This is a genomic window from Gordonia sp. (in: high G+C Gram-positive bacteria) (assembly GCF_020438995.1).
GTDB lineage: Bacteria > Actinomycetota > Actinomycetes > Mycobacteriales > Mycobacteriaceae > Gordonia.
Map to the genome: position 1 here is coordinate 1 of NZ_JAGQTN010000061.1, position 57,172 is coordinate 57,172.

Here is a 57,172-nt window from a genome sequence, read left to right on the forward strand (position 1 = left end):
GGTCGTCAGCGGCGGTCACCGCCGAACGCGAGCACGAGATGATGACCCGGTACGGAGTCACTAACCAGGCCCATTTCGTGGAAACCGCCGAACAACTCGACATCCAGCAGAACAAGTTCGACTGGTACGACCAATCAGGTTGTCTTGGAACTGATTTCGCGTTCGGCCATTTCGTGCATCCGACGTCGCGGATGGTGGAGCGAGTCGTGGAGACCGGATCGTCGGTGGTGTGGCAGCCCATGTCCAACGGGCGTCTCGGCTCCGGGATCTGTGATACTCCCACACTGCTCAAGCGTGGCGTCCGAGTCGGGATGGGTGTCGACGACCAGTCGTGCACCGATCTGTCCGACCCGTTCCAGAACATGCGCACCGGTCTGTACCTGCAGCGTGCCCTGCACTCGGACGCCTCGATCATCTCCCCGCTGGACATGCTGACGCTGCACACGATCGGGTCGGCGCGGGCGATCGGCGTCGACGACCGCGTCGGCTCCCTCGAAGTGGGCAAATACGCGGACTTCCTCGTCGTCGACCCCACGAACCCACACCTGGGACCGATCTGGGATCCGGTGGCCACCTACGTGCTCGCGTGCGGGCTGCGCAACCTCGCCGAGGTTGTCATCGGCGGGACGACGGCGTGGTGTCGTGATCAGGAACAGCCGTTGCGGACCGAAGCCGACGAGCAGGCGACCGCTCGGATGATCGCCGCCGGAGCGGTGTCGGGGTTCACACCGGTGCGATAGATCGGACCGGACAACGGCCGGTTACGGTGGGCGATCACTACCGGATATGAGAGCATGGCAAACAGGCACTGCGGTGCCGCGGCGGTGGGGCTCGCCGTACCCAACCTCGGATCGTCCGACAACAGTCCCTACCCGAATGGCGCACCCGTGCGCCCACACGGTAGGAGACCCGCATGCATTCCGACGCCGACATGACCGCCGGAGACCCCGCACACGAGACGACGTCCGGCCTTCCGGCCGATCCCGATACCGCGTCCCCCGACACCACGCCCAGAGACCGGCCGGCACATCTACGTCCGGACTACATCGGTGCCGTCTTCGCCGGCGGCTGCTGCGGCGTCGCGGCACGTGAGGCGCTCATCGACAGATTTCCGACCGACGGCGTCCCGTGGACGGTCTTCGTGATCAACATCGTCGGCGCTTTCCTTCTCGGCATCTTGCTCGAGGCGCTGGCCAGGCGCGGCCCGGACATAGGCCGAAGACGATTCCTCCGGATGCTGGTGGGTACCGGGTTCATGGGCGGATTCACCACCTACAGCGCGCTGGCCACCGACGCTGCCGACCTGCTGTCGTCGGGATCACCGGGGGCCGGAGCCGCCTACGGCGTGGGCACCGTGATCGTTGGAGCGATCGCCACCTGGACCGGAATCGCCGTCGGCGCACTCACCCACCGCACCGAAGGCGACGTCCGATGAGCCCGGGAGTGTTCATCGCCGTCGCGGTGGCCGGTGGGTTCGGTGCGGTGTGCCGGCTCGTTCTCGACGGGGTGATCCGCGCCCGGACCGGCGGCCCGTTGCCGTGGGGAACGATCACGATCAACCTCACGGGATCGTTCGTCCTGGGTGTGGTCACGGGGCTGGCTGTCGATCACGTTGTGTCCGAATCGTTCCGGATGGTCGTGGGGACGGGCTTCCTCGGTGGCTACACCACGTTCTCGACCGCGTCGTTCGAGACGGTCCGGCTGCTGCAACAACGTCGGTGGACCTCCGGCGTTGTCAATGGATTCGGCGTTCTCGTCGGTGCCACCTGTGCGGCCGGGCTGGGATTGTGGCTCGGCGGGCTCTTCTGACTAGCGGGGTGCCATCCGGATCGCGCCGTCGAGCCGGATCGTCTCGCCGTTGAGCATCGGGTTGTCGACGATGTGCATCGCGAGGGCGGCGTACTCGGCGGGCTTGCCGAGCCGCGACGGATGCGGCACCTGCTGTCCGAGAGAGCGCTGGGCCTCCTCGGGGAGGCCGGCCATCATGGGTGTCTCGAAGATGCCGGGGGCGATCGTCGCCACGCGGATCAGGTGATCGGCGAGCTCGCGTGCCACAGGCAGGGTCAGCGCGGCGACACCACCCTTGGACGCGCCGTAGGCGGCCTGACCGATCTGGCCGTCGAACGCGGCGACCGATGCGGTGTTGATGATGACGCCGCGTTCGCCGTCGACCGGCTCGGTCTGCGATATCTTCTCCGCACCCAGGCGGATGACGTTGAATGTGCCGATCAGGTTGATGCGGATGACGCGTTCGAATGCGTCCAGCGGCAGCACACCCTTGCGGCCGAGGACCTTTCCCGGGGTGGCGACGCCGGCGCAGTTGACCACCACGCGGACCGATCCGAGTGTCGCGGCGAAGTCCATCGCGGCGGCCACGTCGTCGGCCGAGGTCACGTCGGCGGCGACGAAGTGGGCGCCGGAACCGATAGCGCTTGCGGCGTTCTGGCCGTCCGAGGACGGCAGGTCCACGAGGACGACCTGCGCGCCGCGGGAGTGCAGTGCGCGGGCGGTGGCATTGCCGAGGCCGGAGGCTCCGCCGGTGATGACGGCGACGGATGAGGTGTCGATGTTCATGGTGCTTCTTTCTGTGCGGAGCAGGTGGTGGCTACGCGCCGGTGGTCAGGCTGCGGCTGATGACCAGCCGCTGGATCTGGTTGGTGCCTTCGAAGATCTGGGTGATCTTGGCTTCACGCATGAGGCGTTCGACGCGGAAGTCGCGGGTGTAGCCGTAGCCGCCGAACACCTGCACCGCATCGGTGGTGACCTTCATGGCGGCGTCGGTGGCGACGAGTTTGGCCACGGATGCGTTGCGCGAGTACGGCAGTCCCGCGTCGCGGCGGCGGGCGGCGTCGAGGTAGGTGGCGCGGGCCGAATCCACGGCGGCGGCCATGTCGGCCAGCAGGAATCCGAGGCCCTGATGGTCGATGATCTTGCGGCCGAACGTGGTTCGTTCCTGGGCGTAGGTGACGGCGTCGTCGAGGGCGGCCTGTGCGATGCCGACCGCCACAGCGGCGATGCCCAGTCGCCCGGAATCGAGTGCGCTGAAAGCGATCTGGAGCCCTTGGCCCTCGGTGCCGATGCGCCGGTCGGCGTCGATGGCGGCGTTGTCGTAGTGGGCCGCGGTGGTGGGTACTGCGTGCAGCCCCATCTTCTCCTCGGGTTTGCCGAAGCTCAGTCCCTCGGTGCCTTTGGGGACCAGGAAGCATGAAATCCCTTTGGAGCCTTCGCCGGTGCGGGCGAAGAGGTTGTAGAAGTCGGCGATACCGCCGTGGGTGATCCATGCTTTGCTGCCGTTGATCACATAGCCACGGCCGTCGGCTGAGGGGGTGGCCTTGCATGCCAGGGCCGCGGCATCGGAACCGGCCTGCGGCTCGGACAGACTGTAGGCGCCGACGGTCGACCCGCCGAGCATGTCCGGCAGCCACCGCTGTTTCTGCTCGTCGGTGCCGAATGCGGTGAGCGGATGGCAGGCAAGGCTGTGCACGCTGACGGCGACCGCCACGGCGGCCCAGCGAGCGGCCAGTTCCTCCAGGACCTGCAGGTACACCTCGTACGGTTGCGCTCCCCCGCCCCACTCCTCGGGATATGGCAGGCTCAGCAGTCCCGCCGCGCCGAGTGTCGCGAACACGCCGTCGGGGTATGTCTCGGCCTTTTCGTGGGCGTCCGCGATGGGGGCCAGTGCCTTGTCGGCTACGTCGCGGGTGAGTGCGATGAGGTCGCGTGCCTCGTCGGTCGGCAAGAGTCGGTCAACGGCCATGCGAAACTCCCTGAACTTGAAACAGTACTAAATTACCAGTGACAGTACTGTTCGGGAACTAGTACTGCAAGAGGTGTGTCAGTACTATTTCGTCCATGACCGGGCCACAGTTCGCCACCCGCCGCCGGACCGAGCTGTTCGATGCACTCGTGCGGTTGTTTCTCGCCGACGGATTCGCGCACCTGACGCTCGATGAGATCGCGGCCTCCCTCAAGTGCTCCAAGTCGACGCTGTACACACTCGCCGGAAGCAAGGAACAACTTGTCCGGGCCGCCACGATCCACTTCTTCCGCCGCGCGACCGAGGATGTCGAGGCCCAGGTCGCGGCCACCTCGGGTGCCCGCGACCGCATCATCGCCTACGTGTCGGCCGTCGGCACCGCACTCGGTGGCGCGTCCGCGCAGTTCATGACCGATCTCGACGGCTTTGCGCCGGCGCGGGAGGTCTACGAGCAGAACACCCGCTTCGCGGCCGCCCGGGTGGCCGAACTGGTCGACGCTGGTGTGCGGGCCGGAGAGTTCAGGGACGTGCACGCCGCCTTCGCCGCCGACGTCGCCGCGGCGACGATGGCACGCATCCAGCAGGGCCTGGTCCGCGAGGCCACCGGGCTCGATGATGCACACGCCTACCGCGAGCTGGCCACTCTGCTGACGGCCGGCCTCACCGCCTGACCAAGCGTCCGGATATCACGGGAAATACCTCTGAAAAACACCGATGCCCACTCGCCGGGAGCGAGTGGGCATCGGTGTGGGTCGCCGGTGAGGGCTATGTCGCCGCTGCTGTGACGTTGAGCCCGACGAGATCGAGAGCGTTGTCGCGCATGACCTTCCGGGTGTCCTCGTAGCTGAACTCGGGGAACTGCGGGATGTCGGCGGTAAAGCTCGTCGGGTCGGCGAGGCCTTCGCCGTGCGGCCAGTCCGAGCCGAACAGGATACGGTCGACGCCGATCGTGGCGGCCAGCAGCTTCACGTCGTCCTCGTAGTACGGGGCGATCCACACGTTGTTCTTGAGCTGCTCGACCGGGTCCTCCTGGTAGTGGTACGGCGCATTGTTGGCAGACTTCTTGAGCCGCTTGATGAGCCGGTACACGAAGTAGGAACCGTTCTCGATGCTGCACACCTTGAGCTTGGGATGCCGCGAGAACACCTGGTGCACGATCATCGAGGCCATCGTGTCGTGGATGGCGCGGTCGTCGGAGAGCACGTTGTCGAGCGGATCGCGGCGGCCGAACCCCTCGAACCGGCCCTTGCCGCCCCACATCGCGTTGATCGCGAGATAGCCACTGTCGCTGAGGTGAAAGCCCACCGGCACACCGGCTTCGGCCAGACGAGCCCACACCGGATCGTGCAGCGGGTCACCGAGCGAGCGCGGCTTGACCACGCCCGGAACGGGTGCCGGACGCACCAGCACCAGTTTGGCGCCGCGCGCCAGGACGAACTCGACCTCCTTGACCGCTTCGTCCGGGTCGGCCAGCGAGATCATCGGGGCGGTGATGAAGCGGCCGTCCGGCCGGTTGAAGCCCCAATCCTCATCGAGCCACAGGTTGAAGGCGTGCAGCGAGGCCATCGTCGCCGGAATATCGTGCCGCAGTGACTGTTCCACGCCGCAGGCAAAGGTCGGCAGCATGAATACGGTCTCGAGGTTCTGCTTGTCGAGGATCTTCACGCGGGCCTCGCGGTTCTGATACTCGGGATGGTCGGCGAGGCTGTCGAGTTTCATCAGGCTGGCCGGGTCCACGCCCTCGGGAACCTCGCCGCGGAACAGCAGATCGAGGCAGCCGGGCTCGATGATCGGGTCGAAGGTGGGGTTGGGGATGAAGTGGTTGACCTGCTCGCCGATCACCGCCATGGTGCGTCTGCCGTTGCGGACCATCTGCACCCCGCGCGTCCGGAACTCCTTGGGCAGGTGGCGGGTGAACGCGTCGAGCGGTTCGTAATAGTGGTTGTCGACGTCGACAGCCTGGTAGTCGAGCTTGTCCATCGCAGTCATCCTCTCAATCGGCGCCGCTGAGCGCAGGTGCATGGTCCAGATGTGCGGGTCGTCGAGCTACCCGACCATTTCCCATACTGTACACCTATCAGTATGTATGACGATATGCGCCTCGCATGCCAGTGTCGGGCGCTCCCTGCACAGACCGCCCGTCCGGCTGAGATCACTGCTGCGACGGGGAGATCCGCTGGTGGCAGACCTCGGCGACGCGCTGCCGGAACCAGGTGCTTGCGGCATCGCCGGTCAGCCGGTGCGACCAGGTGATGCGATAGTCCAGCGGTGGCAGCTCCAACGGTGTGGCGAACGAACGCAGATCCGGCCCGACGGGTGAGGTAAGTGCGCCGATCGTCACCAGATCGGTCTCGGCGATGATCTCGGGGATGAGTTCGGAATTGGTCAGTCGCAGAACTACATTGCGGGAAAGGCCGCGTCCGGCCAGGGTGGCGTCCACACGATTGTGCACGAGCGCCCCGTCGACCACCAGGTGTGGTAGCCGGCAGAACTCGGCCAGCGTCATCGAATCGCTCACCTGGTCGTTGGTCGCCGCGGCCAGGCCGTGCCAGCCGACGGTACAGGCGAACAGCGACGAGTGCTCCGGTGGAATGCGGTCCGATGGCAACAGGATCGCGTCGATTGAACCGCTCGGTGGTTCGCCGACCGCGGTGGGCATGCTGTGGCTGTCCATGCTCGCGCCGGGAGCTTGTCGGTGCAGCAGCCTGGTCAGCGGCGGAAGAACTTCCACCGCAAGGAAATCCGGAATGACGAGCGTGAACGACGCTGTGGTGGTGGCAGGGTCGAAACCGGGCGCCTGCAATGCCTCGGTGAGCAACCGCATCACCTGATCGGTGATGGGTGCGAGCCGCTCGGCCTCGGGGGTCGGTTCCAGTTCCCTGCCGACCCGCACCAGCAGTGGGTCACCGAAGGCTTTGCGGAGGCGTCCGAGTGCATGACTGGTGGCGGCCTGACTCAGCCCGAGGCGCTCGGCGGACCTGCTGACGTGGCGCTCTTCGAGCAGTGTGTGCAGGACGCGGATGAGGTTCAGATCCAGGTCGCTGACATGCATCCTATGAATGTAAATCATCAGTGGTATGCATTTGAACTTGATATGAGATGTGAGTCACAATCGAATCAACTTGAAGAGGGAGGCTGGCGATGACGCCCGCGATGGATGCACCTACCTGATCCGCGATCATGCGTTGCATACAACGCATATGCGTTGTATGCTAAGCAACGCACGGGTTCACCACCTCGGGAACGGCTTCCCGCACAGGGATTTTCCACAGGGGTGAGCGAACGGAATTCGGTAGAGGAGAACGATGAGCACCCCCTTCAATGAAGAGGCGATTGACGATCTCGGCCGCTACATCAAGGCGCAGAGGGAGATCGCCCGGCTGTCCGTCCGACATCTCGCACGGATGGCCGAGGTTTCCGACTCGTACCTGAGTCAGATCGAGAAGGGTCGGTACCAGCCATCAGCACAGGTACTGACCAATCTTGCGAAGGGTCTCAACCTCCAACCCGACGTTCTGTTCCGGATGGCCGGCTGGCTGCCGACGACTCCGGCTGAGGAGAAATGCTCGGTTGAGGACGCCATCCGCCACGACGACCGCCTGACCGAAGGTCAGCGATCGGCGCTTGTGCAGTTGTACCGGACGATGGTCGGCGATTGACGCCCCATCGGTCCCAGCCACCACATCCCAGCAAGGAGAACAGATCATGAGCAGCTACGCCGATATCACCACCCAGCTCACCGACCAGTGGGTCGCCGCCGTCGAGCGTGCCAAGGAGTCCTTGCCCAACCTCGACCGTCGTGTCAATCTGCTGCCCAGCGGATTCCAGATGCCCGAGTTCGGCAAGAACCTGCCCGGCAACTTCCCCGAGCTCCCCAGCCCGCGTGAGGTCGTCGAGGCGAACTTCCAGGTGGCACAGCGTCTTCTGGAAGCACAGCGCGACTTCACCCTCGCTGTCATCGAGCGGGCCACCAAGGACGGCGCCGACGCCGGCACCAAGTCGGAGTAATGATCGACTGATCGAATGCGAGAGGCCCCGTCGCCGAGGCAACGACGACGGGGCCGGTCGATAAGACACCACGATGAACACACCGCGGTGAGGCAAACCCCCCAGCAAGGAGAGTATCGACATGACCAGCTTATCGGACCCGGTGTTCGCCCAGGCGGCAGCCGATCCCGAGCAGGAGGCGGCGCGCGGCGCGGGCACCGTCCTGACCTACCAGCAGCTCGCCGACGCCACGCTCGCGTACGCGGGCATGCTCGCCGACATCGGTATCGAACCCGGTGACCGCGTGCTCTTCATCGCCCCGACCCTCCCCGAGTTCGTCGTGGCCTACCTCGGGATCAACGCGGCCGGCGCCATCATCGTGCCGGTCAACCCGCTGTGCACCCCGAGCGAACTCGGCTACTACATCTCCGACGCCGGCTGCAAGCTCGTGATCGCCTGGGACAGTGTCTCGCAGGCCGCGCGCGAGGCTGCCGAGGCCGCGGGCATCGAGTTTCTGGCGCTCGCCCACGGTGCGCAGGCCGACCGTGGCACTCCCCTCACCGAGGCCGTCGACCGCGGGGAGGACGAGGTGGGTTGTATCCTCTACACCTCGGGCACCACGGGCAAACCCAAGGGCGCCGAACTGACCATCGGCAATCTGACCTCGGCGGCCCGCATCGCGATCAAGCTCGGCGGCACCGCCCCCAACGACCGCATCGCCACCGCCCTTCCGCTGTTCCACGTGTTCGGCCAGGCATCGGTTCTGCTGGCGTCGATCGGTGCCGGTTGCCCGATGAGCCTGGCACCGACATTCCATCCCCAGCAGTTCATCGAGATGATCATCGAAGATCGTGCGACCCTGGTCGAAGGCGTGCCCACGATGTGGAACGCCATGCTGCACAGCTCGCAGGACACCCCGGCCGACGCGTTCGAGCATCTGCGGCTTGCGGTATCCGGTGGCGCGTCATTGCCGCTGGAGGTCCGTGAAGCCTTCCACCGTCGGTTCGAGTGCAAGATCTCCGAGGGCTACGGAATGACCGAGACGTGCGCGATCGCGACGTTCTCCAAGCCGGGCACGGAGGCGCCGGCGGGCACCGTCGGACCGGCAGCACCCGAGATGGAGGTCGAGATCCGCCTCGCCGACGGCACACCCGCCCCGGTCGGGGGGCGTGGCGAGGTGTTCGTCCGGGGACCGGTGGTGATGCGCGGCTACTGGAACCGACCCGAGGCCACCGCCGAGACCATCAGCCCCGACGGCTGGCTTCGCACCGGCGACATCGCCGAAATGGACGACGAGGGCAACGTGCGTATCGTCGACCGGGCCAAGGACCTGATCATCCGCGGCGGGTACAACGTGTACCCGAGCGAGATCGAGGAAGTCCTATACGCGCACCCCGACATCGTCGAGGCCGCAGTCGTCGGTGTTCCCGATCCGCACTACGGTGAGGAGATCGTCGCCGTGGTGGCCATCGGACCCGATGCGGAGTTGAGTGCCGACGACGTGAAGGCGTGGACCGCCGAACGCCTTGCGGCATATAAGCATCCACGTGCGGTGATGTTCGTCGACGCACTCCCCAAGGGGCCGTCCGGAAAGATTCTCAAGCGCTCGATCGAGCGGGCTCCGCTCGAGGCAGCGGTCGCCGAGTATCGCGCCGCGCGAGCGGCTGCCCACCACTGACCACGCCGCACACGGCGTCAGGAACGAAAGTCCGCACCAGGAGGTGACCCACGTGGTCGAGAAGATGGAACACACCGGAGAGATAGAACCACCGCACTGGTTCTACTACCTCACCGAACCGCACCGCGCGATGGCCGAGCACATCGGGTTCGCCTCAAGCAAGAAGCTGCTCACCATGCAACACGCGGGCGGCGGCGATGGCCGGCATGTCCTGGTGCTACCCGGGCTGATGGCCGACGACCGTTCCACCCGCGCGCTGCGGGGGGTGCTGAAAGAGGCCGGCTACCAGGCACATGGCTGGAAGCTCGGCGTCAACGTCGGCCCCACCAACGGCATCCTGTCGGGCATCCAGGGCCGCGTCGACGACCTGGTGGCCCGGTCGGGTCGGCCGATCAGCGTGATCGGCTGGAGCCTGGGTGGTCTGCTCGCCCGGGAGGTGGCAAAACTGCGTCCTGAGGATGTCGACCGGGTGATCACCCTGGGCAGCCCGCTCAATATGTCACACCGCAGCCAGTCGCGGGCGTCGGCGGCGTACGAGATGTTCGCCTCCCGGCATCTGCCCGACTACGCCTTCGAAGCATGGGTGGCCGCCCGCAAGGACGGCCTGGCCCAACCGTTGACGTCGATCTACAGTCGCGCCGACGGCATCGTGCACTGGCAGTCGTGTCTGGTCGAGCCGGGACCGATGAGCGAGAACGTCGAGGTACGGGGCAGCCACTGCGGCCTGGGCGCCAATGTGGCGGCCGCGCACGTGGTCCTCGACCGGCTGGCTGAGCCACTCGATGACTGGAAGCCGTTCCGTCCGCGCCGGGCCTACCGGAGCGCGTTCCCCGGTAGTCCTCTCGCGGCCGCCGGCTGACAGCACAGTCACCACAACACAACAGCGGATCGGCCCGTCGTCACCGCACGACGGGCCGATCCGCTGTGACATCCGCGGCCCCGTGGCCGGACCTGACACCATTGCCGGAGAATGTCAGCGGAGTCGGCAGGAGGTGAGGTCCGTGACCGATCGGGTCGAGTGTGTGGTCGTGGGCGCCGGGGTCGTCGGATTGGCCATCGCGCGGGAACTGGTCGTCGCCGGGCGGGAGGTGATGATCCTGGAGGCCGCCGACACCTTCGGCACGGGCATCAGCTCGCGCAACTCCGAGGTCATCCACGCCGGAATCTACTATCCGGCAGGAAGTCTGAAGGCGCGACTATGTGTGCGTGGACGCGGCCTGCTGTACCGCTACTGCGCCGACCACGCCGTCCCCCACGATGCGATCGGAAAGCTGATCGTCGCCACCTGCGATGATCAGCGCGGACGACTGGCAGCGCTCGCCGATGCGGCAATCGACAACGGTGTCAACGATATTCGGGCGATCGATGCGGACGAGATCGGTGAACTCGAACCGGAGATCACTGCGGTCGCCGGTCTGCTGTCACCGTCGACGGGCATCGTCGACGCTGCGGCGCTGATGCGGGCGTTGCTGGCCGATGCGACGGGTGCGGGGTCCGAGGTCGCCTACCGCAGCCGCGTCACCGGCGCGCGGTGCAGAGGCGGCGCCCTGGAGGTCGATGTCGACGGCGCGGGATCGTTGGCCTGCGACTGGCTGATCAATGCCGCAGGTCTGGGTGCCCAGGAGGTCGGCGGCGGCATCGAAGGACTGGCCGCCGGGGCGCTGCCCGACCGGTACTTGGCCAAGGGCACCTACTTCCGGCTCGCCGCCGGCCCGGCGCCGTGCTCGCGGCTGGTCTATCCACTTCCCGTCGACGGCGGTCTGGGTGTGCACCTGACCCTCGACCTCGCCGGCAATGCGCGATTCGGTCCCGATGTGCAATGGATCGACGATCCCGATGTGCAATGGATCGACGGTCTCGACTACACGGTGAACGTCGACCGGGTGCCGGAGTTCGTCGCCGCGATCGAACGGTACTGGCCCGCGGTCACCGAACGCGAACTGGTCGCCGACTACGCCGGCATCCGGCCCAAGCTCGGCGGGCCGGGTTCGCCGGCCGCCGATTTCCGGATCTCCACGCCGGCCGACCACGGTGTCCCCGGACTGATCAACCTGTTCGGCATCGAATCCCCGGGTCTGACATCGAGTCTGGCGATCGCAGAACTGGTCGGCGCGCAGATTGCCGGTACCTGACACTACGCGCGCGGCGGGTTGCAGTCGGCGGCGTCGGGCCCCGGCGGCTCGTCGGAAAGTCCGCAGGTGTCAACGACGTCGGGTGCGCCGACCACCACCTCACGGCCCGCGTCGGCGGCGGATTCCGGTTCGCCGAGTTTCGCGCACACCACACCGGCGATCACCAGCACACCGCCGGCCAGCTGGATCGCCGACGGAACTTCGCTGAGCAGAACCGCCGCCCAGATCGTCGCAGCGATCACCTCGGTGAGAGCGATGAGCGAGGCCAGCCGGGCGCCCAGGATGCGTGCGGCGACGATACCGGTCGGATAGGCCACGGCGACGGTGATCACCGCCAGACCGAGTAGTGCGAGCCAGGCCGGAATAGAAAACCCGGTGAAGTCGGCAGCGCTGTCACCGATGTCGAAGGGCATCAGGCCCACTGACCCCAGGACTCCCAGAAGCACTGCTGCAGCGATCATTCCGGCCGCCGACAGTACGGACGGCGGCAGGTCCCGGTGCGGTTTGGCGGAAATGAAGAAGTAGCCGACGGCCCCGACCATCGCGGCGGTGGCCCACAGCACCCCGGCGACGTCGAGACCCCCGCCACCGGTCACTTCCAGAACGCAGAGCAGACCGATCGCGCACAACATGACACCGACGCACAACAGCGCACTCGGTCGCTGACGGTGTGCGGCCCACAGCCACAACAGGACGACCACGGGTGCGGTGTGTTCGATCAGCATCGCCGACGCCACCGGAATCGTCTGGATCGCCGAGAAGAAGCAGAACTGCGCGATGACCACGCCGAACAACCCGTACAACCCGATCGTGAGTGCGTGTTTGCGCAGCAACGACCACCGACCGTGCATGTCGCGCAACGCCACTGGGACCAGCGCGAGGCCGCCGACACCGATCCTGATCGTCACAATGGTGCCGCTGCTCCACCCCGACTCCAGAAGCGGCCGGGCCAGCGCACCCGAGAGCCCGAAGCTCAGTGCCGAGATCAGTGCGAACGCCAGCCCCGAACGTCCTTGTGACCACACCTTGTTCTCAACGACCGACGCCACGAATTCTCACGCTAGGCGCGGATCATTCGCTTCGGCAAACCGAAGACGCCCGGTTTACCCGCGTCGAGAGCCTTCCGATGGATAAGGTCAAGGGGAAGAGTGTGCCGGGTCACCGGCACAGGGTGTGCCTGGGCACGACCACTCTCGACAAGTGATACTGGTAACGCTCATACGGTTCGGGCCACTGATCGTGACCGGACCGGACAACCGGAGACGAAAGCGGGACATGCACGTGGAGCAGCCGACCATCATTTACACCCTGACCGACGAGGCGCCGATGCTGGCGACGCACGCGTTCTTGCCGGTCATCCGCACCTTCGCCGGCGCAGCTGGGATCAACATCGAAACCAGCGACATCTCGGTTGCGGCACGTGTGCTGGCGGAGTTCCCGGAAAACCTGACCGACGAGCAGCGCGTGCCCGACAATCTGGCCGAACTGGGCGCACTGACCCAGAACCCGGACACCAACATCATCAAGTTGCCCAACATCAGCGCGTCTGTGCCGCAGCTCGTGGCCACCATCAAAGAACTCAAGGCCAAGGGCTACGACATCCCCGACCTCCCGGAGAACCCGAGCACTGACGCCGAACGCGAGATCCGCGATCGATATACCAAGTGCCTCGGCAGCGCCGTCAATCCTGTTCTGCGTGAAGGTAATTCCGATCGCCGTGCGCCGCGTGCGGTGAAGGAGTACGCCCGCAAACACCCGCACAGCATGGGTAAGTGGTCGATGGCCTCACGCACGCATGTCGCGCATATGCGCGACGGCGACTTCTACCACGGTGAGAAGTCGATGACCATCGACCGTGACTGCGACGTGCGGATGGAACTGGTCACCACCGCCGGTGAGACCATCGTCCTCAAGCCGAAGGTGTCCCTGGGCAAGGGCGATGTCTTCGACTCCATGTTCATGAGCAAGAAGGCCCTCATCGAGTTCTACGAGGAGCAGATGGACGACGCCTACAAGACCGGCGTCATGTTCTCCCTGCACGTCAAGGCCACCATGATGCGGGTCTCACACCCGATCGTCTTCGGTCACGCCGTGCGCACCTTCTACAAGGACGCCTTCGCCAAACACGGCGAGTTGTTCGACGAACTCGGCGTCAACGTCAACAACGGTCTGTCGGACCTGTATTCGAAGATCGAGGCGTTGCCGGCGACCAAACGTGAAGAGATCATCGATGATCTGCACGAGTGCCACGAGCACCGGCCGGAACTGGCGATGGTCGACTCGGCGCGCGGTATCTCCAACTTCCACTCCCCCTCCGATGTGATCGTCGACGCGTCGATGCCGGCGATGATCCGGGCCGGCGGCAAGATGTACGGCGCCGACGGGCGCACGAAGGACACCAAGGCGGTCAACCCGGAGTCGACGTTCGCGCGCATCTATCAGGAGGTTGTGAACTTCTGTAAAACCAACGGCGCGTTCGATCCCACTACGATGGGCACCGTGCCCAACGTCGGCCTGATGGCGCAGAAGGCCGAGGAGTACGGTTCGCACGACAAGACTTTCGAGATCCAGGCCGACGGTGTGGCCAACATCGTCGACATCGCCACCGGTGAGGTACTGCTGTCGCAGAACGTCGAAGAGGGCGACATCTTCCGGATGTGCGTGGTCAAGGACGCCCCGATCCGGGACTGGGTCAAGCTCGCGGTCAACCGGGCGCGCAATTCGGGTACGCCGGTGGTGTTCTGGCTCGACCCGTACCGTCCGCACGAGAACGAACTGATCAAGAAGGTGGAGACCTACCTCCAAGATCACGACACCGAGGGCCTGGACATCTCGCACATGTCGCAGGTGCGAGCGATGCGGTACTCGCTCGAACGGGTCGTTCGCGGCATGGACACCATCGCCGCGACCGGCAACATCCTGCGTGACTACCTCACCGACCTGTTCCCGATCCTCGAACTCGGTACCAGCGCCAAGATGCTCTCGATCGTGCCGCTGATGGCCGGTGGTGGACTGTACGAGACCGGTGCGGGCGGTTCGGCGCCCAAGCACGTCAAGCAGCTCGTGGAGGAAAACCACCTGCGGTGGGATTCGCTCGGTGAGTTCCTGGCGCTGGCGGTGAGCCTGGAGGATCTGGGCCGCAAGACCGACAACGCCAAGGCCGGCCTGCTGGCCCGGACCCTCGATGCCGCGACCGGCAAACTGCTGGAGAACGACAAGAGCCCCTCGCGCAACACTGGTGAGCTCGACAACCGCGGCAGCCAGTTCTACCTCGCCATGTACTGGGCGCAGGAGCTGGCCGCACAGACCGAGGACACGGAACTGGCCGAGCACTTCGCGCCGCTGGCGCAGGCACTGGCCGAGAACGAGGACACGATCGTCGCCGAGTTCGCCGCCGTGCAGGGTCAGGAAGTCGATCTGGGCGGCTACTACGCCCCCGACAACGTCAAGACCGACGCCGTGATGCGCCCGAGCGAGACGTTCAACAGCGCTCTGGCCTCCGCGGAGTAGTCACCTCGCCGGCCGGCTCCCGCGCTACAGCGGGAGCCGGCCCGCGTTGGTGCGCCGTACCTCGGTAAAACCCTGGATCGAGGTGGACAGCGCAGACGCCGTGGGCCGGCCATCGACGCCCTCGGATTTCGACACCATCACCACGTTGTCGATGTAGGGCTGGATGGTGCTGGTGTTCTGTACGGTGGCGACGATCACGAGCTGGAAACCGAACTTGCGGAACGCCGAGAGTGCCTGCTGGGCGAACTGCGGATCGGACTTGGAGAACGCCTCGTCCAGCATCAGCTGGGCGAACAGTGGCCGGTTGTCGTCGCTGCCGGGGGCTGCGAGATTGAAACTGAGCGCACCGGCCAGGCAGAACGCCATTAGCTTTTCCTGCTCGCCGCCCGAGTTGTCGCCGGCGTTGCTGTAGGTGCGGATGACCTCCCCGCTGCTCGCGTCGCGTTCCTCGCAGTAGAAGTCGAACCGGTTGCGCACGTCGAGGGCGTCGCGGGTCCAGGCCCTGTCCTCGGGGGAGTCGCCGGCCAGGCGCTGGCGCAGCAACAGGATGTCGGCGTACTGCTCGAGGATGGCCTGTTCGTCGCCGAAGCTGACGGCGGCGGTTCGGGCGGAGATCTGCCGGGCCTTCTCGTTGAGTTCGGCCACGGCGGGCAGGGTTTTGCGCCCTGGTTGCAGTCGCAGCCGGGTGCCGCTGTTGAACGCGACCGACCCGAGACCGGAGTTGACGCGTTCGATCTGCTCGACGATGCGCCGTTCCTCGGCGTCGGCGGCCATGTGCAGGCTCAGGATTGCGCCCGGTGCCTGCTCGGTGATCAGTCGGCGCATCCGCTCGTAGGCCGACGGCAGTTCGCGTTCGTCGATCCGGCGGCACACCGACACGTAGTCGTGCACGCGTTCGTCGAAGTCGTCGCTGTCGTTGGGGATGGCGTCGGGGAACTCCTCGTCGTAGCTCGCGACGATGCGGGCCAGTTCGTCGCGAGAGCGCCGGGCGTCGGCCCGCATGCGGTCGCGGTCCCGGTTGACCGCCTTCATCAGTTCCTGCCGATAAGGTTCGGGCGCAAGCACATCGAGTACCGCCGCCGATTCCTCGCGGAAACCGTCGAGGGTGGCGGCGGCCTGGTCGGCGATGGGTTCGTGGGTCAGCCGGTCGGTCAGGTCCAGCAGCTGGGTGCGCCGCTTGTCGTGGGTGGCGATCTTGTCGCGGACCAACGCTGCCTGGGAGATGGCCCCACGCACCTGTTCCCAGATCTCCTCGGCCTTGCGTTGCAGCGCCTCCACATCAGGATTGGCATCCATCAGCAGTTCGTACTGATCGGTGAGAGCGTCGACACGGTCGTCGGCGGTGTCGGTGTCGATCTCGCTCCACTGTGTGAACTGCTCACACACCCGTCGGTAGGCGTCGCGGCGCTGTTGCAGTTCGGTACGGTCCCGGTCCAGGTCGGCGCTGGCTTGATGGGCGGCGTCATACAGGCGCTGCTCGTGATCGAGTTCCTCACGCAGCGCGGTGATCTTGGAGTCGACGTGGCCGACGAAGATGTACTGCGACGGCCGTAACGCCTGCCGGTCGTCCTTGACGGCCAGCTTGGCCGAATCCTTGCGTAGGCCCTGATCGGTGACAGCCTTGGCATGATTGCGGAACTCTGCCGGATCATCCACGCACACATGGTTTCCCAGCCGTGCCAGGATGGTCAGCGCCTCGGCGGCGCACGGATGGTCGGGGTCGACAGCGCGCAGCATCGCCCCGAGGGTGCCCGGTTCGGGGGTGGGCATCGGGTGTTGTTCGGCATGATGAAGCTGGATACGCCCACGCATGTCGTGGCTGTTGACATAGCGCAGCGCGGCCCGGAAATGCTCGTCGGGCACCAGCAGCCGCAGCCCCGCGCCACGCAACACCTTCTCCACCGCCAAACGCCAGCGGCCCGCATCGGGACGCAACTCCACCAGTTCGGCGACATACCGCAATTCCGATTCGTCGATCTGCAGGTGGTTGGCGAGCATGCGCCGCATCTCATGTTCGGCTCGCGGCAGCGTCGACCCGGCCTGCTCGACGCGGTGGAGTTCTGCGGCGACCGCATCACGCTGGCCGCGGACGGCGACCTCGTGGGCGAGGGTTTCGGCGAACTGCGCCTTGCCCGCCTCGAGTTGACTGTCGATGCGGGTGGCGTCGTCCATCAGCTGGTCGCGTAGTTCCCAGAACTGGCTACCGTCATCGGGAAGCTCGAAACCCAGTGCGGCGATGCGATGTTCGTAGTTGGTGCGTTTGATGGCCACCTCACCGGCGAACTTCTGCGCAGCCGCGAGCTGCTCCTGCAGTGGGGCGAGGTCGCCGGTGGAGGTGGATATCCGCGAGAGCAGGTTGCTGTGGTCGGCGCGCAACTGATCGTGCTGGGCGGTCAGTGAGTTCAGGTCACCGTCGAGGCGGGCGATCTGATCGTCAAGGTCAGCGATTTCCGGCCCGGCGGTGCGCAGCCGCAGATTGTTCAGGTAGGCGCGCACCGCGTCGGTGTCGATGGTGTCGAGCACGCTGAATGTGGCCGACTCCCCCGCGTACCGTTCCTGGACCTCCTCGATATTGCCGAGAATGGTGCGTTTGCGGCGTGCGACGTCGAGCAATTCGCGGGCCTGCACCAGCGGATCGATCTGGTCGAGCGCATCCTTGATCCCGGCGACGCTACGCGGCTCGTCGAGCATGAACTCGCGCACGAATTGGGCAAGGCCACCAACGCTTTTCAGCGATTTCGCTTTGCCGAGCAACTGCTGAGCCGCATCGGAGCCGCGAATCCCGATGAGCGAGTACAGGGTGGCGAGGTATTTGCCCTCCCCCGGCCCGCCGCGCCAGCCGCGGTCGCGGAACCGGGAGGTGTTGTACCCCGCCGACGCCCATTCGTTGCAGACCTCGACGATGTCGGTGTCGCCGTCGTGAATGAAGTACGAACTGCCGGCGTCGGTCAGCTTGCCGGCGGCAAGCCATTTGAGGACCAGGCCGGTGATGGACGTGCCGGAGGTGGATGTGTAGGTGACAGCGATCGCCGCCCACGCCGGTCCGGTACCGCGCAAGTACATGATCTCGCGGCCGGCGCTCGTCCCGCTGCGCCGCTCCCCCCACGCCCCGCGCACATACTTGCCGACGGTCCGTTTGCCGCTGGACGATCCTGCCGCCGTCGCATCGCCGGAGGCATTGAAATTGCGCCGGTGATCGGGCAGAAACGCCAGCGAAATCGCGTCCAGCAGAGAGGATTTGCCGCTGCCGGAGGAGCCGGTGATGAGTGCGCCGTTGGCGCTGAACGGAATCGAATGATAGCCATCGAACACGCCCCAGTTGATCAGCTGTAGCCGGGACAGGTGGTATTGGTCGATAGTGCTCACCAGTCCGCTCCCTCGGTCGTGTCCGGGCGGTTGTTACCGGCGTCCGTATCCGGGGCGCTGTCGGAGTCGTCGGCTTGGTCGCCGGAGGACATGAACTGCTCGAACTGCCGTTGCAGGTCGGTGATCACCGAGGCGGTCATCACTGCCGTGATCACCGGGCTCAGCACGAAGGTGTCGGGGTCATCGCGCTGAGCCCGCAGAAACTCCATTTCCTCCATCTTGTCGACGGCACGGTCGATGCGTTTGTCGAAGGCCGCCAGGTCGCGGTCGATGGTGTTGGAGACACCGGCGAACATCTCGTGGATGTCCTCGCGGGTGATGAGCACATTGTCCTCGCGCGAGGCACGCATGTACTTGGCCAGGTGCAGCGCCAGGATAGCGTCGTAGGTGTTGATCGTCTCGCGTTTGAGCAGCCTTCGGCCCCAACGAGATTCATAACCGACTTGCTCGACGAACGCGATCTGCAACTCGTCGACGATCCGCAGCCGCAGGTCCAGCTCGGACAGCCGCACGCGCAGGACATCGGCGAATTCGGCCACCCACGACCACAATTGGGGCTGGCGTTCACCGCTGATGTGGCGGCGGGTCAGCAGGTTCTGCAGCGCCCAGCACGCCCGGTCGGGCAGTGCGCTCACGTCGCCGTCGAAACGCGGCACCTTGGGGCCGTGGTCGGCGGAGGTCAGCGGTACCGCGGGCAGGTCGTCGTAGCCGGCGAACTCGTCGGGAACATCGGTGGTGGTGTCGGTCATGGGTACCTCAGACCTCGTCGATCAGGATGTCGGCGGTCGGGATCGGTTCGGAGAACATCAGGGCGGGGATCTCGATGATCCGGTCGTCACCTTCCAAGGACTGGAATCGCACGATCTCGGTGGTCGTCGGCGCGGTGCCGGGCTGTTTGAGGGCCAGCGACCATAGGACGATGACGTGCGCGAGATACGCCTCGTCGAGGCGGCCCAGGACATCGGGCAATGCGACCGGACCGTCGGCGACCGCACGGTTGACCAGGTCCGTCAGCTCGACCGTGTCCACCTGACCGGCCAGGGAAGCGAATGAGCTGAGGTCACCGCCGGTGTCTCCCGGCAGTGCGGGCGGTGGTGGTGCCGGGTCGCGGATCTCGAATGCGACCCGGCCGATGGAGGTGAGGTCGGGGGTGGCCAGCGGTATCTCGTAGCCCAGGCGCCGGTCGGCGAGCGAGGCCTTGAGCAGCTCGTTCGCGGTGGCCAGGGCATCGTTGAGTTGCCGGGCGATACCTCGGCTCTGTTCCAGGGTGCCGGCGGCGACGAACCGCCGGATGCGGCGGGCGCAGCGTTGCCGGGTGCGGCCCACCTCGGCCATCTGTTCGGTGATCAGCGGAAAGAAGTCGGTCATCACCGCGCGCAGACCCGGTTCCATGTCGGGCAGGCTGCGGGTGACGGTGTCGATGTCGGCCGAGAGCCGGGCGCGTTGGTCGGGATCCTGGATCATCCGGGTGAACGCGTGATACGACGCGCTCTGCGACGACCCGAGCAGGGTTTCGTAGTCGTCGAACAGTTGCCGTTGCCGGTCGCGGTAGGCCAGGTCGGAGTCGCTCGGGTCGTCGAGCAGTGCGGTGGTGATGCGGTCGAGCATCGTGCCGTATTGCGCGATGTCGGAGATGACCTGTTCCATCTGGTAGGCGATGGCGCGGGCCTCGTCGGCGGCGATCCGCAGGTCGGGTTCGGGGCGGACCCCGGCGTCGAGATCGGCCAATTCGGCGTCGAGATCTGCGAGCTGGTTTTCGATATCCTCGCGGATCTGGTCGGGATCACCGGCCACCTGCCCGGCCACCCGATGCAGCCCGGCGGCGATGCCATTGATCGATCCGCCGGTGGCCACGGAGTCCTCGCGGCGGCGCCGGCGCATGAAGTCGAGGACGGACCGGGCGTCGGCGGTCAGGTAACAGATGTTGGGAGCAACGGCGTCGGAAGTGTCGGTGACCCGGTGCAGCCACCCGTTGCGCGCCCATAGCTTGATCAGCTCCACGCCGGTCGGGGTGTCCTCGGCGTCGAGTTCGGTCATATCCCGTTCGAGGCGGACGGCCAGCTCGGGTTCGGCCAGCCGTGCCCCGAAGTCGAGGTGCCGTTCCATCAGCGTCACGTACAGGGCGGAGTTGGTGGCCGCGAACAGCCGCACCGCCGCCGACTTCTGGATCGTCCGGTTGTCCTGCCACGCCTGCGTCAGGGTCGCGTGTTCGTCGCTCATCATCACCACCTCAGCTCGCTGACGTAAAACTGCCCCGCGTAGTCTCCCACGTCCCGCCGGCAGACCCTCGCAGTGTGCGAGTTCCTGCACACCTCCGACGACTTCGACTGTCGGATCTTCAGTAGCGATAGCTGACCACCTGCTGACTTCGATCAAGCGACCCGTTCCGGCGTATCCTGGGTCAGACGTAGTACGCGACACACGCTATCTAGGAGGTCACGGTGCGACTCAACAGCAAAGGTCAGGTCACCATCCCCGCTGAGTTGCGGCACCGATTCGGATTCGTCGAGGGCGATGAGGTCGACGTGATCGCCGACGGCGACACGTTGCGCATCGTGCATACCGTTCCCGCCGTCTCTCGCGGTGAGCGGATGGTGGCCCGTATGCGCGGCCGCGCAACTACCGCATACACCACCGACGAACTCATGAAACTGCTTCGGGATGAGTGAATCGACCCTCGTTGACTCGAATGTCCTGCTCGACGTCTTCACCGATGATCCGGTGTGGTCGGGTTGGTCCGGGCAAGCGCTCGCCGAGGCTATGGACCGCGGCACGGTGATCATCAATCCGATCGTCTACGCCGAAGTATCAGTGGGCTTCGATCGTATCGAAGACCTCGACGCCCTCCTGCCCACCGACTACTTCATCCGTGAGGCGCTCCCCTGGTCCGCAGGTTTCCTCGCCGGGAAAGCCTTTCTCGCATATCGGCGCCGGGGCGGCACCCGGCCGACACCACTACCCGACTTCTACATAGGCGCGCATGCCGGTGTGTCCGGCCATCGCCTCCTCACCCGCGACCTGGGCCGATACGCCACATCGTTTCCCCAGGTGGTGCTCGTCACCCCTGACACCTGACAACCGCGACAGCAATGAGGCAAATACCGTACTCGCGCAATATGAGCCTATGAATCAATCACAACGTCATGATGATGTTTTGTAACTATCATCCAGCGGTCGATGGCCTGCCTGATGGACGCGGCGGTGAGATGACGCTGCGGTGGCTAGCACGCTGTCAAAGACGATGTCGATCCTGGTGCTACTGGGTGTGTAGGCGAGCCGTCTAAGATACGGAGCGGAACTACGCAGCAGGTTTTGGGGGCGGAATGCACACTGTCGATCCGGGATTGATCGACGCCGCCAAGCAGTCGGTGAACTTCGGTGTCCTCGCTCCGATTGAGCCCTTGTTGGCCATCTACGGTGCGGGTGCCGAGTCCGGTGTCTACACCGACCCGAACGGTGCGCTCATCAAGTGCCGGCAGTTCGGTGAGGTACTCGCCGAGCAACTGATTCAACGCAGCGGCACCCGGTTCGACGGATCCAGACAGGTCGAGCGCATTACCACCCTCGAACGTGCCGGGGTTCTCACGTCCGGCGCCGCCGACGCCCTGCACAGCATCCGCAAGATCGGCAACGAGGCCACCCACAGTCACCTGTTCAACGTTCGTGCTGCTTTGGTGGCCCTCGAACAGTGCTGGGAACTCGGCAACCTGCTGTACCTTGCGCTGTCTCCGGCCGACCAGCGTCCACGGAGTTTCATCGCACCGCGGCCGCTCACTCAGCCGACAGTGGTCGGACGCGAGGATCAGCAACAGCTGGACGCGATCAACCGCCGGCTCGCCGAGTCGCATACGCAGCTGACCGAGACGTTGACCGTGCTCAATGCCACCAAATCCGCGCAGGCCGCCGAGTCGGAAGCACGTCTGGCGGCCGAGAAGGCACTTGCGGATGCGCAGGCACGAGAAGCCGTGGTCGCCGCGAAACTGGCCGCACTGGAGAAGAAGCTCTCTGCCCTACAGAGTTCAGGCGCGCTCGCCACCCAGGACACGGCGAAGGTATCGGCAGCGGCGGGGAACTCGTTCTCGCAGGCTTTCCGGCGCCGTCCGCCACTCAACGAGGTGCAGGCACGCCGGGAGATCGATCGTCAACTCGTCGCGGCCGGCTGGGTTGTCCAGGACTATGGCGACCTCAATACCGCTGCGGGCATCGGCGTCGCCGTACGCGAGTTCCGGCTCTCCACCGGCTTCGCCGACTACCTGCTGTATGTCGATGGCAAGATCGTCGGCGTCATCGAGGCCAAACGCGAGGGCACCGCACTGATCGGTGTGGAGCAGCAGACCGCGAAATACTCGGTGGGACTACGCAAGGAGGATCAGCTCGCCGCCTGGCGACGTGACGAACCGCTGCCGTTCCTGTACGAATCCACCGGTGCGGAAACCCGGTTCACCAACCGCCTCGACCCGAAACCGCGCTCACGCGATGTGTTCACCTTTGCCAAGCCGGAGACGGTGCGGTCCTGGATGCAGCAGGCGGACGAGCGGCCTGACGCGCCGACTTTCCGCGCCCGATTGCAGCACCTCCCCACACTCGACCCGAAGGGTTTGCGGCCCAACCAGATCCAGGCGGTCACCGGGATCGAGAAGTCGCTCAAGGACAATCGTCCCCGGGGTTTGGTCCAGATGGCCACCGGCGCGGGCAAGACCTTCACCGCGGTTACCGCGAGCTACCGGCTGATCAAACACGCAGGCGCAGCAAAGATCCTGTTCCTCGTCGACCGCAACAATCTGGGCGAGCAGGCACAGGCCGAGTTCGACAACTATGTGCCGATCGACGACGGCCGCCGTCTCGGCGAGATCTACAACGTGCAGCGCCTCGCCGGGCACACTGTCCTCGGGTCGACCAATGTCGCGATCTCCACCATCCAACGGCTGTACGGCCTGCTACAGGGCAAGGAGCTCCCCGACGCCGATGTCGATGACGACGCGGACGGCGAAACGTTCGAACCGGAGTCACCGGTCGATGTGGTCTACAACGTGAACGTGCCACCGGAGACGTTCGATCTGGTCATCGTCGACGAATGTCACCGGTCCATCTACGGCCGCTGGCGTGCGGTGCTCGACTATTTCGACGCACCGGTCATCGGGCTGACCGCGACCCCGACCAAACAGACGCTGGGCTTCTTCGACCAGAACCTCGTCAGCGAGTACACCTACGAGGAGTCGGTGATCGACGGGGTGAACGTGCCGTTCGACGTGTACCGGATCCGGACACAGATCACCGAACAGGGCGCGAGGATCGAAGCGAAAACGGTGGTACCGGTCCGCGATCGCCGCACCCGCGCGCAGCGCTATGTCGAACTCGACGACGACTACGCCTACACCGGCAATGCGATCGGCCGGGACGTGATCAGCGAAGACCAGATCCGGCTGGTGCTCACCACGTTCCGGGACCGGCTCTACACCGAGGTCTTCCCGGGCAGGTCCGCGGTCCCCAAAACGCTGATCTTCGCCAAGACCGACGCACACGCCGACGTGATCGTCGAACAGGTGCGGGAGGTGTTCAACGAGAGCGCCGAGTTCGCCGCCAAGATCACCTACAAGTCGAAAGCCGAGGGCAAGGACCCCAAGCACCTACTGCAGAACTTCCGCAACAGCCCGTCGCTGCGGGTGGCGGTGACCGTCGACATGATCGCCACCGGCACCGATGTGCGCGCCATCGAGTGCGTCTTCTTTCTGCGATCGGTGCAGTCGGCAGTGTATTTCGAGCAGATGAAGGGCCGCGGCTCCCGCATCATCGGCACCGACGACTACGCCGCGCTGACCCCGGATGTGGCCAAGGGCGTCACGAAGGACCGCTTCGTCATCGTCGACGCGGTCGGCGTCACCGAATCACCACTGGTGGATGCGACGCCGATGGAACGTGAACCCGGCGTGTCACTGGAGAAGCTGCTGAACAAGGCCGCGAATCTGACGATCACACCCGACGAGGCATCGAGCCTGGCGATGCGGCTGGCGAAGCTGGCCACTCAGATGGACGCCGCCGAAGCCGCCGAACTGGCCGAGATCGCCGGCGGAGTCGAACTACGCGAGATCGCCAAACAGGTCGCCGACGCCAGCGACACCGACGCCGTGCTGGCTGCCGAGAAACGCGGCGGAAAAGACGAGGTGGCAGCACAAATCCATGGTGGTGTGGCCCCGCTGTCGAGCAATCCGGAACTGCGGCAGGCGATCCTGGACCTGCGCCGCAAGAAGGATCTGATCTTCGACCAGGTCAACGCCGACACCCTCATCAGCACCGACCGCATCCCCTACGGCGAGGGAGCCCACGAACCGGTCCGCTCGTTCCGCGAGTACCTTGCCGAACACCGCGACGAGATCGCCGTGCTGCAAATCCTGCACGGCAGCGCGCCGGGACGCCCCACCTACGCCGAACTCAAAGCCCTCGCCGAGCGGGTAGCGAGGGTTCCCGCGATCGGCAGCATCGAAACCTTGTGGCGTGCCTACGCCGACCTCGGTGAACTGGCAGATCCCGGGCACAAGGTCGACGTACCCGACCTGGTCACCATCCTGCGCCACGAACTCGCCAAAGACTCCGGTGCAGGAACGGAGTCGAAGATTCAGCCGTTCGCCTCCACAGTCGAGGAGAAACTCGCGCACTGGCTGTCCGACCAGCACCGTCACGGAGTCGACTACACCGACAGGCAACGCCGCTGGCTCGACATCATCAGCGACGTCGTCAAAACCAACATGGCCGTGGAGATCACCGACCTCGACCACATCCCGTTCAGCGACCTCGGCGGCAGCCAACGCTTCGCCACCGACTTCAACATCACCACCCGAGAGGAAGCACTACAGTTGCTCGACGAGTTGAACACGGAACTGATCGCGTGATGGAGCAGGAGCTGCCGCAGGGGTGGGCGTGGACGACTCTGGGGGACGTAGCAGACATCGGTTCAGGAGCGACTCCAAAGACCAAAGTAGCCGAGTACTGGGGTGATGAAGTCGCGTGGGTGACTCCGGACGACCTTTCTCGCAACAAGGCGACTAAGTTTATCGGGTCGGGTCGTCGTAGCCTATCAACGCTTGGCTATGAATCCTGCTCAGCACGAACATTTCCATCGGGTTCTGTTGTTTTCAGCTCACGTGCCCCAATTGGGCACATCGCAATCACATCAGGGCCGGTAGCGACCAACCAAGGTTGTAAGACCGCAGTCCCACGGCCATTGATCGACAGCAGGTTCTTGTATTGGCTACTGAAGTACGTCACGCCCGAGATCGAGAGTCGCGCAAGCGGGTCGACGTTCAAAGAAATCTCGGCGAGCGGGTTCGCTGCGACTCAGATTCCCCTCCCCCCACTCCCTGAGCAACACCGCATCGTCGAGGCCCTTGAAGACCACCTCTCCCGACTGGATGCTGCGGAACTGACTCTTGTATCGGCAGCTCGTCGTGCGGAATTGTTGATATCGAGACTCGTGGATCATACGGTCCTCGGCGTTGCCACGAGCACTCCCATCAGTGGTGCGCCAGCCTCTGATCTGAAGGGCAAACACAACCGCTTCGACTACCAGGGACTTCCTTCGCTTCCCCAGGGTTGGTCATGGAAACTCGCTGCCGACCTGTGTAAATCTATCAACTCTGGCTCGACACCCAAATCTGAGTTCATGCAGCAAGGCCAGGGTGAGATACCCTTCCTTAAAGTATACAACATCGACCCTGCGGGCAGGGTTGACTTCACGAAGAATCCAACCTTTGTATCGCGTGACACCCACTACGGGCAACTGAAACGGTCGATTGCGTTACCGGGAGATGTTGTTACCAATATTGTCGGACCACCACTCGGTAAGAGTGCCGTAGTGCCGGATAGTTACCCGGAATGGAACACAAATCAGGCGATTGTCTCCTTCCGTGCCGGTGATTCGATTCACCCATCCTGGCTTGCATTGTGCTTGCGTTCACCATTTATTATTCGTCTCCTAAAGAGCACCGCCAAGGCAACGGCAGGACAATTTAATATTGCATTGTCGACGTGCAGAGAATTGTCGCTGCCGGTGCCTCCACTAAGGACTCAGGAAGTACTGTTGGAAGAACTTGACGCTGCAATACTTGCGCTCGAACACGCAAATATCGCCCAGCGAACGTCGCGGTCGAGATCCACGACTCTCCGCAGCGCGCTCCTACGCTCGGCGTTCAATGGCCGGCTCGTCGACCAAGACCCAACTGATGAACCTGCGGGTGTCGCTCTCGAACGGACCCGCAACCATCAGCCCGCCGCCCCGCCCCGGCGCCGGCGGAAGGCAGCTGCGAAATGAGTCGACACTACCGGACCGCCAGGTGATCGATGTCCTACGAATGGCACGTCGAAGCAGTAGACGCCTGGACAGTGGCAACGACCACCGACGAACCTCAAACGGCAGACGAGCCGCTGGGAACGAAAGCGAAATTCTGGGTTGTCGACCCCGACGGTCGTCGCTGCTTGTTCAAGTATGCGCGGGCGCCGCAAGGCCGGACAATGGGTGAGGATTGGGTCGAGTGGGCGGTCCATCATTTGGCGACCATGCTGTCAATTCCCTCCGCGACGGCCATCCCGGCAACCCACGAGGGGCAGCGAGGAGTCCTGTCGCGTTCCGTACTCACTGCGGATGATCGCCTCGTTCACGGTAACGAACTGCTCACGCTCACAGACCCGGAGTACGACGCGACCGCCGAACGCGAGTACCACCGCTACACGATCGATGCGGTGCGCAGAGCGCTCGATGGAATTGCCGCACCCACGTCGTGCGGGGCACCGATCACAACCGCCTTCGATGCCTGGGCCGGTTACCTAATGCTCGACGCGTGGGTCGCTGGACGTGATCGTCATCATGAGAACTGGGCAGTCATTGAGCGAGCCGGGGAACTGAGCCTCGCGCCATCGTTTGACCATGGGAACGCACTCGGCTTCCAAGTAGCAGAAGCGGAGGCTCGAAACCTCTCACTCGACGGCAACCGCCTGGTCAAGTGGGCGCGGCGTGGTCGTAGCCATCACTTCAACGGCAGACCTGGGCTTGTGGATCTCGCTACAACGGCGCTGGGCCTGGCTGACCGTGAAGCGCGCGATTTCTGGATTGCCAAGCTCGCAGCGGTCACGGACGATGAGGTGGCAAGTCTACTGGCGAGTGTGCCCGCCGACTATTTGTCAGACCCGGCGCGTAAGTTCGCAGTGAAGCTTCTCCATCTCAACAAGGAAAGGATCCTCGACGGTGACTAGCGCTTCCTGCAGGGTGGCTACCGTCGCCGATGTCAGCGTGGCCAGGCGTCTCTTCCTGATCTGGCAGAACCCCGGATCACGGCAGTTCGTGCGGGTGGGCACCCTGTTCGAGCTCGTTGACGGCCGGTATGCGTTTGAATACACCGCCAGCGCCCGAGCCACCGATGACTTCTACCCACTGACCCAGTTCCCCGACATGGAACGCACCTACGTGTCAACCGGCTTGCCGGCGTTCTTCGTCAACCGGCTCATGTCGCGCAAGCGTGAGTCGTTCACCAGCTACCTGCACGCGCTCGGCATCGACTCGGACGCCGTCGACACTCCGATGGAGTTGCTGGCCCGGACCGGCGGCCCCAGGGCAACTGACACCTTCCATCTCGTCGATGACCTGATGGCCGATGCGGATGGTGTCGTCGTCAGCAGATTCCTGGCTTCAGGCGTTCGCTACCTTGACGCCGATGGCACCCACCTTGCACGTGTTCGGGACGGCGACCGCCTGCGGCTGCGACCAGAACCCGACAATCCCAAGAACGGGCGAGCCCAACTCGTGTGCGTCGCCAGTGGCGCCGCCGTGGGTTACGTTCCCGACTGGCTCCTCAACGACCTCGAAGACCTCCAAGCCAGAGTCGACGAACTGAGCGTCATCGCTGAACGCGTCACTGCAGACGCGCAACCGCACCTACGTTTGCTGTGTCGAATCGAGGCACGGGTCCGAGGTGGGAAACAACACTCGAACTGATTTGTCAGTACTGGACCGTATGGTTGTTCCCATGACCAGTGGGGGTTCGGGTGAATCGGCACATCAGCCGCATGACGGGTTGTTCCGGCGGGTGTTCGGCGACCCCAAACACGCCGGATCAGAACTGCGTTCGGTGTTGTCGGCGGAAGTGGCCGCACACATCGACCTCGAACACCTCGAGCCGGTCGCAGCATCGTTCGTCGACGACTACCTGAGCCAGGTGCACAGCGATCTACTGTTTCGCACCACCTTCGACGGCGACGACGCCTACCTGTACTTTCTCATCGAGCACCAGAGCAGCCCCGACGACCTGATGGCCTTCCGGATGCTGCGCTACCAAGTCCGCATCTGGGAACGCCACCTCAAGACCGAACCCACGACTTCGGGCAAGACCGGCCTACCAATGATCGTGCCGGTAGTGCTCTACCAAGGCCATCGGCGCTGGACCGCCCCCACCGACATCGCCGACATCATCAAGGTCAGCGACCACGCCGCCACCGCGTTCGCCGACCTTCTACCCCACGTGCGGTACATCCTTGACGACCTGACCGTCGTCGACGAGGCTGCTATGCGAGCGCGGCCACTGACCCCGGCGGCAAGAATCGCCGCGCTCCTGCTGGGACCGGCATCCAAAGACGCCGACGTCACGACGACGTTGCGTGCCTCACTCGATGACTGGCAGACCGTCGCCGACACGGAGCCAGCCCTGCTCGTCGTGTTCTTCACGTATCTTCTAATAGTCGGCGAAACACAGGCCGACGACATCACGCACTTCGCTGCGCAACTGGGCCAAGAAGCTAAGGAGGCCGCCGTGACCACAGCACAACGACTCCGCCAAGAAGGCATCGAGCAGGGCATCAGTCAAGGCATCAGTCTGGGACAGTCACAGCTACTGGTGGCCATGCTCGAAGCCAGATTCGGCGAACTCGACAACGACACCCGTCTCCGAATCGAACACGCCACGGCCAGCCAGATCGCAGACTGGAGCACCCGCTTCGCGCGTGGAGCAAACTCGATCAGCGCCGTCGTCGACTGACATCTGCTGAGCCGTCCTGTCCCCGCCCCTGTCGGCATCGGCGCTCGGACTGATTTGTCAGTACTGGCACGTATGGTTACTCGTGATCAGCGGAGGTTCGGGTGAGCGGGCGTATCAGCCGCATGACAGGTTGTTCCGGCGGGTGTTCGGCGACCCCAAACACGCCGGATCAGAACTGCGGTCGGTGTTGTCGGCGGAAGTCGCCGCGCACATCGACCTCGATCATCTCGAGCCGGTCGCGGTGTCGTTCGTCGATGACAACCTGCGCCAGGTGCACAGCGATCTGCTGTTCCGCACCACCTTCGACGGCGACGACGCCTACCTGTACTTTCTCGTAGAACATCAGAGCAGCCCCGACGACCTGATGGCGTTTGCGGATGCTTCGCTACCAAGTCCGGATCTGGGACCGCCATCAGGTCGTCGATGACCGCAGAAATGTCCCGTGGGAAACCGGTGGACATCGAGCGGGTGGCCTGCGGCTACCCTCGACACGTGAGTAACGCCGCTGAACTTCGTCGCCTCGTCGACAAACTATGGAGCTACTGCGACGTCCTGCGCGATGCCGGGGTGTCGGCGATCGACTATGTGGAACAGCTCAGTTTCCTTCTGTTCCTGAAGATGGCCGACGAACGTCAGCAGAACTTCATGAACCCGGTGCAGATCCTTCCGCCCGAACTCGACATCTCGTGGGAACGACTTGCGAAGCTCGACGGTGTGGCTCTTGAGGAGGAGTACCGCCGTATCCTGAGCGAGCTCGGCAAGGAAACCACCAACCTCGGTGTGGTCTTTCGTAAGGCGCAGAACAGGATTCAGGAGCCCGCTCTGCTCCGGAAGCTGGTCGTCGACCTGATCGGCTCGGAGAACTGGTCGAGCATCGGCGGTGACCTCAACGGTGACGCCTACGAGGGCCTTCTGCAGAAGTCGGCGTCGGATGTGAAATCCGGTGCCGGACAGTACTTCACCCCGCGAACGCTGATTCACGCCATGGTGAACGTGATGCGCCCGAGCCCGGCCGACACCATCATCGACCCGGCTTGCGGTACGGGCGGATTCCTGCTGGCGGCCGTCGAGTATCTCACCCATCATCACGGTGACTCGATGACACCGGCTCAGCGCCGGGCGCTGAGTGACGGCCGCACAGTGCGCGGCGTCGAACTGGTAGACGGCACAGCCAGGCTCGCAACCATGAATATGTTCTTGCACGGCATCGGGCAGGCCACCGGCGAACCGGTGATCGATGTCCATGACGCGCTGGCCACCAAGCCGTCCCGTACCGCGTCGATGGTGCTGGCCAATCCGCCGTTCGGCAAGAAGTCATCGATCACCGTCGTCGGTGACGATGGGCGCGCCGAACGCGAGGATGTCGCGTACAACCGGCAGGACTTCTGGGTCACCACCACCAACAAGCAACTCAACTTCGTTCAGCACATCGCGTCACTGCTCGCCATCGACGGGCGAGCGGCGGTCGTCGTGCCCGACAATGTGCTGTTCGAGGGTGGTGCGGGTGAGACGATTCGCCGGCGACTGCTCAACGAATACGACGTCCACACCCTGCTGCGTCTGCCCACCGGCATCTTCTACGCGGGCGGCGTCAAGGCGAACGTGCTGTTCTTCGACCGCAAACGGGCGCGGCCGAACCGACCATGGACCGACAGGTTGTGGGTGTACGACTTCCGCACCGGTGAGCACTTCACCCTCAAACAGCGACCGCTGCGTGACGAGCATCTACAGTCGTTCATCGATGCGTTCAACGCCGACGACCGTTCGGCACGAGTCGAATCCGAACGTTTCAAGGCCTACGCCTACGACGACCTCGTCGCCCGGGACAAGGTGAACCTCGACATCACCTGGCTCAAAGACCCTTCACTCACCGACGCCGACGACGGTGTACCGCCGGAGATCATTGCGCAGGAGATCGTCGAGGACCTGACCGCAGCACTCGCCGAGTTCACCGCAGTGGCCGACGCGTTGGCAGCCAGGGCTGCGGAGGTGGCCGCCCGCAACTGAACCTTCACCTTCCGGTGAGTGGCTCGATGACATCACGCCCTGCGAAGCTGCGATGAGCAACCACTCGTCCTGATACCTAGAGGTCCGAGGTACTGTTACCTTGTAGTTCTAGGTATGGAGGTTTGGCGTGCACATCGACAAGGACCTGGTGGCGGCCTCGGCGACGCCACTCGTGTTGGGAATCCTCGCCGATGAAGGCGCGTCGTATGGCTATGCCATCCTCAAGCGCATCCGTGAGCTGTCCGGGGGCAATCTGGAGTGGACCGACGGGATGCTCTATCCGCTGCTGCACCGTCTGGAGCGGCACGGATACGTGCAGTCGTCGTGGCAGACGTCCGGGGAGGGCCGGCGGCGCAAGCACTACACGCTCACCGATGCCGGACGCCGAACCCTCGCCGAACGACAGGACCAATGGGCCGTGGTGAGTGAGGTCCTGGACCGTGTCTGGCACATCGGCCCACTTCCTCAGGCGTTGAACCCATGAGCGAAGAACACATCCAGCAGTGGCGCGGCTACGTTCAGCGACGGTCCGTCCTCGCAAGCGAGGACATCGCCGAACTCGAAGAGCACCTGCGCTCGCAGGTCGACGACCTCAAGGCCCTCGGACTCGCGGACGACGAGGCGTTTCTGGTCGCGGTCAAACGAATGGGACGCATCGACGACCTGTCGCGTGAATACGCCCGGGAGCACTCCGACCGGCTGTGGAAGCAACTGGTCATAGGGTCGGACGACACCGGTGAGTCCGGGTCTGGGCGCCGTGACCTGTGGGTGGCGATCGTCCTGGCCGTCGGCGCCGCAGTGACGCTGCGGACGGGACTGGCCTGGCTGGACGAGGACGTATCCGTCCGGCTCGCATCGGTGCTCGTACTCCCCTGGCTCGCGGGCTTCTTCGCGTGGAAGCGTGGCATGGCGCGCTCGGCGATCGCGATCACGGCGATCGGATTCGTAACCTTCGGCGTGCTGTTGGCCGTCTACCCCTTCGACGACGATCCGGGCGACACGTTGGTGTTGGCGTCGATCCACGCCCCGGTATTCCTGTGGCTGCTGATGGGTGTGGCCTACGTCGGCGGTGACTGGAGATCTGGGCGCCGCCGGATGGACTTCGTCCGGTTCACCGGTGAGTGGGTGGTGTACTACTTCCTTCTTGCGGCCGGTGGCGGTCTGCTCATCGGCCTGACCGTCGGCACCTTCCACGCGGTCGGCATCGACGTCGAAGATGTTGTGACCGAATGGATCATGCCGTTTGGTTCGGCTGGGGCGACGGTGATCGCGGCGTGGTTGGTGGAGTCGAAGCAGAACGTCATCGAGAACATCGCACCGGTGCTGGCGCGGGTATTCTCACCGCTGACCATCCTGCTGCTAGTGGCCCTGCTCATCGCTTTCGCCGCGGACCCCGACCTGATCGACGTCGACCGCGAACTGCTCATCCTGATGACGGTCATTCTGGTGCTGGTTCTGGCACTGTGGCTGTACGCGGTGTCCGCGCGGCCTCCGCAAGCCCCGCCCGGTCTCGGTGACTGGCTGCAGGTGGCGCTGGTGGTGACGGCGATCGTCGTCGACCTCGTCGTTCTGATCGCCATGGCCGGCCGGATCGCCGAACTGGGGCTGACCGCGAACCGGTCGGCCGCCCTGTGTCTCAATGTCGTCCTGCTGGTCAACCTCGCGGAGTCGGCTCGGCTCGGCCTGGCTTTCGTGCGTGGCAATCGTCCGGTCGCGGTGCTGGAACGCTGGCAGACCGCCTACCTGCCGGTGTACGCCGCATGGGCGGCCGTGGTGGTGATCGCCTGGGGACCGCTGTTCAGCTGGGCGTGAAACGAAGGTACATCAGTACTTGTCAACCTCTGGTTGACGAAAGAAGTGTGTCAACCTATGGTTGACGGCATGACTCAATCAATCAAACTCGATGACCTCATCTCGGCGATCGTCAAGGTCCACGACGACCCACTCGACCAACTGCAGGACGCCGCGCTGGCGGCTCAGCATCTCGGTGACCTCGCCGACCATCTGCTTGGGCATTTTGTCGACCAGGCCCGGCGTTCGGGGGCGTCGTGGAGTGATATCGGCGAAGCGCTCGGGGTGACCCGGCAGGCGGCGCAGAAGCGGTTCGTGCCGGGCAAGGACAGCAAACAGGACTTCAGCCGCTTCACGCCGCGTGCGCAGAAGGTGGTGACCGCGTCGTTGACCGACGCACAGACCCGCAAGATCGCCTTCATCGAACCGGCCAATCTGGCGGTGGCCCTGTTCACGCAGCCCGACGGTATCGCCGCCAAAGCCCTCGAAGCTCAGGGGGTGACCGTCGACAAGTTCACAGAGAAGCTGGAGTTGCCGGGTCCCGCGGAGAATCCACCCGCGCTGGTACCGTTCAGCGCCGACGCCAAGAAGGCTCTCGAGCAGACGTTCCGGGAGGCGCTGCGTCTGGGCCATAACTACGTCGGAACCGAACACATCCTGCTCGCCCTGCTCGAAACCGAGAACGGTGACGGGCCCCTGCACGCGGCGGGTGTCACCAAGTCCGCCACCGAGGAGTTCGTCGCGAAGGTTCTGTCGGCGTTCGAGTGAGCCCAGCGGGGTGCTTCGCTGAGCCCGGCCACCGGTCGCTAGCGTGAGCTATGCGATTGAACGACGGCGCGGACTGGCCCTCCGACGGTGGAATCCGGGGTCGCCTGCTGGTGATCCTCGGCGCGCTGTCGGCGTTCGCGCCGATCTCCACCGACCTGTACCTGCCCGCCCTTCCCGACGCCGCCGACGACCTGGGCACCAGCGCGAGCGGAATCCAGATCACGCTGGTGGTGTCGATGATCGGGCTCGGACTCGGGCAACTCCTCATGGGGCCGCTCTCGGACCGATACGGCCGGCGGGGGCCGCTGCTGGCCGGTACGGCCGTGTTCACAGTGGCGTCACTGCTGTGTGTGCTGGCGCCCGATGTTGTTCTGCTGGCGGTGTTTCGGTTCCTGCAGGCGCTCGGCGGGTCGGCAGGCGTGGTCATTGGACGTGCCATCGTCCGCGACCGGGTGGCGGGGCATCGGCTGGTCGAACTGTTCGGCGTGCTGACCGTGGTGGTCAGCCTCGCACCGATCATCGCTCCTCTGCTGGGTAGTGCGATCCTGCTCGTCGGCTCCTGGCGGACCATCTTCGCCGCCCTCGTGGTCATCGGGGTGCTGCTGGCGATCGCGACTATGTTGTGGGTGCCGGAAACGCTTGCCCCCGAACACCGAGGTATCGGCGGGGTGCTGCCCGGGGCGTTCCGTTCCTACCGGATACTGCTGCACGATCCTCGGTACATCGCGGTGATCCTGACCTCGGCCGCTGCCTTCGGTGCACTGTTCGCCTACATCACCGGCTCCCCGTTCGCGTTGCAGACCCTTCACGGTCTGTCACCGCAGATGTTCTCGATCGTCTTCGGAATCAACGGGCTGTGTCTGATGGCCGGTGCGCGCTGGATTCGGGTGGGCGGCCCGGGGCTGCGCATCGCCGTGGGTGCCGGGTTCTTCACTGTGGCCACAGCGCTGCTGCTGATCGCCGCCGCCACCGACCAACTCGCGGTTCTTCTGGTCGCGTTCGCGACGTTGTCGACCGGTTACGGACTCATCGCGCCCAGCACCGCCGCGCTCGCCCTGATGAGCCACCCCGAACGGGCCGGTGCCGCGGCGGCCCTGCTCGGAGCGACTCAGTTCGTCGGCGGGGCGCTTGCCGGATCGCTCGTCGGGCACGGCGCCGAGAACAGCATCACCGGCCTCGTGGTGGTGATCGGGGTGTCTACGGCGGTGACGGTTGTGCTGGCTGCGGTGTTGAACGGTGGTCCGGGAATGCGTGTCGGGTCGCCGGACCCTTCGTGACCCTCGCTCCTGCGTCGCTTCGGCCTCAGGGATCAAGAGGGGTACCCGGTTCCTGCGTCGCTTCGGCCTCGGGGATCAAGAGGGGTACCTGGCTTCTCTGTCGCTTCGGCCTCGCGGTTGAGGGGGCATTCGGTTGCAGTTGGTGGATCAGTCGGTGCGTAGGAGCATCACGCCGCTGGGGGTGAGGCCGCCGCTGGAGACCACGCCCACCTTGGCGCCGGCGACCTGCCGCTCGCCCGCGTCACCGCGGAGTTGGACGATCGCCTCACGCAGAAGGCCCATGCCGTGGGTGCGGCCGTGGGAGAGCTGTCCGCCGTGCGTGTTGAGGGGCAGAATCCCGTCGCGGGCGATGTTGTGGCCGCCGTCGAGGAAGTCCTTCGCCTCACCAATGCCGCAGAAGCCGAGTGCCTCGATCCATGACAGACAGTTGAAACTGAAGCCGTCGTACAGTTGCGCGATGTCGACGTCGGCGGGTGTGAGGTCGGTGCGGGTCCACAGGTGCGAGGCCGGGCCCAGGACCTGTGGCTCGTGGGTGGATGTGGACTGATCCCACGGTAACGGTTCCATGATCTGGGTGCCGACGGCCTCCACCCGGATCGGCTTGGAGGCAAGGTCGGGCGCGGTGTCGGCGGCCGAGACGATGACGGCGATCGACGCGTCGCACGGTACGTCGCAGTCGAGGAGTCCGAACGGGGTGGTGATGGTGCGGGCGGTGAGATAGTCGTCCATGGTGAGTGGATCGCGGTAGATCGCCTCGGGATTGAGGGCGGCGTTGGCGCGCTGATTGAGGGCGATCCAGCCGAGGGTTTCCTTGGTGGTGCCGTACTTGTGGAAATGCCGGTGCGCGGTCTGGCCGAGGGTGTGTGCCGCCGACGTCGCGCCGAACGGCATCGACCAGCCCATCAGTCCCGATGCCCGTCCCATCGCCGGTCGTGGCGCCCGGCCCTGTTTGATCCAGTCGTCGGAGGTGGACTGCCAGACGGTGCGGAAACACAGCACATGCCGCGCCAGGCCCGTCGCGACGGCCATCATCGCAGCGACCACAGAACCGCCGGGCCCGAATGTCTCGCCGCCGCCGTTGTACCAGGTCGGGTTGATTCGCAGTGCCGCTTCGAGCGCGGTCACACCGCCTTCGCTGTAGCCGCCTTCGGCGTTGCCGCCCGGATAGGTGGACAGCCCGTCGATGTCGTCGAAGGTCAGTCCGGCGTCGGCGACGGCCCGTTCGCACGCCTCGATGGCCAGAGCAAGCGGTTGCCGACCGAGACGACGGCCGATACTGGAGGCGCCGACGCCGCTGATGATGGCCTTGTCCTCGAACTTGGTGCTCGTCGCACGCGCCCGGACGCGTTTCGGATAGTCCTGCGGCGCGATCTCGTCGTCGGGGATCTCGCGGATGGCCGTGTCGTCGGTGCGTGGCCGGAACAGCGGGAACCACACATCGCCGGCGGTGTCGCCCTGCTGATCGAAGACCACCTCAACGGGCAGGCCGAGTTGTACGTCGCCGGGTTCGCAGCCGGTGATGCGGGTAGTCAGCCGCACGCGCGGGTCCTCATCGAGAGCCACCTCGGCGATCACATAGGGCGGGGTGATACCGGGTAGCGCGAACCGCTCATTGACGGTGTAGCCGAACACGATTCCGTTGCCCGAGAGCTCTTGCACGTGCTGATCCCAGGACCGGCAGCGCGGGCAGATCGGTTTGGGCGGATGGATGAGACCCGCACACGAATCGCATTGGAGAACGCGCAACACCCCATCCTTGCCCGACGTCCAGAAGAACTCGGTCTCTGGTGTCACCAGCGGCAGAATGGGGGGCGGCGCGTCAGTCATGGGGGTCCTCTCGGCACACGATCGGCATTTACGGTAAGGCTAACAGTTGCCGACGTCGGTCCGTTACCACCAGTCCCACGGCGGGTTCAGCTGACCGAGCGTGCCCGCACCAGCCCTCCGTCGGCGGGGATCATGGTGACGTTGCGGTGCTGTGGGCGTTCGGCCGGCCTGTCGGTGGTCTCCAGGTCCACCCTGCGCAGGATCTCGGTGACCACGGTGCGCATCTCGGCCATCGCCAGCGGCGCGCCAAGGCAGCGGCGGATACCGCCACCGAACGGCATCAGCGTGTGCGCGGTGGGTCGGACGTCGAAGAACCGGCTGGGATCGAACGCGAACGGCCGCGGGTAGAGATCGTCACGATGATGCAGTAACAGGACACTGACCAGCGCCGTTACCCCCGACTCGAGCTGTTGGTCACCGAACTGCCACGGCACCATCAGCGTCCGGGCGACGACCGGTACCACGGGCCGGGTCCGCATCGACTCGTTGAGCAGGGCGTCGAGGTAGTTGTCGTTGCCCGCCTGTACGGCCTCGCGGGCGTCGGCATACACGTCCGGATACCGGGTGAGGCGTTCGAAGGTCCACGCGACGGCGTTGGTCGTCGTTTCGTGGCCGGCCAGCAGCAGCGTGACCAGTTCGTCGCGGATCTCGCTGTCCGGCAGGGGTTCTCCGTCCTCATCCCGGGTATCGAGCAGGAGCTGGGTGATATCGTTACGGCCGCTGTCGTTCTCGCCTCGCCGCTCCGCGAGAACCTGGTAGAGCGCCCGATCAAGCGGACGCAGGACCATCTTGGTCAACCCGACGGGTGCCGACGAACGTGAGTTGAGCAATTGCGCGACGGTGGCGACGGGCGTGGCCGACCATCGCAACATTCGCAAAGTCGAATCACGCAGTGCCCGTTCGGCATCCGTTGCCGGAACACCGCCCGGTAGTCCGAACACGGCGGACATGATCACGTCGAGGGTGATCTGCTGGGCGATGTCTGCGACCGGCACCAACTCGCCTGTCGGCCATGCGTCGATGTGGGTGGCCGTGGCCGTGTCGATGCCGTCGCGATATGCGGCAACGGCTTTACCGTGAAACCGTGGCAGCAACATCGACCGCTGCCGGCGATGCCGCTGCCCGATCGAGGTCAGGACCGACTGGGAGCCGACGATGGGCGCCAAAGGTGACATCCTGGTCGCCGACGGTGCCAGTGCCGGGTCGGCCGTCATCAGTGCCTTGATGTGCGCCGGATGGGTCAGCAGCGCCACCCGCCCGGGACCGCCGGCCACCTGATAGCGCACGACACCTTGCCGGCGGGCTACGTCGGCGAAGAACATCTCCGACGGCCTGCGGACAATCCGAATGGACCGGATGACCGTACTCGGTGACATCGACGGCCGGGAAAGCACCGACCGCACATTCGACGGCGCGTCAGTGTGCAGCGGATAGGCGCGATCGTCCCCACCACCGATCCCGGACTCGTCGTCCGGCTCTGCCAGATGCCACGGCCGGGTGGCGCCGGGCACGGCGATCGAAGGTGCCGTCAGAAGATTCATTGTCAGAACTCCTTACGCGTCGTGATGGTGTCAACGGTAGATGGCGGCGGGGCGAATGACCGGAAGATGAGGCTGTGCAACCCGGATCTTCGTCCGCTCGGGACGGGGGTCACCGACCACCGCCTTGGAGTGCGCCGCTTCATGGCGGCGGCGGCGGCCGATGTCCGCCGCCGCGGCGTCGGCCTCGCGCTGCCGATAGTCCAGGCTTCCGCCGTCGTACGTGAGCCAGGCGATGACGAGGACCGCGGCAATACTGATCAGTACCCACCACATCGGATTCTCCTTCTCCCTCGGTCAGGAATCGCGGGGTTGCGTTTTCCGTCCGATCTCCACGCTATGAGGGATGTTTGCGCAGTTCAGCCACCCTCAGGCGGAATCGGTTCCCCTGCCGTGGGCGGACGGGTATTCCACCTGAGGGTGGAGGAATCGGGGCCGGTGCCGGGGTTAGACTCGACCGATGCGCTGGCTGCTCGGGCGATGTGAGGTCCTGTTCGACAGGCTGGGCTATGACTATCCGCCCAGCTACGTGCTCATCGCCGATGCCGCGTTGCTGGCGTTCTGTGCATCCGCGACGATTCAGCGGTACGTGTCCGGTGTGTCCGGTGCCGACTGGATAGTGCTCGGCGTGGTGTGGGTGATCGCGTTGTGGCTGACCGCCGGAGAACTGGCGATCTGCTCGCTCGACATATCCAGGGCGCCGATCATCTCGATGATGCCGGTGATGATCATCGCCGCGGTGGTCCTGTTCTGGTGCGTACCACTCGATGCCGGTGCCGCGCACGGTGATGTGGCGCCGCTGCTGCTGGTTCTGGGCGCGGCGATGTGCGCCACGGTCACCCCGATCAGGCTCGCGACCGTCCATTTGCTGATGTTCCTGACCGCGGTGGTCGCGGGCACCGCGGTCGGTGCCACGGACCTGGGGTGGATCATCGGCGGCATGATCGGACTGGGCTGGGCCACAGGATCTCTACTGCAAAAGCAACTGCAGCTGATGCATGCCGAACGCCGCGAACGCGCCAAGCAGTACGCGCTCGATCGTGCCGGGATCGCCGCCGAGGTCCACGACGTGGTGGCGCATTCGCTGAGCATCGTGCTGCTGAATGTGACAGCGGCCCGCCGGGCCATCGAATCCGGTCAGCACCCTGAGACCGACGGTGACATCGCCGAAGCCCTCGATGCGCTGCGCGATGCGGAGCGTCAGGGGCGGTCGGCGATGAGTGATGTCCGGCGCACCATCGAACTGCTCCGCAACGAGTCGACGCCCGAACAGGCGCAGCCGGGCCTTGCCGACATCACCGCGCTCGTCGATGGTTTCCGCCGGGCCGGGTCGTCGGTCACCGCGTGGGTACAACCGCCCGCCGTCGCGCTCAGCAGCGCCACCGAACTGGCGGTGTACCGGGTGGTGCAGGAATCGCTGTCGAACGCGTCCAAACATGCCGACGGTGCGCCGGTGAGTATCGCCCTCGGTCCCGGACGCGATTCGAAATTCATTGTGCACGTGTCGAACCCGGTCAAGGAAGGCAAACCAACGGGTGTCTCCGGGGGTTATGGTCTGGCCGGGATGACATCGCGGGTGGGAAATCTCGGCGGAACCCTGCGCGCCGGCGTCAACGATGGTCGCTGGTGTGTCGAAGCCGTCTTCGCCGCCGACACCGATGACAGCACGAACAGGACAACCGACGATACCGCGGGGGTGGGCACGTGAGCGAGGAGATCCGGGTACTGCTCGTCGACGATCAGGAACTGGTGCGTTCGGGTCTGCGGCGAATCCTGCGCCGTAAGGACGGGTTCGACGTGGTGGCCGAATGCGCCGACGGCGACGAGGTGCCGGCCGCCGTCGCAGCGCACTCCCCCGACGTCGTCGTGATGGATCTGCGGATGAAGCGGGTCAGCGGAATGGAGGCCACGCGACGCCTGCGAGCCCTGGCGACCGATCGTCACCGCGCGCCGCCGGTGTTGGTGCTCACCACCTTCCGCGACGAGGAGTTGCTGTCCGAAGCATTGCGGGCGGGGGCTGCGGGATTCGTGCTCAAGGAATCCTCAGCGGAGGAACTGATCCGGGCCGTCCGGCTCGTCGCGGTCGGTGAGTCGGTGCTCGATCCGGCGATCACCGCGTCCGTGCTTGACACCTACCGGAACGCGGGTTCGCCGTCGAAGGCCGACGCCGCGGCTCTGGGCCGGCTGACCGCCCGCGAACGGACCGTGCTGGAACTGATCGGCCGCGGCCTGACCAACGACGAGATCGCCGCAGAGCTGGTGATCTCGGTGGTGACCGTCAAGAGTCATGTGGGTGCTGTCTTCCGGGCGCTCGGTGTGCGGGATCGGGCCGCCGCGGTGGTCTTCGCCTTCGATCACGGGGTGGTCGCGCCCCGGGGTTGATCGGGTGCCGACGGTACCGCTGGTCACACTCGGCGGGAACCGGCCGCCGGCGGGTTTAGGGTGGGCGGCATGGCTATGGCAGATCGACCGGAAGTACTCACGGCGTCGGCCCCTATCACCGCGTTGTCGGTGGTCGGGCTTGCGGGGAATCTGCTCACTGGACTCGCGCAGGTCCCGCTGCGCCGGCCCTGGCAGGGCCCCTCGGGACTCCTGGACAACATCGGCCGGGCTGTCACTCGGCAGGTGGTCCGCTCCCTGATGGGGTATTCGATGGGCCTGCCGATCGAGGAGTTCAGGTCGATGGAGAAAGTGCTCGACGACATCTGTCAGATCGTCATGCCGCCGTTCGTGGGGCTGGCCAACGACGTCGAGATCACCGAGGATGTTGTGGGCGGTGTGCCCGGGCTGTGGTGTCGTGCCAAAGCCAGCACCGACGCCTACGTCGAGGACTGTGACCGTAAGGAACCGATCGGCGCAACCGGCCTCTACCTGCACGGCGGTGGTTACATCGGCACCTCCCCGATGATGTATTCGGCGTTCGCGGCGTCGCTGGTGCGGGTGACCGGCGCCGAGATCTTCATCGCCGACTACCGGATGGCTCCGGAGTTCCCGTTCCCGGCTGGTGTGCTCGATGCCGCTGCCGTGTATGAGGATCTCATCAGCCGCGGTGTGGCGCCGAATCATATTGTGGTGGCCGGTGATTCGGGCGGCGGTGGGCTGGCGGCGTCGTTGATGATCTACCTGCACGACAAAGGGGTACCCGCGCCGGCGGCTCTGGTGTTGTTCTCCCCCGAGGTCGATCTCGACTTCGACCATCCGTCGGTCGTCGACAACGCCTCGAAAGACATTCTGCCGTGGAGCATCCCGGTGACCCCGTACTTACACGGCCTGCAGCCCAACGACAAGCGGGTCTCCATCATGCACGCCGACCCTCACCCCGACTGGTTTCCGCGCACCTTCGTATGCTGGGGTGCCGACGAGATGCTGCGCGACGGTATCCGGGAATTCGTACAGCGTTTGCGCGACAACGGAATCGCCGTCTGGGCGATGGAGGAGTACGGCATGTTCCACGTCTTCCCCATCCTGATGCCATGGGCCGAGGCGTCCAAACGAGTGTTCCGTGTGCTCGATCGGCTCTCCCGTCGTCACGTCCGGTCCGACCCGAAGGCCCGCGCCACGCATTGACCTCAACGTTCGGCGATCAAGGTCGGTCGTCTGCGCGCATCGTTCCGATCGCACTCGCCGACGGCCGCCACAGCGTAGGTTTGGGCTGAACGTAATCAGGTGCCGTAGTAGGGAGTCCTTCCATGTCGATCGTCGTAGTCGCAACCATCACCCCCAAGCCGGGTGAGGAGGACGCCGTCCGCGACGCCATCCTCGCCGCGATCCCCAAAGTGCATGCCGAACCCGGTTGTGAGAAGTACGCCCTGCATGAATCGACCGGTGACGACACCTCGTTCGTGATGATCGAACGCTGGGAGTCGATGGAGGCACTCGCGGTACACGGCGCGGCGCCGGCCCTCGCTGAACTCGGCGCCGCCATCGGTGGCCTGCTCGCCGGACCTCTCGACGTCAAGACGTTCACCGCCTCACCCGCGGGTGACGCGGACAAGGGCGCGATCTAGCGCATCCCCGTCGGCCCGGCCCGGCGCGAGCACACGAAAAGCCGGATCCGGAACAGAACACGCGCCGGTGGTGTTGAGTGCAGGCATGGCAACCATTGATCTCAAGACCGCGGAATTCGATTCCACGGTCGCCGACAACGACATCGTGCTGGTCGACTTCTGGGCCTCGTGGTGCGGACCGTGCCGCCAGTTCGGGCCGATCTTCGAACGGGTCTCGGAGAAGTACCCGGACCTGGTGTTCGCGAAGGTCGATACCGAGGCCGAGGAGCAGCTCGCGGCCGGTGCGGGCATCAGGTCCATCCCGACGCTGATGGTGTTCAAGCAGGGGTACCTGGTGTTCAACCAGGCTGGCGCCCTGCCGCCGGACGCCCTGGAGAATCTGGTGAACCAGGTTATCGAGCTCGACGTCGAGAAGGCGCTCGCCGAACAGGGCTGAATTGTTCGGTTCCACACTGATCGCTCATACTGTAATGTCTTCGGTTAGCTCCACGGTGGCGCCTGCCGGTCGCTGCCGATTCATCTCACAGAAGGCGACCTCGATGGCCGATCAGCAGCAAGAACCGACCCTCGTCCAGAAGATCCTCACCAAGGTCGCGATCAAGGTCTACGAGATCAAGCAGAAATTCAGCAAGCCCGCGCAATAGTCGCAACACGCCGCCAGTCGAGACGGCCCGCATACCGAACGTGGATGCGGGCCGTTTGCGCTGGTCCCCACCGTGTGGCCGAAGGCACGCTTAGGTAGCGTGTACCCGGTGAAACTCAAGCATGGGATCGTTGTCTGTGTCGCCCTCGCCGGATTGCTGGCCGGCTGCGGATCGTCGGACTCCGACGACACCACCACGTCGTCGGCAGCCGCCGACGCCCCCGACACCAGCAGTCTGTCCTGTCCCACCGACGCTCCCGCTGCCGATACCAAACCCCAGTGGTCGATCGACGGCGAGACCGGAAAATTGGAGATGGCCGGATCGACCGACAGCGCCGGGCCGCTGATCAAGGTCACCAAACCGTTCACCGTCGCCAAGACAACGGTGCAAACGCTGACCGCGGGCACCGGTCCCGAGGTGTCCGACACCGCGACGGTGACAGTCTGCTACACCGGCGTCAACGGCCGTGACGGCAAGGTCTTCGACAGCGCCTACGAGCGCGGCGAGCCGACCTCGTTCGGTGTCGCCGGGGTCGTCGCAGGCTTCGGCAAGGCCCTGGTCGGTCAGAAGGTCGGGTCCACGGTGGGCGTGGCGATCATTCCCGCCGACGGCTACCCCGAAGGTCAGCCGGGCGCGGGGATCGAGAAGGGTGACACCATCGTGTTCGCCATCAAGATCCTCGCCGCCCAGTAGCACCGAACCGGTAGGTCGATCAGGACGGCTTCTGCTGGATCCGGACCATGTTCCCCGACGGGTCACGGACCGCGCAGTCGCGCAGGCCGTACGGCTGATCCATCGGTTCCTGAATGATCTCGACGTCACCGGCGGCCAACGTGTCGAAGGTGGCGTCGAGATCGTCCGAGGCCAGCAGCACACTCGCGTAGGTGCCCTTGGCCACCATCTCCTCGATCATCGCGCTCTCGGCTTCGGTAACGCCGGGATTGACCCCGAGTGGCGTCAGGACGAGCGCGGTGTCGGGCTGGTCGGGCGGGCCGACGGTCAGCCAGCGTTTGCCGTCGTAGCCCACGTCCAGACGCAACTCGAAGCCGAGCAGGTCCCGGTAGAAGCCGAGCGCGGCGTCGGCGTCGGTGTGTGGCAGGAAACTGGAATGAATGGTGACTGTCATGGGCTCGACGCTACGTGCGTGGCCGCGAGCCCGCTTCTCGATTCCTGACCGGTCGGGTGACCGTCTTGGCCACGCACGGCACCATGCCCTCAGTCGCGTCGGCATGCTCGCGCCGGTAGGTGCTCGGTGAGACCCCGACGAGTTCGGTGAACCTGGTGCTGAAAGTGCCCAGCGATGAACATCCGACGGCGAAACACACGTCGGTGACCGACATGTCGCCCCGCCGCAGCAATGTCATCGCCCGCTCGATACGCCGCGTCATGAGATACGAGTACGGCGCCTCCCCATAGGCTTTGCGGAATTCACGGCTCAGGTGGCCGGCCGACATGTGCACCCCGGCCGCAAGCGCGGCCACATCGAGGGGCTGCGCGTAGTCCCGGTCGATACGGTCACGCACCCGTCGCAACGCCGCCAGGTCGCGGGTCCGCTGCGTCGAGATCCCCACCGGCTACGCCCCGACGTAGTCGGCCAGATGGATGCCGGTCAGTGTCGAACGGGCGGCCACCAGATCGGCCGGAGTGCCCTCGAACACCACCTGCCCGCCGTCGTGACCGGCACCCGGACCCAGATCGATGATCCAGTCGGCGTGCGCCATCACCGCCTGATGGTGTTCGATGACGATCACCGACCTCCCCGAATCGACCAGCCGATCCAGCAGCCCGAGCAGCTGCTCGACGTCGGCCAGGTGTAGGCCGGTGGTCGGCTCGTCCAGGATGTACACCTGCCCCTTGTCGGCCATCTGCGAGGCCAGTTTGAGGCGCTGACGCTCGCCGCCCGAGAGTGTGGTGAGCGGCTGACCGAGGGTGATGTAACCGAGGCCGACGTCGACAAGTCTCTGTAAGATCTTGTGCGCGGCCAGGATTCGTGACTCACCCGCACCGAAGAACTCCTCGGCGCGGGCCACCGGCATTTCCAGGACCTCGCTGATGTTCTTACCGGCCAGGGTGTAGTCGAGGACCGCTGCGCTGAATCGCTTACCCTCGCATTCCTCGCAGGTGCTGGCCACCCCGGCCATCATCGCCAGGTCGGTGTAGATGACACCGGCACCGTTGCACGTGGGGCACGCCCCTTCGGAATTGGCGCTGAACAGTGCGGGTTTGACGCCATTGACCTTGGCGAAGGCCTTGCGGATCGGTTCGAGCAGACCGGTGTAGGTGGCCGGGTTGCTGCGCCGCGAGCCCTTGATCGCGGTCTGATCGACCCACACCACGCCCTCGCGCCCAGCCACCGACCCGGTGATCAAAGAACTCTTGCCCGATCCCGCGACGCCGGTGAGGACGGTCAGCACACCGAGCGGAATATCGACGTCCACGTCGCGCAGATTGTGCATGGTGGCCCCACGGACCTCGATGGCACCTGTGGCAGTACGTGTTTCGGATTTCAGGGTGGCTCTGTCGTCGAGATGCTGCCCGGTGAGGGTGCCGCTGGCGCGCAGGCCGTCGACGTCGCCGGTGAACACGATCTGCCCGCCCTCGGAACCGGCGCGTGGCCCGAGATCGACGACGTGGTCGGCTATCGCGATCGCCTCCGGTTTGTGTTCGACGACCAGCACCGTGTTGCCCTTGTCGCGCAACGCCAGCAGTAGCGCGTTCATGCGGGCGATGTCGTGCGGGTGCAGTCCGATCGTCGGCTCGTCGAAGACGTAGGTGACATCGGTCAGCGACGAACCGAGGTGCCGGATCAGCTTGGTGCGTTGCGCCTCACCCCCGGACAGCGTTCCCGACGGCCGCTCCAGCGACAGGTAGCCCAGGCCGATGTCGACGAACGAGTTCAGCGATGACGAGAGCGACGCTAGCAGCGGTGCGACCGACTCGTCGTCGATGGCACCGATCCATTGGGCCAGGTCGCTGATCTGCATGCGGCAGGCGTCGGCGATGTTGATGCCGTTGATCTTGGAGGATCGGGCGCCCTCGTTGAGGCGGGTGCCGTCGCAGTCCGGACAGGTTTGGAACGTGATGGCGCGGTCGACGAATGCCCGGATGTGTGGCTGCATCGCCTCGCGATCCTTGGACAGCATCGACTTCTGAATGCGTGGGATCAGGCCCTCGTAGGTGACGTTGATGCCGTCGACCTTGATGCGGGTCGCCTCCTTGTACAGGAGGGCGTCGAGTTCCTTCTTGGTGAAGCGCTTGATCGGTTTGTCGGCGCTGAAAAATCCCGACGCCCCGAAGATGCGCCCGTACCAGCCGTCGACGGTGTAGCCGGGAATGGTGATGGCGCCCTCGCTGATGGATTTGTTCTCGTCGTACAGGGCGCTCAGGTTGAAGTCGGATACTTTGCCCATGCCTTCGCAGCGCGGGCACATGCCGCCCACGACGGCGAAGTCCCGTCGTTCTTTGACCTCACGACCGCCTTTGGAGTAGCTGACCGCGCCGGCCCCGGATATCGACGCTATGTTGAACGAGAAGGCCTGCGACGACCCGATGTGTGGAGTTCCCAAGCGGCTGAACAGGATTCGCAGCATCGCGTTGACATCGGTGACGGTACCGAGGGTAGATCGCGGGTTGGCGCCGAGGCGCTCCTGGTCGACGATGATCGCGGTGGTGAGCCCTTCGAGGACATCGACGTCGGGGCGGCCGACATTCGGCATGAACCCCTGCACGAACGCGCTGTAGGTCTCGTTGATCATCCGCTGCGATTCGGCGGCGATCGTCCCGAACACCAGTGAGCTCTTTCCGGACCCAGACACCCCGGTGAACACCGTCAGTCGCCGTTTGGGCAGGTCGACATCGACGTTCTTGAGGTTGTTCTCGCGAGCGCCGAGCACCCGGATGGTGTCGTGGGTGTCGGCGGGATGAATCTGCTGCGGTCGGGCTGGCTGACGAGCGGGCATGGGGTCGAGCGTAGTACGCGGCGCCGGGAACGACCGCGATGTCAGGGACCCGACGACCCGGACGACCCTCGCCCCGACACCATCGACGCGCTTGCCGCCCATGCTGAGCATGTCCTATACGCGCTCACCGACGCTGGGTACCAGGTGACGCGGCTACCCGAGGCGATCGCCGAATCCGACACCGTCGAGAACCCGATCACGCCCGCCAAAGAGAAAGCAGCACTACTCCTTAGAGAGTACGCCGCGTACCAGCTCGCCCTCGAATACTCCCGTGCCCGTGGGGACGAGGGGTTGACCTTGACCATCGTGCTCGAGGACATCATGGCGGCAATCGAAAGCTGGCTGGAGCTGTAGCCCCTCAGGACGCCCTGCGCTTGGATACCTTGCGCAGGGCGTCCTTGTGTTCGGGGCGGATTCCCGTGCCGGGCATTGGCTGCCCGGCGAGCTTGAAGATATTCGTCGTCAGGCCGTCGACCATGTGCTTCGGTACCCCGTGGGCGCGGAGCTGTTCGTTCAGCGCTGTCCACGGGTGCGGGCTGGTCGCCCACCGGGCCCGACCCTCTCCGGCCCACCAGAGTTTCAGGCGGCGGGTCTTCGCATCGTCGTCAAGGTTCGAGGCGGCCATTCTGCGTCATCCACTCCGCCCTGAGTCGTGCGAAAACCTCAGCAGCTTCCGCCTCATCTTCGGGAGTTGGCATCATCGTCACTCCCTCAACGAACGTGACCTCCGATGGTGGCGGTGGGCCCATTCGGTAAGGGGGCCCAGACGCTGGCTCACCACTCATGTTGTCCCTTCGATTGGAGTAATCTGTCGCAGAAACACGACGTGGGTGCCATCGCCCCAAACGGCGACCTGCGCCGCGATTCGGAAGTCGCCCGTCGTCACGAACTCACCGACGTCATGCGCAATGTTACCCGCTCGCGCTCCTCGCCCAAGGATATACAGAACCGGGATCGTCGCGTCGTCAGGGATGCGCTGCTTCGCTCCAGGATTGAGTCCACCCTGGGTCGGATCGTGCGCGAAGTCGATCCCGATGCGCGACGAGCTGGCAAAGGATGACAGCGGGAGCGTGACGACTGAACCGCGCTGCATTGCGGCGACAGCCGCGGGGGTGGCTCTAGCTCCCCGGAACAGTTGGATGCCCGTAGCGGGCTGGTTAGCAATCGCGGACATGAGCGGCCCGGCAACAGCAAGGTCAGGATCGTCCATGTCGTCGGGCGTCAAACCCTCACGCTGCACGCGACGAGCAGACTCCCTGACTTCATCCACCGTTGTCGTAAATCGCCTTCGACGCCCAAGCCTTGGCCGCACGTTCCATCTGCTCGGCGCTCACGCGAGTGATCGGGGGCCAGGCCACGCGGGAACGGACGGGGTTGCGAGGTCGTCCAGCTTCTCGATACCGGCGACAAGGTTGGCGCGCTGCTGGGCGGTTAAGGAATCTGGAGCGGCAGCGTCGATGCACTGCTCGATGATCTGCCGACGATGACGCGGATCATACCCAGCCGTATACCGGAGGTCACGTAGGCGAATGCCGAGGTCTTCAACAACGTTGGCGACTACGTCCGGGTCTACGCCTGCAACAACGGGGCGAGCGAACCCTTCGTAAGGGTCGACGTCGTAAGTGTCCGCACGCCCCACAATCGTCCTGAGAAGGTCGGACGGATCAGGCTCATCCGCAGCAGCCGAGACCGTAGGCGGCTTGGGCGGCTCCCCCGGTGGCCCAGCACTCCCTGACGCAGGCACACCCTCCCGCACGTCCCGAGACTCCGGCACATGGTCGGCCGACCCGCCGCTCTCGTGCGACCCACCACCCCCGACCGACGCCAGCACCTTAGGTTTCACGGCTTTCGCCTTCGCGGGCTCGGGGCTCTTGACGGCCACCGCCTTGGTGGCGACATCGGCCACGTGCGCCGACCCCTTGCGGGTAGTGACCGGCTTGACCTTGGCGCTCTTGGCCTTGGCCGCGACGTCCGGCTTGTCGCCGGGTCGTCTCGTGGCTTCATGCCGTCGGGGCGGATAATCTCGCCGATCTTCTGGCCGAACTTCTTCTCACCCTCGGGGGTCTCCACTCTGGACGGCTCGCGCCCCGCAGCTTTCCGCATCGCCGACGAGTGCTTCGGGGAGAGCCTGCGGGGCCGCTCTCCGGGAATGGAATCTGCGCGCCCGACTCAGCGGGATCCATCCTCCGAACAGATGAATCTGATAATTATCAGATATCCGGGGAACCTTTTGGCTCCGGGCTGCGTCTGATCACCGGACAGCACCGAAGGGAAGGGAATCACGATGAGCAGTTGGCAGGATTGGTTCGGCGGAGCGGTGACTGGTTCGCTGGGTGGCGCTGTCACGGACGCCGTTGACGATCTCCTCGTTGTCGACGCGGACGAGGTCAGGGCGATCGCGCGCTGCTGGGAGGTCACGGCTGACGAGGTCGGGGGCATGACGTTCGACCCGCCCCGGCGGGTCACGGGGACCTCGAGCAGGGTGATCGCCGCGCTGCACGTCGCGGGTGATTCCGCCGCGGCGGCGGCCGACATGCTCGCCACGCAACTGCGATCGACGGCGGCCATCTGCCGCAACGGGGTGGCCACCTTGTCGGCCACCGACGAATCGGTGTGCTTGCCGATCGTGGGGCTTTGCTGATGCGGCCGACGTTGACCGAACTGCGGTCCTGGGCCACTCAATCGATCATCGACTCGGCGGGCCCGATCAGCACCGACGCCACGACCATCGGCGACAGCATCTCCATGGCCGCACTGGTACTCGACCGCGCGACCTGGCGGGGAGGCTCCCGTACCGGCGCGGACCAGGCTCTCACCACATTGCGCGACAGGGGAACCCAGTTGCGCAACATCCTCCTGCGGATTGCCGACGAGACCGCCGACGCAGGCGCCGACCTCCACGGTCGGCGTGAACGAATCCTGAGTTATGTCGCCGACATCCAGGCCGCCGGATATCGGGTGTCCGACACCGGGGTGGTCACCCACCCCGACGAATCCAACCGGCAGACCGCCGCGCGCCACACGCAGGCGATCGATCACGGACTCAATGCACTGGACGAGACCGACGAGCAGTACGGATCCACCCTGGCGGCCCTGAACAAGGCCGTACACGACCTCGCGTCCGGCGATGACACCGTCACCATCCGCGGCGGCGGACAGATCTCGCCGACCGACGCGATCAGCCTGCTCAAAGGCATGGACGTGGGCAAACGACGCGAGTTCTTCCTGTCGTTGAGCGAGTCCGACCGCGAACGCGTCATCACCGCCGACCCGAAGACGATCGCCGGTCTCGACGGCATCGACTTCCCGTCCCGGTTCGCCGCCAGTGAGATCAACATCCGCACCGAGATCGTTCGCCTGGAACGCGCAGGAAACCACAAGCGGGCCGACGCGCTGCGCCAACTGCTCGAACAGGCCGAGAACCCGGCGGCCGACAGCACCGCGCCCAAGTCCGTCGGCGACGACACCGACAGCGAACGCACGTTTCTGTATACCTCGGACAAGGGCAACGGCCACCTCATCGAGATGGTCGGTGAGCTGACACCCGAGACGCGCAACGTCACGGTCTACGTCCCGGGCACCGGCACCAAACTCGAAAGCATGGGTAGCAACGTCAAGGCCGCGCGCAATCTCGCGAAAGCCACCGGCGGCCCGGTGATCGTCTTCCTCGACGGCGACCTGCCGCAGAAGCTCGGCTATGAAACCGTCGGCAAGGAGGGACTGAAATCGCTGAAGGATTCGGCGGCCGACCCACGATTCGCCAAGGAGATGGCCCCCAGGCTGGTGGCGTTCGGCAAAACGCTCGACGCGGAGATCGACGCTGTCGCGCCCGGAGCCAAGACCACCTACATCGGCCACTCCTACGGTGGGTCGGTCGTCGGGACCGCCGAACAGCTCGGTTTGCGTGCCGACCGGGTGATCTACGCGTCCTCGGCCGGGACCGGGGCCCTCGACACCGGCTGGCACAACCCCAACAAGGACGTCGAACGCTACTCGCTGACCGCACCCGGCGACCCGATCCATTACTCGCAGCAACTGCCGTCGAACCCGCACGGCGGTGATCCCGACGCCACCGCCGGGGTCACCCGCCTGGACACCGGATACTACGGCCCCGACGAGAACGGCAACCGCACACCGGTCGCCGGAGCCGGCGGTCACGGAGACTATTGGAACGATCCCGGATCCGATGCGTTCAAGAACATGGTCAAGGTGATCCGGGGTGAGGAGCCCACGGCATACACCGAACGCGGATCCGACTATCCGATCGCGGCGGCGGTCGAGGACGTACTCGTCCCGACGACCAGATTCCACCTACCGCCCCTGGCACCCGTACTCGATCTCACCGACGGTGACCTCAACCTGCCGGGACCATTGCCCGACATCACACTGCCCTTCAAGCTCCGACTTCCCGGCCTGTCATGATCGCCTGGCCGGCGGGATCAGCCGATTTCGAGGGCGATCTCGATCATGGTGGTGAACGCCGTCTCCCGTTCGGCCGGCGTGGTCCGCCTTCCGCTGGGAATGTGGTCGCTGACGGTGAAGATGCCCAGTGCGTCGACACCGGCGGCAGCCGCATTCGCGAACAACCCGGCCGACTCCATCTCCACCGCAAGCACACCCATCCGCGCCCACTTGCCCAGCGTCTGGTCGTCGGCGTTGTAGAAGATGTCCGAGGACAGGACGTTCCCGACGTGGCTTGTCGCGCCGCGTTCGTCGGCAAGGCGTTTGGCCTGTTCGAGCAGCCGGTACGACGACAGCGGCGCCCAGGTGCCGGGAATCGAGAACTGGCTCAGGTAATTCGAATCGGTCGAGGCGCCCTGCGCGATCACCACGTCGTACAGGTCCACGTGTTCCTGCATCGATCCGCAGCTGCCGACGCGGATCAGGTTCCGGACGCCGAAGGTGTGGATGAGTTCGTGGCTGTACAGCGAGATCGACGGGATGCCCATGCCGGTGCCCATCACCGAGATCTCCCGGCCCCGGTAGGTTCCGGTGTAGCCGAGCATGTTGCGTACCCGGTTGAAGCACTGCGCGCCGTCGAGGTAGGTCTCGGCGATGAACTTGGCACGCAACGGATCACCCGGCAGCAGGATGGTCTCGGCGATCGGCACGCCCTGTGGGTCGATGTGCGGGGTGGACAGATGGGTCATCGTTCTCCTTACGCGGGTGGCTACTTCGATGGTGCCGGATCGGTCAGGCCCAGGTGCTCGGTGATCTCGGCGGCGATCCTCGCCAGCCGGTCCCGTGCGCGCTCGTGCGGAATGTCGGGACCGGTACACGGTTCGATCACCTCCAGGTAGCACTTGAGTTTGGGTTCGGTTCCCGACGGCCGCACGATCACCCGGTCGCCCTGGGCGGTGCCGATCAGCAGGCCCTCGGTCGGCGGCAGATCCGGGTTCGGTTCGGCCAGATCACGCCACTCGGTCACCGGAGCTCCGGCCAGCGTCGTGGGACGATCGGAGTCCAGCCGGGCCATCGCCGCACCGATCCGCGCAGGGTCGGCGACCCGGAAACTCAGCGGCGCGGTGGCGTGCAGCCCGTGCCTGCGCGCCAGGTCGTCGAGCAGATCCTCGATGGTCCTACCTTCCTCGCGCAGCGATTCGATGAGGGTGATCACCCGCATCATCGCGCCGATACCGTCCTTGTCCCGGACGGCCTGCGGATCGGTGCAGTAGCCGATGGCCTCCTCGTACCCGAACCGCAGGCCGGGGGTGCGGGCGATCCATTTGAACCCGGTCAGGGTGCTCCGGTGAGTCAGTCCGTGATGTTCGGCGATCCGGGCGAGCAGCCTGCTCGAGACGATGGAGCACGCGAGGGTGTCGCCGGAGCGGGCACCGTCGGCCGCGGCCTGCTCCCCCAGCACGGCGCCCAGTTCGTCTCCCGACAGCTGACGCCAACTACCGGTGCGCGACGGAATCGCCACCGCGCACCGGTCGGCGTCGGGGTCGAGGGCGATCACCACGTCGGCGTCCGACGACTTCGCCAGCACCAGTGAAAGATCCAGCGCGCCAGGTTCTTCCGGATTCGGAAACGGAACCGTCGAAAAGTCCGGGTCCGGGGCGAACTGTTCGGCAACCACGTGCACGTCGTCGACGCCGGCCCGGCTCAGCACCCGTGTGGCGGTCTCGCCGCCGACGCCGTGCATCGCGGTCAACACAACCCGGACCTGGGACGGATCGGTCCGCGTGCGGTAGGCGGCGACTCGGGTGATGTAGTCCTCGGCCACACCTGCCACGGCGTCGGCGGGATCCACCGATGCCAGCGGAATCTGGTCGGCGGGCGCGCAGGCGTCGATGCGGGCGGCGATCTGGCTGTCGGCGGGGGCCACGATCTGCACTCCCCGGGCGTGATCCTCGGCGACCGCCCGGCCACCGAGATACACCTTGTAGCCGTTGTCGGCCGGCGGATTGTGCGAGGCGGTGATCATGATGCCGGCGTCGGCACCGAGGGTGCGTACCGCGAAAGCCGTCACAGGGGTGGGCAGTCGCCGCGGCAGCGCCAGCACCCGGAGTCCGGCCCCGGCGAGCACACCGCACGTGGCGTCGGTGAACGCCGCCGAACCGTGCCGGGCATCGCAGCCGACCACGACGCGCGCATCGGGGCCGACCACATCGTGAAGGTAGGCGGCCAGACCCGCGGTGGCCGCCGTGACCACGGCGACGTTCATCCTCGACCGCCCGGCACCGACCGCGCCCCGCAGACCGGCGGTGCCGAACCGCAGCGGCCCGGACATCCGACTGGACAATTCGGCCAGCGCCGACACGTCGGTGCCGGCCCGAGTGCAGAGGCCGGAGAGTTCGTCACGGGTGATCGGGTCCGGGTCGTGACGTATCCACTCGCGCGCCGCATCCACCAACCCACCGGTTTCGCTCACGGACGTGAACCTACCCGTACCCGGCCGTGAGGGCACGCCCATGCTCGGTACCCTTAGTGCAGCCTAAGTAGTGCGCGCCATTGCCCGAAGGAGCGAAGACAACGATGACAGACAGCACACCGACCGAATCCACCCCGGTACTGACCCGCGACCAGATCGTCGGCGACCTCGCCGAGGTTCTCGACATCGCCCCCGGTGAGATCGCCGACGACACGAATGTCCTGGACATCGGCCTTGATTCGGTGCGGCTCATGTCGCTGATCGAACGCTGGCGGGCCCAGGGCGCGCACCGCGCCGACGTGGTCATCCTTGCCGGTGACCCCACCGTCGGCGCGTGGGTGCGCGAGCTCAACACCCCGTCGTAGGCGTCCCCGCCGGACCGTTAGAGTGGTCTGGACCATAGGGTGAGGAGCGCAATGAAGTTCGGTTTGCAGATCGGCTACTGGGGAGCAGAACTGCCCGTCGGGCAGCGGGAGTTGGTCGCCGCCGCCGAGGAATGCGGTTTCGATTCCGTGTTCACTGCGGAGGCATGGGGTTCGGACGCGTACACGCCGCTCGCGTGGCTGGGGTCCGATACCGAACGCATCCGCCTGGGCACCTCGGTGCTGCAGTTGTCGGCGCGTACACCCACAGCCTGCGCGATGGCCGCGCTGACGCTCGATCACCTCAGCGGCGGCAGGCATATCGTCGGGCTCGGTGTGTCCGGGCCGCAGGTGGTCGAAGGCTGGTACGGGCAGCCCTTCGCCAAACCGCTGGCCCGCACCCGCGAATATATCGACATCATGCGTCAGGTCTGGGCGCGTGAGGCACCCGTCGCCTCATCCGGCCCGCACTACCCGCTGCCCTACACCGGACCCGGGTCCACCGGGCTGGGCAAGACGCTGAAGCCGATCGTGCATCCGCTGCGCCGCGACATCCCGATCTTCCTCGGCGCCGAAGGCCCCAAGAACATCGCGCTGACCGCCGAGATCGCCGACGGCTGGCTGCCGCTGTTCTTCACCCCGCGCATGGCCGACATGTACAACGCGTGGCTCGATGAGGGATTCGCCCGGCCCGGTGCACGCCGCAGCCGAGAGGATTTCGAGGTGTGCGCGACAGCGCAGATCTACCTGACCGACGACCCCGCGGCCGTCCTCAACGGCCTCAAGCCGGTGACCGCGCTGTACATGGGCGGAATGGGCTCGGAGGACACCAACTTCCATGCCGAGGTGTATCGGCGGATGGGCTACGGCGAACTCGTCGACGAGGTGACCGCCCTGTTCCGCAGCGGCCGCAAAGAGGAAGCGGCAGCGGCGATTCCGGATGAGGTGATCTCGGAGTCGACCTTGATCGGTGACGCGGACAGTGTGCGTGAACAGATCCGGGTGTGGGAGGCGGCCGGCGTGACCACACTCCTGGTCTCCGCCGGTTCGGTGCAGCAGATCCGGGATATCGCCACACTCGCCTGAAATCCGCCCTGGCGTTTTGAGTGTACGCATGTACACTCATTGCATGGTTGACTGTTCACCGGCCGCGACGGACGCGCAACGCCGTGAAGAAGCACGGGCCCTGGCCCACCTGAGTCTCACCGAACTGGGCAAGGCCGCCCGCGGAGTGTCGAAGGTGCATCGTTCGATTGCCGCGGGTGTCTTCGGCACGCTGGGCCGGACGCCGCTGCGGACATGGTCGGATCCCACGCGCGCGGTGCACGATGCGATCAGCGAGGGCGTCTACGCGGCCACCGCCGGCTCGCTCGAGACCGCCGGTGGCGTCGCGGGTTCGGTGGTCGGTGGCTGGGGCCGGCCGCCGTCGCATACGGTGCCCGGCGCACTCGGGATCGCTGTGCTCAACGGGTTGATCGGCGACGAGCTCACCGCATCCGGATCGCCGCTCGCCTCGTCGATGCAGATCTGGCATGGGGGCCGGCCGGTCGAACCGACAGTCGAAGCGTTGCGGTCGGCGTTCGGTGCGCCCTCCGACGTCGCCGCGGTTCCCGGTCATCTCGTGGTGTTCATGCACGGTCTCATGGAAACCGAGATCGCCTGGAACGCAGGAGAAAAGCCCGGCTATGGGCTGCGGCTGCACGAGGAGATCGGGGCCTGTCCCGTTTACGTGCGGTACAACTCCGGCAGGCATATCAGCGACAACGGGCGCGAACTCGACAACCTGCTTTCCGCGCTGGTGGTGTGCTGGCCGGTGCCGGTCCACACACTGACACTGGTCGGTCATTCGATGGGCGGGCTGGTGGTGCGCAGTGCCTGCCACCACGCATCCGACGGCCATTCGCTGTGGCTACGCGTGCTGCGCCACACCGTGTGCCTGGGTTCTCCGCATCTGGGTGCGCCCCTCGCGCGGGGCGTCAACGCGGCAGCCGTGGCGCTGCACACGACGCCGGTGACCCGGCCGTTCGCCAACCTGCTGCGCAGGCGCAGTGCGGGTGTGCGGGATCTGCACCACGGCACCGTGCTCGCCCGCGACTGGGAACAGAATCCGGACCCGGACAGGTGGTCTCAGCCGATGGCGACCGATGTCTGGCTCTCGCCGCACGCCCGGCACCTGTACGTGATCGCGACGGTCACCCGAAGCACCCGGCACGTCGTCGGCAAGGTCGTGGGCGACGGGCTGGTCCTCGCCGACAGCGGTCGTGGCCGCAACAAGCGGCGCCACGTCGGCTATCTCGCCGACGACGGCCTGCATATCGGACGATCGAACCATTTCACACTGCTCAACGACGACACGATCTACGAATGGATGCGGGACCGGATCAGGCCGCAACGCGCGATCACCGCCTGACCGAACGCCTGTGCCGGTCAGTGCCGCCGGCCCCGCCGTCTACGCTCACGCGGGTGGTCACCCGTGTGGTCACCATCGCCGCGGTAGTCCGGGCTGCTCGTCAAATGCCAACTGCCACATTCGCAGTGGTAGCTACGAAGCCACGGCACGCCGTACCTGGTGCTGCGTGATCGTTCGATCGCCTCGGTGGCCTCCACCGGGGTGCGGTAGCAGTCCTTGTACTGCGTCGGGCACTGTACCGTCTGCGGTTTGCCCCGGCG

General features: G+C 65.4%; 54 protein-coding genes (1 of these 54 cut by a window edge). 35 read left to right on the top strand and 19 right to left on the bottom strand.

The window, feature by feature from the left end; all coding sequences use genetic code 11:
• The 3 genes from KDB67_RS05085 to crcB form a co-directional block, all read left to right on the top strand.
• Positions 1-740 (top strand): amidohydrolase family protein (locus tag KDB67_RS05085; RefSeq protein ID WP_291013186.1); only part of this gene is annotated, 740 nt, incomplete at its 5' end.
• A 173-nt stretch (positions 741-913) separates the two neighbouring features.
• Positions 914-1,435 carry a CrcB family protein gene (locus KDB67_RS05090; protein WP_291013188.1) on the top strand — a complete coding sequence of 174 codons (522 nt, stop codon included), beginning with the start codon at positions 914-916 and terminating at the stop codon, positions 1,433-1,435.
• Positions 1,432-1,809, top strand: coding sequence for a fluoride efflux transporter CrcB (crcB, locus tag KDB67_RS05095; RefSeq protein ID WP_291013190.1), 378 nt, complete (start codon positions 1,432-1,434; stop codon positions 1,807-1,809). The genes KDB67_RS05090 and crcB overlap by 4 nt, the downstream gene beginning before the upstream one ends.
• Here crcB and KDB67_RS05100 read toward each other — a convergent pair whose 3' ends face one another.
• Positions 1,810-2,574, bottom strand: coding sequence for an SDR family NAD(P)-dependent oxidoreductase (locus tag KDB67_RS05100; RefSeq protein WP_291013193.1), 765 nt, complete (start codon positions 2,572-2,574; stop codon positions 1,810-1,812).
• A gap of 31 nt (positions 2,575-2,605) precedes the next feature.
• Positions 2,606-3,757 carry an acyl-CoA dehydrogenase family protein gene (locus tag KDB67_RS05105; RefSeq protein ID WP_291013215.1) on the bottom strand — a complete coding sequence of 384 codons (1,152 nt, stop codon included), beginning with the start codon at positions 3,755-3,757 and terminating at the stop codon, positions 2,606-2,608.
• 95 nt (positions 3,758-3,852) lie between these two features.
• Between KDB67_RS05105 and KDB67_RS05110 the strand changes: the two genes are divergently transcribed.
• Positions 3,853-4,428: a TetR/AcrR family transcriptional regulator gene (locus tag KDB67_RS05110; protein ID WP_291013218.1), complete on the top strand. Its 576-nt coding sequence runs from the start codon at positions 3,853-3,855 to the stop codon at positions 4,426-4,428.
• Positions 4,429-4,522: 94 nt separating this feature from the next.
• On the opposite strand, the gene KDB67_RS05115 is transcribed toward KDB67_RS05110, so the two are convergent.
• Both KDB67_RS05115 and KDB67_RS05120 read right to left on the bottom strand, forming a co-directional pair.
• The gene (locus KDB67_RS05115; protein WP_291013220.1) at positions 4,523-5,746 is read right to left on the bottom strand and encodes an amidohydrolase family protein; all 1,224 of its coding nucleotides are present in this window, start codon (positions 5,744-5,746) and stop codon (positions 4,523-4,525) included.
• Between the two features lie 163 nt (positions 5,747-5,909).
• Entirely contained in the window at positions 5,910-6,809 is a 900-nt protein-coding gene (locus tag KDB67_RS05120) for a LysR family transcriptional regulator (RefSeq protein ID WP_291013222.1), read from the bottom strand.
• A 253-nt stretch (positions 6,810-7,062) separates the two neighbouring features.
• Between KDB67_RS05120 and KDB67_RS05125 the strand changes: the two genes are divergently transcribed.
• From KDB67_RS05125 to KDB67_RS05145, 5 genes are all read left to right on the top strand, one after another.
• A complete protein-coding gene (locus KDB67_RS05125; RefSeq protein ID WP_291013225.1) occupies positions 7,063-7,416 on the top strand; it encodes a helix-turn-helix transcriptional regulator in 354 nt (117 codons plus the stop codon).
• Positions 7,417-7,462: 46 nt separating this feature from the next.
• Complete coding sequence (locus KDB67_RS05130; RefSeq protein ID WP_291013227.1) at positions 7,463-7,765, top strand: hypothetical protein; 303 nt, start codon at positions 7,463-7,465, stop codon at positions 7,763-7,765.
• A 121-nt stretch (positions 7,766-7,886) separates the two neighbouring features.
• Complete coding sequence (locus tag KDB67_RS05135) at positions 7,887-9,422, top strand: AMP-binding protein (RefSeq protein ID WP_291013229.1); 1,536 nt, start codon at positions 7,887-7,889, stop codon at positions 9,420-9,422.
• A 52-nt stretch (positions 9,423-9,474) separates the two neighbouring features.
• Entirely contained in the window at positions 9,475-10,281 is an 807-nt protein-coding gene (locus tag KDB67_RS05140) for an alpha/beta hydrolase (RefSeq protein ID WP_291013232.1), read from the top strand.
• Between the two features lie 142 nt (positions 10,282-10,423).
• Positions 10,424-11,554 carry an NAD(P)/FAD-dependent oxidoreductase gene (locus KDB67_RS05145; protein WP_291013234.1) on the top strand — a complete coding sequence of 377 codons (1,131 nt, stop codon included), beginning with the start codon at positions 10,424-10,426 and terminating at the stop codon, positions 11,552-11,554.
• 2 nt (positions 11,555-11,556) lie between these two features.
• Here KDB67_RS05145 and KDB67_RS05150 read toward each other — a convergent pair whose 3' ends face one another.
• The gene (locus KDB67_RS05150; protein WP_291013236.1) at positions 11,557-12,603 is read right to left on the bottom strand and encodes an EamA family transporter; all 1,047 of its coding nucleotides are present in this window, start codon (positions 12,601-12,603) and stop codon (positions 11,557-11,559) included.
• Between the two features lie 226 nt (positions 12,604-12,829).
• On the opposite strand from KDB67_RS05150, the gene KDB67_RS05155 reads away from it, so the two are divergent.
• Positions 12,830-15,064, top strand: a complete 2,235-nt coding sequence (locus tag KDB67_RS05155) for an NADP-dependent isocitrate dehydrogenase (RefSeq protein WP_291013238.1) — start codon at positions 12,830-12,832, stop codon at positions 15,062-15,064.
• A 24-nt stretch (positions 15,065-15,088) separates the two neighbouring features.
• On the opposite strand, the gene KDB67_RS05160 is transcribed toward KDB67_RS05155, so the two are convergent.
• Genes KDB67_RS05160 through KDB67_RS05170 form a run of 3 tightly spaced genes read right to left on the bottom strand, consistent with a single transcriptional unit; the run spans position 15,089 to position 20,650 of the window.
• Entirely contained in the window at positions 15,089-18,433 is a 3,345-nt protein-coding gene (locus KDB67_RS05160; protein ID WP_291013406.1) for an ATP-binding protein, read from the bottom strand.
• Positions 18,427-19,179, bottom strand: coding sequence for a DUF4194 domain-containing protein (locus KDB67_RS05165; RefSeq protein WP_291013241.1), 753 nt, complete (start codon positions 19,177-19,179; stop codon positions 18,427-18,429). The genes KDB67_RS05160 and KDB67_RS05165 overlap by 7 nt, the downstream gene beginning before the upstream one ends.
• A 7-nt stretch (positions 19,180-19,186) precedes the next feature.
• Positions 19,187-20,650, bottom strand: coding sequence for a DUF3375 domain-containing protein (locus KDB67_RS05170; protein ID WP_291013244.1), 1,464 nt, complete (start codon positions 20,648-20,650; stop codon positions 19,187-19,189).
• Positions 20,651-20,871: 221 nt separating this feature from the next.
• Here KDB67_RS05170 and KDB67_RS05175 point away from each other — a divergent pair, with 221 nt between their 5' ends.
• From KDB67_RS05175 to KDB67_RS05235, 13 genes are all read left to right on the top strand, one after another.
• On the top strand, positions 20,872-21,099 hold the full coding sequence (locus KDB67_RS05175) for an AbrB/MazE/SpoVT family DNA-binding domain-containing protein (RefSeq protein ID WP_291013246.1): 228 nt from the start codon (positions 20,872-20,874) through the stop codon (positions 21,097-21,099).
• Positions 21,092-21,505: a type II toxin-antitoxin system VapC family toxin gene (locus KDB67_RS05180; RefSeq protein WP_291013248.1), complete on the top strand. Its 414-nt coding sequence runs from the start codon at positions 21,092-21,094 to the stop codon at positions 21,503-21,505. Before KDB67_RS05175 ends, KDB67_RS05180 begins: the two co-directional genes overlap by 8 nt.
• A 248-nt stretch (positions 21,506-21,753) precedes the next feature.
• Complete coding sequence (locus tag KDB67_RS05185) at positions 21,754-25,317, top strand: DEAD/DEAH box helicase family protein (protein WP_291013250.1); 3,564 nt, start codon at positions 21,754-21,756, stop codon at positions 25,315-25,317.
• Positions 25,317-26,735: a restriction endonuclease subunit S gene (locus KDB67_RS05190; RefSeq protein ID WP_291013252.1), complete on the top strand. Its 1,419-nt coding sequence runs from the start codon at positions 25,317-25,319 to the stop codon at positions 26,733-26,735. The genes KDB67_RS05185 and KDB67_RS05190 overlap by 1 nt, the downstream gene beginning before the upstream one ends.
• Before the next feature lie 29 nt (positions 26,736-26,764).
• On the top strand, positions 26,765-27,673 hold the full coding sequence (locus KDB67_RS05195) for a hypothetical protein (RefSeq protein ID WP_291013254.1): 909 nt from the start codon (positions 26,765-26,767) through the stop codon (positions 27,671-27,673).
• Positions 27,666-28,412: an HIRAN domain-containing protein gene (locus KDB67_RS05200; RefSeq protein WP_291013256.1), complete on the top strand. Its 747-nt coding sequence runs from the start codon at positions 27,666-27,668 to the stop codon at positions 28,410-28,412. The genes KDB67_RS05195 and KDB67_RS05200 overlap by 8 nt, the downstream gene beginning before the upstream one ends.
• A gap of 31 nt (positions 28,413-28,443) precedes the next feature.
• Entirely contained in the window at positions 28,444-29,448 is a 1,005-nt protein-coding gene (locus KDB67_RS05205; RefSeq protein WP_291013258.1) for an Rpn family recombination-promoting nuclease/putative transposase, read from the top strand.
• 82 nt (positions 29,449-29,530) lie between these two features.
• Positions 29,531-29,875 carry an Rpn family recombination-promoting nuclease/putative transposase gene (locus tag KDB67_RS05210; protein WP_291013260.1) on the top strand — a complete coding sequence of 115 codons (345 nt, stop codon included), beginning with the start codon at positions 29,531-29,533 and terminating at the stop codon, positions 29,873-29,875.
• Positions 29,876-29,940: 65 nt separating this feature from the next.
• Positions 29,941-31,455, top strand: coding sequence for a class I SAM-dependent DNA methyltransferase (locus KDB67_RS05215; protein ID WP_291013263.1), 1,515 nt, complete (start codon positions 29,941-29,943; stop codon positions 31,453-31,455).
• Positions 31,456-31,582: 127 nt separating this feature from the next.
• Positions 31,583-31,939, top strand: coding sequence for a PadR family transcriptional regulator (locus KDB67_RS05220; protein ID WP_291013266.1), 357 nt, complete (start codon positions 31,583-31,585; stop codon positions 31,937-31,939).
• A complete protein-coding gene (locus KDB67_RS05225; protein ID WP_291013269.1) occupies positions 31,936-33,267 on the top strand; it encodes a permease prefix domain 1-containing protein in 1,332 nt (443 codons plus the stop codon). The genes KDB67_RS05220 and KDB67_RS05225 overlap by 4 nt, the downstream gene beginning before the upstream one ends.
• Positions 33,268-33,336: 69 nt before the next feature.
• Positions 33,337-34,014, top strand: coding sequence for a Clp protease N-terminal domain-containing protein (locus KDB67_RS05230; protein WP_291013272.1), 678 nt, complete (start codon positions 33,337-33,339; stop codon positions 34,012-34,014).
• A gap of 50 nt (positions 34,015-34,064) precedes the next feature.
• Positions 34,065-35,291 carry a multidrug effflux MFS transporter gene (locus tag KDB67_RS05235; protein WP_291013275.1) on the top strand — a complete coding sequence of 409 codons (1,227 nt, stop codon included), beginning with the start codon at positions 34,065-34,067 and terminating at the stop codon, positions 35,289-35,291.
• 147 nt (positions 35,292-35,438) lie between these two features.
• On the opposite strand, the gene KDB67_RS05240 is transcribed toward KDB67_RS05235, so the two are convergent.
• The 3 genes from KDB67_RS05240 to KDB67_RS05250 all read right to left on the bottom strand — a co-directional run bounded on the left by KDB67_RS05240 (position 35,439) and on the right by KDB67_RS05250 (position 38,932).
• Positions 35,439-37,118, bottom strand: a complete 1,680-nt coding sequence (locus KDB67_RS05240; RefSeq protein ID WP_291013278.1) for an OB-fold domain-containing protein — start codon at positions 37,116-37,118, stop codon at positions 35,439-35,441.
• Positions 37,119-37,204: 86 nt separating this feature from the next.
• Positions 37,205-38,659, bottom strand: coding sequence for a cytochrome P450 (locus KDB67_RS05245; protein WP_291013281.1), 1,455 nt, complete (start codon positions 38,657-38,659; stop codon positions 37,205-37,207).
• 30 nt (positions 38,660-38,689) lie between these two features.
• Positions 38,690-38,932 carry a hypothetical protein gene (locus KDB67_RS05250; RefSeq protein WP_291013284.1) on the bottom strand — a complete coding sequence of 81 codons (243 nt, stop codon included), beginning with the start codon at positions 38,930-38,932 and terminating at the stop codon, positions 38,690-38,692.
• A 184-nt stretch (positions 38,933-39,116) separates the two neighbouring features.
• On the opposite strand from KDB67_RS05250, the gene KDB67_RS05255 reads away from it, so the two are divergent.
• From KDB67_RS05255 to KDB67_RS05280, 6 genes are all read left to right on the top strand, one after another.
• On the top strand, positions 39,117-40,364 hold the full coding sequence (locus tag KDB67_RS05255) for a histidine kinase (RefSeq protein WP_291013287.1): 1,248 nt from the start codon (positions 39,117-39,119) through the stop codon (positions 40,362-40,364).
• Positions 40,361-41,038 (top strand): response regulator transcription factor, encoded by a 678-nt coding sequence (locus KDB67_RS05260; RefSeq protein WP_291013290.1) that lies wholly within the window; start codon positions 40,361-40,363, stop codon positions 41,036-41,038. Before KDB67_RS05255 ends, KDB67_RS05260 begins: the two co-directional genes overlap by 4 nt.
• 69 nt (positions 41,039-41,107) lie before the next feature.
• Positions 41,108-42,223 (top strand): alpha/beta hydrolase, encoded by a 1,116-nt coding sequence (locus KDB67_RS05265; protein WP_291013293.1) that lies wholly within the window; start codon positions 41,108-41,110, stop codon positions 42,221-42,223.
• A 122-nt stretch (positions 42,224-42,345) separates the two neighbouring features.
• Positions 42,346-42,663, top strand: a complete 318-nt coding sequence (locus KDB67_RS05270) for a putative quinol monooxygenase (protein WP_291013296.1) — start codon at positions 42,346-42,348, stop codon at positions 42,661-42,663.
• Between the two features lie 85 nt (positions 42,664-42,748).
• Positions 42,749-43,099, top strand: a complete 351-nt coding sequence (gene trxA / locus KDB67_RS05275) for a thioredoxin (RefSeq protein WP_291013299.1) — start codon at positions 42,749-42,751, stop codon at positions 43,097-43,099.
• A gap of 316 nt (positions 43,100-43,415) precedes the next feature.
• On the top strand, positions 43,416-44,000 hold the full coding sequence (locus tag KDB67_RS05280; protein WP_291013302.1) for an FKBP-type peptidyl-prolyl cis-trans isomerase: 585 nt from the start codon (positions 43,416-43,418) through the stop codon (positions 43,998-44,000).
• 19 nt (positions 44,001-44,019) lie between these two features.
• Here the strand turns inward: KDB67_RS05280 and KDB67_RS05285 are convergent, their stop codons facing one another.
• Genes KDB67_RS05285 through KDB67_RS05295 form a run of 3 tightly spaced genes read right to left on the bottom strand, consistent with a single transcriptional unit; the run spans position 44,020 to position 47,266 of the window.
• Complete coding sequence (locus KDB67_RS05285; protein ID WP_291013305.1) at positions 44,020-44,433, bottom strand: VOC family protein; 414 nt, start codon at positions 44,431-44,433, stop codon at positions 44,020-44,022.
• A 10-nt stretch (positions 44,434-44,443) separates the two neighbouring features.
• The gene (locus tag KDB67_RS05290; RefSeq protein WP_291013307.1) at positions 44,444-44,878 is read right to left on the bottom strand and encodes a helix-turn-helix transcriptional regulator; all 435 of its coding nucleotides are present in this window, start codon (positions 44,876-44,878) and stop codon (positions 44,444-44,446) included.
• A gap of 3 nt (positions 44,879-44,881) precedes the next feature.
• Complete coding sequence (locus KDB67_RS05295; protein ID WP_291013310.1) at positions 44,882-47,266, bottom strand: excinuclease ABC subunit UvrA; 2,385 nt, start codon at positions 47,264-47,266, stop codon at positions 44,882-44,884.
• Here KDB67_RS05295 and KDB67_RS05300 point away from each other — a divergent pair.
• Positions 47,228-47,620 carry a hypothetical protein gene (locus KDB67_RS05300; RefSeq protein WP_291013313.1) on the top strand — a complete coding sequence of 131 codons (393 nt, stop codon included), beginning with the start codon at positions 47,228-47,230 and terminating at the stop codon, positions 47,618-47,620. The two genes, KDB67_RS05295 and KDB67_RS05300, sit on opposite strands and share 39 nt — an antisense overlap.
• A 4-nt stretch (positions 47,621-47,624) precedes the next feature.
• Here the strand turns inward: KDB67_RS05300 and KDB67_RS05305 are convergent, their stop codons facing one another.
• Together KDB67_RS05305 and KDB67_RS05310 are read right to left on the bottom strand one after the other, a co-directional pair.
• A complete protein-coding gene (locus KDB67_RS05305) occupies positions 47,625-47,891 on the bottom strand; it encodes a hypothetical protein (RefSeq protein ID WP_291013315.1) in 267 nt (88 codons plus the stop codon).
• A 156-nt stretch (positions 47,892-48,047) separates the two neighbouring features.
• Positions 48,048-48,491 (bottom strand): hypothetical protein, encoded by a 444-nt coding sequence (locus KDB67_RS05310; protein ID WP_291013318.1) that lies wholly within the window; start codon positions 48,489-48,491, stop codon positions 48,048-48,050.
• Between the two features lie 1,059 nt (positions 48,492-49,550).
• On the opposite strand from KDB67_RS05310, the gene KDB67_RS05315 reads away from it, so the two are divergent.
• Complete coding sequence (locus tag KDB67_RS05315; RefSeq protein WP_291013321.1) at positions 49,551-49,907, top strand: hypothetical protein; 357 nt, start codon at positions 49,551-49,553, stop codon at positions 49,905-49,907.
• Positions 49,907-51,688 (top strand): alpha/beta hydrolase, encoded by a 1,782-nt coding sequence (locus KDB67_RS05320; RefSeq protein WP_291013324.1) that lies wholly within the window; start codon positions 49,907-49,909, stop codon positions 51,686-51,688. Before KDB67_RS05315 ends, KDB67_RS05320 begins: the two co-directional genes overlap by 1 nt.
• Positions 51,689-51,705: 17 nt before the next feature.
• Here KDB67_RS05320 and deoD read toward each other — a convergent pair whose 3' ends face one another.
• A complete protein-coding gene (gene deoD, locus KDB67_RS05325; protein ID WP_291013326.1) occupies positions 51,706-52,416 on the bottom strand; it encodes a purine-nucleoside phosphorylase in 711 nt (236 codons plus the stop codon).
• A gap of 20 nt (positions 52,417-52,436) precedes the next feature.
• Positions 52,437-54,140 (bottom strand): phospho-sugar mutase, encoded by a 1,704-nt coding sequence (locus tag KDB67_RS05330; RefSeq protein WP_291013328.1) that lies wholly within the window; start codon positions 54,138-54,140, stop codon positions 52,437-52,439.
• 104 nt (positions 54,141-54,244) lie between these two features.
• Here KDB67_RS05330 and KDB67_RS05335 point away from each other — a divergent pair, with 104 nt between their 5' ends.
• The 3 genes from KDB67_RS05335 to KDB67_RS05345 are packed head-to-tail and all read left to right on the top strand — an operon-like array spanning position 54,245 to position 56,912.
• Entirely contained in the window at positions 54,245-54,505 is a 261-nt protein-coding gene (locus KDB67_RS05335; protein WP_291013331.1) for a phosphopantetheine-binding protein, read from the top strand.
• Between the two features lie 51 nt (positions 54,506-54,556).
• The gene (locus tag KDB67_RS05340) at positions 54,557-55,588 is read left to right on the top strand and encodes an LLM class F420-dependent oxidoreductase (protein ID WP_291013333.1); all 1,032 of its coding nucleotides are present in this window, start codon (positions 54,557-54,559) and stop codon (positions 55,586-55,588) included.
• A gap of 43 nt (positions 55,589-55,631) precedes the next feature.
• The gene (locus tag KDB67_RS05345) at positions 55,632-56,912 is read left to right on the top strand and encodes an alpha/beta hydrolase (protein ID WP_291013337.1); all 1,281 of its coding nucleotides are present in this window, start codon (positions 55,632-55,634) and stop codon (positions 56,910-56,912) included.
• A gap of 17 nt (positions 56,913-56,929) precedes the next feature.
• On the opposite strand, the gene KDB67_RS05350 is transcribed toward KDB67_RS05345, so the two are convergent.
• Positions 56,930-57,172 carry the 3' portion of a hypothetical protein gene (locus KDB67_RS05350; protein WP_291013340.1) on the bottom strand. The gene runs 81 nt beyond the window's last position, so the window shows 243 of its 324 coding nt (coding positions 82-324); its start codon lies beyond the right edge, outside the window — the gene reads right to left on this strand; its stop codon occupies positions 56,930-56,932.

What these genes read in the sequence shown, in the direction of transcription:
- KDB67_RS05090 (WP_291013188.1), top strand. Translation starts at nt 914, where the DNA reads ATGCATTCCGACGCCGACATGACCGCCGGAGACCCCGCACACGAGACG.
- crcB (WP_291013190.1), top strand. Translation starts at nt 1,432, where the DNA reads ATGAGCCCGGGAGTGTTCATCGCCGTCGCGGTGGCCGGTGGGTTCGGT.
- KDB67_RS05100 (WP_291013193.1), bottom strand. Translation starts at nt 2,574, where the DNA reads ATGAACATCGACACCTCATCCGTCGCCGTCATCACCGGCGGAGCCTCC.
- KDB67_RS05105 (WP_291013215.1), bottom strand. Translation starts at nt 3,757, where the DNA reads ATGGCCGTTGACCGACTCTTGCCGACCGACGAGGCACGCGACCTCATC.
- KDB67_RS05110 (WP_291013218.1), top strand. Translation starts at nt 3,853, where the DNA reads ATGACCGGGCCACAGTTCGCCACCCGCCGCCGGACCGAGCTGTTCGAT.
- KDB67_RS05115 (WP_291013220.1), bottom strand. Translation starts at nt 5,746, where the DNA reads ATGACTGCGATGGACAAGCTCGACTACCAGGCTGTCGACGTCGACAAC.
- KDB67_RS05120 (WP_291013222.1), bottom strand. Translation starts at nt 6,809, where the DNA reads ATGCATGTCAGCGACCTGGATCTGAACCTCATCCGCGTCCTGCACACA.
- KDB67_RS05125 (WP_291013225.1), top strand. Translation starts at nt 7,063, where the DNA reads ATGAGCACCCCCTTCAATGAAGAGGCGATTGACGATCTCGGCCGCTAC.
- KDB67_RS05130 (WP_291013227.1), top strand. Translation starts at nt 7,463, where the DNA reads ATGAGCAGCTACGCCGATATCACCACCCAGCTCACCGACCAGTGGGTC.
- KDB67_RS05135 (WP_291013229.1), top strand. Translation starts at nt 7,887, where the DNA reads ATGACCAGCTTATCGGACCCGGTGTTCGCCCAGGCGGCAGCCGATCCC.
- KDB67_RS05155 (WP_291013238.1), top strand. Translation starts at nt 12,830, where the DNA reads ATGCACGTGGAGCAGCCGACCATCATTTACACCCTGACCGACGAGGCG.
- KDB67_RS05165 (WP_291013241.1), bottom strand. Translation starts at nt 19,179, where the DNA reads ATGACCGACACCACCACCGATGTTCCCGACGAGTTCGCCGGCTACGAC.
- KDB67_RS05170 (WP_291013244.1), bottom strand. Translation starts at nt 20,650, where the DNA reads ATGAGCGACGAACACGCGACCCTGACGCAGGCGTGGCAGGACAACCGG.
- KDB67_RS05180 (WP_291013248.1), top strand. Translation starts at nt 21,092, where the DNA reads ATGAGTGAATCGACCCTCGTTGACTCGAATGTCCTGCTCGACGTCTTC.
- KDB67_RS05185 (WP_291013250.1), top strand. Translation starts at nt 21,754, where the DNA reads ATGCACACTGTCGATCCGGGATTGATCGACGCCGCCAAGCAGTCGGTG.
- KDB67_RS05190 (WP_291013252.1), top strand. Translation starts at nt 25,317, where the DNA reads ATGGAGCAGGAGCTGCCGCAGGGGTGGGCGTGGACGACTCTGGGGGAC.
- KDB67_RS05195 (WP_291013254.1), top strand. Translation starts at nt 26,765, where the DNA reads ATGTCCTACGAATGGCACGTCGAAGCAGTAGACGCCTGGACAGTGGCA.
- KDB67_RS05205 (WP_291013258.1), top strand. Translation starts at nt 28,444, where the DNA reads ATGACCAGTGGGGGTTCGGGTGAATCGGCACATCAGCCGCATGACGGG.
- KDB67_RS05225 (WP_291013269.1), top strand. Translation starts at nt 31,936, where the DNA reads ATGAGCGAAGAACACATCCAGCAGTGGCGCGGCTACGTTCAGCGACGG.
- KDB67_RS05230 (WP_291013272.1), top strand. Translation starts at nt 33,337, where the DNA reads ATGACTCAATCAATCAAACTCGATGACCTCATCTCGGCGATCGTCAAG.
- KDB67_RS05235 (WP_291013275.1), top strand. Translation starts at nt 34,065, where the DNA reads ATGCGATTGAACGACGGCGCGGACTGGCCCTCCGACGGTGGAATCCGG.
- KDB67_RS05240 (WP_291013278.1), bottom strand. Translation starts at nt 37,118, where the DNA reads ATGACTGACGCGCCGCCCCCCATTCTGCCGCTGGTGACACCAGAGACC.
- KDB67_RS05245 (WP_291013281.1), bottom strand. Translation starts at nt 38,659, where the DNA reads ATGAATCTTCTGACGGCACCTTCGATCGCCGTGCCCGGCGCCACCCGG.
- KDB67_RS05250 (WP_291013284.1), bottom strand. Translation starts at nt 38,932, where the DNA reads ATGTGGTGGGTACTGATCAGTATTGCCGCGGTCCTCGTCATCGCCTGG.
- KDB67_RS05255 (WP_291013287.1), top strand. Translation starts at nt 39,117, where the DNA reads ATGCGCTGGCTGCTCGGGCGATGTGAGGTCCTGTTCGACAGGCTGGGC.
- KDB67_RS05265 (WP_291013293.1), top strand. Translation starts at nt 41,108, where the DNA reads ATGGCTATGGCAGATCGACCGGAAGTACTCACGGCGTCGGCCCCTATC.
- KDB67_RS05270 (WP_291013296.1), top strand. Translation starts at nt 42,346, where the DNA reads ATGTCGATCGTCGTAGTCGCAACCATCACCCCCAAGCCGGGTGAGGAG.
- trxA (WP_291013299.1), top strand. Translation starts at nt 42,749, where the DNA reads ATGGCAACCATTGATCTCAAGACCGCGGAATTCGATTCCACGGTCGCC.
- KDB67_RS05285 (WP_291013305.1), bottom strand. Translation starts at nt 44,433, where the DNA reads ATGACAGTCACCATTCATTCCAGTTTCCTGCCACACACCGACGCCGAC.
- KDB67_RS05300 (WP_291013313.1), top strand. Translation starts at nt 47,228, where the DNA reads ATGAATCTGCTGCGGTCGGGCTGGCTGACGAGCGGGCATGGGGTCGAG.
- KDB67_RS05295 (WP_291013310.1), bottom strand. Translation starts at nt 47,266, where the DNA reads ATGCCCGCTCGTCAGCCAGCCCGACCGCAGCAGATTCATCCCGCCGAC.
- KDB67_RS05305 (WP_291013315.1), bottom strand. Translation starts at nt 47,891, where the DNA reads ATGGCCGCCTCGAACCTTGACGACGATGCGAAGACCCGCCGCCTGAAA.
- KDB67_RS05315 (WP_291013321.1), top strand. Translation starts at nt 49,551, where the DNA reads ATGAGCAGTTGGCAGGATTGGTTCGGCGGAGCGGTGACTGGTTCGCTG.
- KDB67_RS05320 (WP_291013324.1), top strand. Translation starts at nt 49,907, where the DNA reads ATGCGGCCGACGTTGACCGAACTGCGGTCCTGGGCCACTCAATCGATC.
- deoD (WP_291013326.1), bottom strand. Translation starts at nt 52,416, where the DNA reads ATGACCCATCTGTCCACCCCGCACATCGACCCACAGGGCGTGCCGATC.
- KDB67_RS05335 (WP_291013331.1), top strand. Translation starts at nt 54,245, where the DNA reads ATGACAGACAGCACACCGACCGAATCCACCCCGGTACTGACCCGCGAC.
- KDB67_RS05340 (WP_291013333.1), top strand. Translation starts at nt 54,557, where the DNA reads ATGAAGTTCGGTTTGCAGATCGGCTACTGGGGAGCAGAACTGCCCGTC.
- KDB67_RS05345 (WP_291013337.1), top strand. Translation starts at nt 55,632, where the DNA reads ATGGTTGACTGTTCACCGGCCGCGACGGACGCGCAACGCCGTGAAGAA.